Source organism: Citrobacter sp. Cpo030 (assembly GCF_030333005.1).
GTDB lineage: Bacteria > Pseudomonadota > Gammaproteobacteria > Enterobacterales > Enterobacteriaceae > Citrobacter > Citrobacter portucalensis.
In genome coordinates this window covers 1-57,671 of sequence record NZ_JAOWGT010000041.1, presented here as the reverse complement: position 1 = coordinate 57,671, position 57,671 = coordinate 1, and the positions used below count along the sequence as shown (strand labels likewise).

42 protein-coding genes and 1 tRNA gene are annotated in these 57,671 nt (G+C 50.7%); 18 read left to right on the top strand and 25 right to left on the bottom strand.

Annotated features, from left to right (window positions below):
* Nucleotides 1–42: 42 nt before the first annotated feature.
* From OGY37_RS02180 to OGY37_RS02165, 4 genes are all read left to right on the top strand, one after another.
* Nucleotides 43–624: a TetR/AcrR family transcriptional regulator gene (locus OGY37_RS02180; protein ID WP_149281865.1), complete on the top strand. Its 582-nt coding sequence runs from the start codon at nt 43–45 to the stop codon at nt 622–624.
* Nucleotides 624–992: an MmcQ/YjbR family DNA-binding protein gene (locus tag OGY37_RS02175; RefSeq protein WP_008784040.1), complete on the top strand. Its 369-nt coding sequence runs from the start codon at nt 624–626 to the stop codon at nt 990–992. Before OGY37_RS02180 ends, OGY37_RS02175 begins: the two co-directional genes overlap by 1 nt.
* Before the next feature lie 119 nt (nt 993–1,111).
* Nucleotides 1,112–1,765 (top strand): oxygen-insensitive NAD(P)H nitroreductase, encoded by a 654-nt coding sequence (gene nfsB / locus OGY37_RS02170; protein ID WP_003831162.1) that lies wholly within the window; start codon nt 1,112–1,114, stop codon nt 1,763–1,765.
* A gap of 65 nt (nt 1,766–1,830) precedes the next feature.
* A complete protein-coding gene (locus tag OGY37_RS02165) occupies nt 1,831–3,075 on the top strand; it encodes a mechanosensitive ion channel family protein (protein ID WP_286619956.1) in 1,245 nt (414 codons plus the stop codon).
* 3 nt (nt 3,076–3,078) lie between these two features.
* Here OGY37_RS02165 and OGY37_RS02160 read toward each other — a convergent pair whose 3' ends face one another.
* The 7 genes from OGY37_RS02160 to OGY37_RS02130 form a co-directional block, all read right to left on the bottom strand.
* Nucleotides 3,079–4,059, bottom strand: coding sequence for a LacI family DNA-binding transcriptional regulator (locus OGY37_RS02160; RefSeq protein WP_003831159.1), 981 nt, complete (start codon nt 4,057–4,059; stop codon nt 3,079–3,081).
* A gap of 77 nt (nt 4,060–4,136) precedes the next feature.
* Nucleotides 4,137–5,288, bottom strand: coding sequence for a Gfo/Idh/MocA family protein (locus OGY37_RS02155; protein ID WP_286619954.1), 1,152 nt, complete (start codon nt 5,286–5,288; stop codon nt 4,137–4,139).
* On the bottom strand, nt 5,285–6,313 hold the full coding sequence (locus OGY37_RS02150) for a sugar phosphate isomerase/epimerase family protein (RefSeq protein ID WP_063940739.1): 1,029 nt from the start codon (nt 6,311–6,313) through the stop codon (nt 5,285–5,287). The genes OGY37_RS02155 and OGY37_RS02150 overlap by 4 nt, the downstream gene beginning before the upstream one ends.
* A 15-nt stretch (nt 6,314–6,328) precedes the next feature.
* The gene (locus tag OGY37_RS02145) at nt 6,329–7,570 is read right to left on the bottom strand and encodes an MFS transporter (protein ID WP_003835691.1); all 1,242 of its coding nucleotides are present in this window, start codon (nt 7,568–7,570) and stop codon (nt 6,329–6,331) included.
* 180 nt (nt 7,571–7,750) lie between these two features.
* On the bottom strand, nt 7,751–9,145 hold the full coding sequence (pheP, locus tag OGY37_RS02140; RefSeq protein ID WP_008784036.1) for a phenylalanine transporter: 1,395 nt from the start codon (nt 9,143–9,145) through the stop codon (nt 7,751–7,753).
* Between the two features lie 128 nt (nt 9,146–9,273).
* Nucleotides 9,274–11,442, bottom strand: coding sequence for a TonB-dependent receptor (locus OGY37_RS02135; RefSeq protein ID WP_410743311.1), 2,169 nt, complete (start codon nt 11,440–11,442; stop codon nt 9,274–9,276).
* 89 nt (nt 11,443–11,531) lie between these two features.
* Nucleotides 11,532–12,614 carry a YncE family protein gene (locus OGY37_RS02130; protein ID WP_286553685.1) on the bottom strand — a complete coding sequence of 361 codons (1,083 nt, stop codon included), beginning with the start codon at nt 12,612–12,614 and terminating at the stop codon, nt 11,532–11,534.
* A 299-nt stretch (nt 12,615–12,913) separates the two neighbouring features.
* Between OGY37_RS02130 and OGY37_RS02125 the strand changes: the two genes are divergently transcribed.
* The 3 genes from OGY37_RS02125 to OGY37_RS02115 all read left to right on the top strand — a co-directional run bounded on the left by OGY37_RS02125 (nt 12,914) and on the right by OGY37_RS02115 (nt 24,802).
* On the top strand, nt 12,914–14,089 hold the full coding sequence (locus OGY37_RS02125) for a coiled-coil domain-containing protein (RefSeq protein ID WP_149384105.1): 1,176 nt from the start codon (nt 12,914–12,916) through the stop codon (nt 14,087–14,089).
* Between the two features lie 617 nt (nt 14,090–14,706).
* A complete protein-coding gene (locus OGY37_RS02120; protein WP_286619950.1) occupies nt 14,707–15,285 on the top strand; it encodes a LuxR C-terminal-related transcriptional regulator in 579 nt (192 codons plus the stop codon).
* A 196-nt stretch (nt 15,286–15,481) separates the two neighbouring features.
* Entirely contained in the window at nt 15,482–24,802 is a 9,321-nt protein-coding gene (locus OGY37_RS02115; RefSeq protein ID WP_286619948.1) for an autotransporter outer membrane beta-barrel domain-containing protein, read from the top strand.
* A 144-nt stretch (nt 24,803–24,946) separates the two neighbouring features.
* On the opposite strand, the gene OGY37_RS02110 is transcribed toward OGY37_RS02115, so the two are convergent.
* From OGY37_RS02110 to rclA, 6 genes are all read right to left on the bottom strand, one after another.
* On the bottom strand, nt 24,947–25,714 hold the full coding sequence (locus OGY37_RS02110) for a putative bifunctional diguanylate cyclase/phosphodiesterase (RefSeq protein WP_003831149.1): 768 nt from the start codon (nt 25,712–25,714) through the stop codon (nt 24,947–24,949).
* 100 nt (nt 25,715–25,814) lie between these two features.
* Nucleotides 25,815–26,396, bottom strand: a complete 582-nt coding sequence (locus OGY37_RS02105) for a helix-turn-helix transcriptional regulator (RefSeq protein WP_174785022.1) — start codon at nt 26,394–26,396, stop codon at nt 25,815–25,817.
* 21 nt (nt 26,397–26,417) lie between these two features.
* Nucleotides 26,418–27,113 (bottom strand): flagellar brake protein, encoded by a 696-nt coding sequence (locus tag OGY37_RS02100; RefSeq protein WP_148362295.1) that lies wholly within the window; start codon nt 27,111–27,113, stop codon nt 26,418–26,420.
* A gap of 573 nt (nt 27,114–27,686) precedes the next feature.
* Nucleotides 27,687–28,247 (bottom strand): reactive chlorine resistance membrane protein RclC, encoded by a 561-nt coding sequence (rclC, locus tag OGY37_RS02095; protein WP_126318916.1) that lies wholly within the window; start codon nt 28,245–28,247, stop codon nt 27,687–27,689.
* A gap of 11 nt (nt 28,248–28,258) precedes the next feature.
* Entirely contained in the window at nt 28,259–28,489 is a 231-nt protein-coding gene (gene rclB / locus OGY37_RS02090; protein WP_186336574.1) for a reactive chlorine resistance periplasmic protein RclB, read from the bottom strand.
* Between the two features lie 172 nt (nt 28,490–28,661).
* Nucleotides 28,662–29,987: a reactive chlorine resistance oxidoreductase RclA gene (rclA, locus tag OGY37_RS02085; RefSeq protein WP_286619946.1), complete on the bottom strand. Its 1,326-nt coding sequence runs from the start codon at nt 29,985–29,987 to the stop codon at nt 28,662–28,664.
* 238 nt (nt 29,988–30,225) lie between these two features.
* Here rclA and rclR point away from each other — a divergent pair, with 238 nt between their 5' ends.
* A complete protein-coding gene (gene rclR, locus OGY37_RS02080) occupies nt 30,226–31,080 on the top strand; it encodes a reactive chlorine-specific transcriptional regulator RclR (protein ID WP_048214745.1) in 855 nt (284 codons plus the stop codon).
* A 51-nt stretch (nt 31,081–31,131) separates the two neighbouring features.
* Here the strand turns inward: rclR and OGY37_RS02075 are convergent, their stop codons facing one another.
* The 4 genes from OGY37_RS02075 to OGY37_RS02060 all read right to left on the bottom strand — a co-directional run bounded on the left by OGY37_RS02075 (nt 31,132) and on the right by OGY37_RS02060 (nt 37,418).
* Nucleotides 31,132–34,275 carry a CusA/CzcA family heavy metal efflux RND transporter gene (locus tag OGY37_RS02075; RefSeq protein WP_286619943.1) on the bottom strand — a complete coding sequence of 1,048 codons (3,144 nt, stop codon included), beginning with the start codon at nt 34,273–34,275 and terminating at the stop codon, nt 31,132–31,134.
* A gap of 11 nt (nt 34,276–34,286) precedes the next feature.
* Complete coding sequence (locus OGY37_RS02070; protein ID WP_286553696.1) at nt 34,287–35,579, bottom strand: efflux RND transporter periplasmic adaptor subunit; 1,293 nt, start codon at nt 35,577–35,579, stop codon at nt 34,287–34,289.
* Between the two features lie 76 nt (nt 35,580–35,655).
* Nucleotides 35,656–36,003: a cation efflux system protein CusF gene (gene cusF / locus OGY37_RS02065; RefSeq protein WP_003831139.1), complete on the bottom strand. Its 348-nt coding sequence runs from the start codon at nt 36,001–36,003 to the stop codon at nt 35,656–35,658.
* A gap of 32 nt (nt 36,004–36,035) precedes the next feature.
* Nucleotides 36,036–37,418, bottom strand: coding sequence for an efflux transporter outer membrane subunit (locus OGY37_RS02060; RefSeq protein ID WP_149281857.1), 1,383 nt, complete (start codon nt 37,416–37,418; stop codon nt 36,036–36,038).
* Nucleotides 37,419–37,613: 195 nt separating this feature from the next.
* On the opposite strand from OGY37_RS02060, the gene cusR reads away from it, so the two are divergent.
* The 5 genes from cusR (at nt 37,614) to OGY37_RS02035 (ending at nt 41,954) form a co-directional block, all read left to right on the top strand.
* Entirely contained in the window at nt 37,614–38,297 is a 684-nt protein-coding gene (gene cusR, locus OGY37_RS02055) for a copper response regulator transcription factor CusR (protein ID WP_003831137.1), read from the top strand.
* Nucleotides 38,287–39,738: a Cu(+)/Ag(+) sensor histidine kinase gene (locus tag OGY37_RS02050; protein WP_286619940.1), complete on the top strand. Its 1,452-nt coding sequence runs from the start codon at nt 38,287–38,289 to the stop codon at nt 39,736–39,738. The genes cusR and OGY37_RS02050 overlap by 11 nt, the downstream gene beginning before the upstream one ends.
* Before the next feature lie 125 nt (nt 39,739–39,863).
* Nucleotides 39,864–40,190, top strand: coding sequence for a PcoE/SilE family metal-binding protein (locus OGY37_RS02045; protein ID WP_286619990.1), 327 nt, complete (start codon nt 39,864–39,866; stop codon nt 40,188–40,190).
* A 373-nt stretch (nt 40,191–40,563) separates the two neighbouring features.
* Nucleotides 40,564–41,067 (top strand): hypothetical protein, encoded by a 504-nt coding sequence (locus OGY37_RS02040; protein ID WP_003831134.1) that lies wholly within the window; start codon nt 40,564–40,566, stop codon nt 41,065–41,067.
* 83 nt (nt 41,068–41,150) lie between these two features.
* Entirely contained in the window at nt 41,151–41,954 is an 804-nt protein-coding gene (locus OGY37_RS02035; protein WP_286619938.1) for an MBL fold metallo-hydrolase, read from the top strand.
* A gap of 68 nt (nt 41,955–42,022) precedes the next feature.
* On the opposite strand, the gene OGY37_RS02030 is transcribed toward OGY37_RS02035, so the two are convergent.
* Both OGY37_RS02030 and OGY37_RS02025 read right to left on the bottom strand, forming a co-directional pair.
* Nucleotides 42,023–44,467 carry a trimethylamine-N-oxide reductase 2 gene (locus OGY37_RS02030; RefSeq protein ID WP_286619936.1) on the bottom strand — a complete coding sequence of 815 codons (2,445 nt, stop codon included), beginning with the start codon at nt 44,465–44,467 and terminating at the stop codon, nt 42,023–42,025.
* 20 nt (nt 44,468–44,487) lie between these two features.
* On the bottom strand, nt 44,488–45,582 hold the full coding sequence (locus OGY37_RS02025) for a NapC/NirT family cytochrome c (protein WP_191235683.1): 1,095 nt from the start codon (nt 45,580–45,582) through the stop codon (nt 44,488–44,490).
* A gap of 530 nt (nt 45,583–46,112) precedes the next feature.
* On the opposite strand from OGY37_RS02025, the gene uspF reads away from it, so the two are divergent.
* Nucleotides 46,113–46,541 (top strand): universal stress protein UspF, encoded by a 429-nt coding sequence (gene uspF / locus OGY37_RS02020; protein ID WP_079938314.1) that lies wholly within the window; start codon nt 46,113–46,115, stop codon nt 46,539–46,541.
* Between the two features lie 54 nt (nt 46,542–46,595).
* Here uspF and torD read toward each other — a convergent pair whose 3' ends face one another.
* From torD to torC, 3 genes are read right to left on the bottom strand one after another with little or no spacing between them, the layout of a single operon-like run.
* A complete protein-coding gene (torD, locus tag OGY37_RS02015; RefSeq protein WP_286619042.1) occupies nt 46,596–47,210 on the bottom strand; it encodes a molecular chaperone TorD in 615 nt (204 codons plus the stop codon).
* The gene (gene torA, locus OGY37_RS02010; protein ID WP_286619044.1) at nt 47,207–49,747 is read right to left on the bottom strand and encodes a trimethylamine-N-oxide reductase TorA; all 2,541 of its coding nucleotides are present in this window, start codon (nt 49,745–49,747) and stop codon (nt 47,207–47,209) included. Before torA ends, torD begins: the two co-directional genes overlap by 4 nt.
* Nucleotides 49,737–50,915 carry a pentaheme c-type cytochrome TorC gene (torC, locus tag OGY37_RS02005; RefSeq protein ID WP_003831126.1) on the bottom strand — a complete coding sequence of 393 codons (1,179 nt, stop codon included), beginning with the start codon at nt 50,913–50,915 and terminating at the stop codon, nt 49,737–49,739. The genes torA and torC overlap by 11 nt, the downstream gene beginning before the upstream one ends.
* 131 nt (nt 50,916–51,046) lie before the next feature.
* Here torC and torR point away from each other — a divergent pair, with 131 nt between their 5' ends.
* A complete protein-coding gene (gene torR / locus OGY37_RS02000) occupies nt 51,047–51,739 on the top strand; it encodes a two-component system response regulator TorR (protein ID WP_020996565.1) in 693 nt (230 codons plus the stop codon).
* Here the strand turns inward: torR and torT are convergent.
* Complete coding sequence (torT, locus tag OGY37_RS01995) at nt 51,712–52,743, bottom strand: TMAO reductase system periplasmic protein TorT (protein WP_148362306.1); 1,032 nt, start codon at nt 52,741–52,743, stop codon at nt 51,712–51,714. The genes torR and torT overlap by 28 nt on opposite strands.
* A gap of 82 nt (nt 52,744–52,825) precedes the next feature.
* On the opposite strand from torT, the gene torS reads away from it, so the two are divergent.
* The gene (torS, locus tag OGY37_RS01990) at nt 52,826–55,591 is read left to right on the top strand and encodes a TMAO reductase system sensor histidine kinase/response regulator TorS (protein ID WP_148362307.1); all 2,766 of its coding nucleotides are present in this window, start codon (nt 52,826–52,828) and stop codon (nt 55,589–55,591) included.
* Nucleotides 55,592–55,628: 37 nt separating this feature from the next.
* Here torS and OGY37_RS01985 read toward each other — a convergent pair.
* Together OGY37_RS01985 and OGY37_RS01980 are read right to left on the bottom strand one after the other, a co-directional pair.
* A tRNA-Arg gene (locus OGY37_RS01985) sits at nt 55,629–55,705 on the bottom strand.
* A gap of 39 nt (nt 55,706–55,744) precedes the next feature.
* Entirely contained in the window at nt 55,745–55,924 is a 180-nt protein-coding gene (locus OGY37_RS01980; RefSeq protein ID WP_003831122.1) for a hypothetical protein, read from the bottom strand.
* Nucleotides 55,925–55,958: 34 nt separating this feature from the next.
* On the opposite strand from OGY37_RS01980, the gene fimW reads away from it, so the two are divergent.
* Together fimW and fimY are read left to right on the top strand one after the other, a co-directional pair.
* Nucleotides 55,959–56,552 (top strand): fimbria biosynthesis transcriptional regulator FimW, encoded by a 594-nt coding sequence (gene fimW / locus OGY37_RS01975; RefSeq protein ID WP_008784010.1) that lies wholly within the window; start codon nt 55,959–55,961, stop codon nt 56,550–56,552.
* Between the two features lie 386 nt (nt 56,553–56,938).
* Entirely contained in the window at nt 56,939–57,619 is a 681-nt protein-coding gene (fimY, locus tag OGY37_RS01970) for a fimbria biosynthesis regulator FimY (protein ID WP_286619935.1), read from the top strand.
* Nucleotides 57,620–57,671: the final 52 nt, after the last annotated feature.

The following is a 57,671-nucleotide window of genomic DNA, read 5'->3' as shown; positions in this document are numbered from 1 at the left end:
GTGATTCAATCATGTTTTTTACAGACTTAAGGGTAAAGTGTAGTGGCTCGTCCGAAGAGTGAAGACAAAAAACTGGCATTACTGGAAGCTGCAACCACAGCATTTGCACAATCAGGTATTGCGGCGTCTACCGCCGTGATAGCCCGCAATGCAGGGGTTGCGGAGGGAACGTTGTTTCGCTATTTCGCAACCAAAGATGATTTGATCAACGAGCTTTACCTCTTTTTAAAGCAAGACCTTTGTCAGTCGATGATGGCAAATCTGGATCGTTCAGTGACCGATGCCAAATCCATGACTCACTACATCTGGAACAGCTACATTAGCTGGGGCCTGAACCACACCTGCGGGCATCGCACGATTCGTCAGTTGGCGGTCAGCGAGAAAATAAGTAAAGAAACCGAACAACAGGCTGACGATATGTTCCCGGAACTGCGCGATCTTTGTCATCGTTCCGTACGACCCGAGTTTATGTCTGACGAATATCGCGCCTTTGGCGACGCGCTGTTTCTTTCTCTGGCAGAAACCACCATGGAGTTCGCCGCCCGCGACGCTGCCCGCGCAAATGACTATATTTCGATGGGATTTGAAGCCATGTGGCGAGCACTGACCCGCGAGGAACAATAATGGACGGCCAGACCCTACCTGCCTGTGCGAAACGCCTTGCGCTTGAACTGCCTTTTACCGAACACTGCTGGCCATTTGGCCCGGAATACGATGTCTTCAAGGTTGGCGGTAAAATTTTTATGCTGGTCACGGAGCTTCGCGGACGGCCGCTTATTAACCTGAAATCCGATCCGCAAAAATCACTGTTAAACCAGCAGATCTATCCCAGCATTAAGCCCGGCTATCACATGAATAAAAAGCACTGGATCTCGGTCTATCCTGGTGACGATATTACCGAGTCATTACTGGCAGAGCTGGTGAATGATTCCTGGCACCGCGTCGTCGACGGCTTGCCGAAGCGGGATCAAAAACGCCTGCGTCCAGGTTGATTTATCGCTAACCCCGATAAGTGTTTTTGCATTTTCCTGTCTTATCTTTTTCCTGCTAACCCTGTACCCTGCTGAAACAAAACGCACCCGCAGGGTATGGAAAATCACCAGGAGTAGTTATGGATATTGTTTCTGTCGCCTTAAAACGTTACTCCACTAAGGCATTCGATCCGAATAAAAAACTGACCGCTGAGCAGGCCGAAAAATTAAAAACGCTGCTGCAGTTTAGCCCGTCCAGCACCAACTCTCAGCCATGGCACTTTATTGTCGCCAGCACTGACGAAGGTAAGGCGCGTGTGGCTAAATCCGCAGCCGGCGGCTTTGTATTCAACGAACGTAAAATGCTGGATGCTTCCCACGTCGTGGTGTTCTGCGCCAAAACGGCGATGGACGATGCGTGGCTGGAACGCGTGGTGGATCAAGAAGAAAGCGATGGTCGTTTCGCCACGCCTGAAGCGAAAGCCGCAAACCACAAAGGCCGCACTTTCTTTGCCGACATGCATCGCAAAGAACTGAAAGATGACAACCACTGGATGGCAAAACAGGTGTACCTGAACGTCGGTAACTTCCTGCTGGGCGTTGCGGCGATGGGTCTGGATGCTGTGCCGATCGAAGGCTTTGATTCAGCGGTCATGGATGCAGAATTTGGCCTGAAAGAAAAAGGTTTCACCAGCGTAGTGGTGGTTCCTGTGGGTCATCACAGCGTAGAAGATTTCAACGCCGCGCTGCCGAAATCTCGTCTGCCGCTGGAAACGACGCTGACGGAAGTCTAATCCTCCGCATTTGCATAAGCTCCGCACAGCGGTCATCATAGACCGCTGTTTATTAAGGAGACATTATGCAGGAATTGATATCTCAGGTAGAAGAACTCGGCATTGAAATAAATCACACCACCTCGCTGGTGATGATTTTTGGCATTATTTTTATCACCGCCATTATTGTTCACGTTATTTTGCACTGGGTGGTACTACGCGCATTTGAAAAGCGCGCCAACGCCAGCTCCCGCCTGTGGCTACAAATCATCACGCAGAACAAGTTATTTCACCGGCTGGCATTCACCCTGCAGGGTATCATTGTCAATATACAGGCCGCACTCTGGCTACAGAAAGGCAGCGAAGCCGCAGAAATATTAGTAACCTGCGCACAGCTGTGGATCATGATGTACGCCCTGCTGTCACTGTTTTCTCTGCTGGACGTTATTCTCAATCTGTCACAAAAACTCCCTGCTGCGTCGCAACTGCCGCTAAAAGGCATATTCCAGGGCATCAAGCTAATCAGCGCAATCCTCGTCGGAATATTGATGATTTCCCTGCTGATTGGCCAGTCACCGGCAATACTGATAAGCGGTTTGGGTGCAATGGCCGCCGTGTTAATGCTGGTATTTAAAGATCCAATTCTCGGACTGGTGGCCGGAATACAGCTCTCCGCCAACGATATGTTAAAGCTTGGCGACTGGCTGGAAATGCCGAAATACGGCGCAGACGGTGCTGTTATCGATATTGGCTTAACCACCGTCAAAGTGCGCAACTGGGATAACACCATCACCACGATCCCAACCTGGTCACTGGTATCAGACTCTTTTAAAAACTGGAGCGGAATGTCTGCTTCAGGCGGTCGGAGAATTAAACGCAGCATCAGCATTGATGCCACCAGTATCCATTTTCTTGATGAGGATGAGCGTCAGCGGTTGCATAAAGCCCACCTGCTGAAACCGTATTTAACCACACGTCACCAGGAAATCAGCGAGTGGAATCAGCAGTTAGATGCGCCTGAATCGGTATTGAATCACCGCCAGATGACCAATATTGGCACCTTTCGCGCTTATCTGAACGAGTATTTGCGTCATCATCCGCGTATTCGCAAAGATATGACATTAATGGTGCGCCAGCTTGCGCCAGACGATCATGGTTTACCGATTGAAATTTATGCCTTTACCAATACGGTGGTCTGGCTGGAATATGAAAGTATTCAGGCTGATATCTTCGACCATATATTTGCCGTAGTCGAAGAGTTTGGCTTGCGCATTCATCAGTCGCCTACCGGAAACGATATTCGTGCGCTGTCTGGCGCGTTTCTGCGATAAAGCTCAGGTACTGGCGCGTGAAATATAGCGCCAGTCCATCATCACCCTTTCCGTCTGCGCATCAGGATTTTCTATTTTATTCAGCAACAATCCTACCGCTTTGCGGCCTATATCCCGTGAGGGCTGCTCAATAGTCGAAAGCTGTGGAGAAACCATTTCTGCCAGTTCCGTACCGTCGAAACCAACAACGGCGATATCCTGCGGGATCTGTAATCCGGCATCGAAAATAGCGCGCATCGCACCAGCGGCTAGCGTGTCCGATACGGCAAACACCGCGTCGGGTTTCACCTCTGCGGCAAGTAGTGTTTTCATCGCCGCAATTCCTGCACTGGAACTTAATTCACTGGCATATTCCACAGCCTGATATTCAAGCGACAATGCATGCAGCGCCGCTTTATAGCCGCGTTCGCGCAAACGAGCATATTTATAACTCAGGTCATGATTGATTAAGGCAATTCGTCGGTAGCCCTTATCCACCAGGTGAGATATCACCGACTGTGCGGCGTCAACATCGTTAATCCCCACGCAGGAAACCGCGCCTTTGTCAGCATATTCCGCGCACTGAACCCAGGGCGCATCGCCAATCAGCGTAGTCAGTTCCGGTAATTTTGAGAATGCATCCATGGTGATAATGCCATCGACGATTTTCCCCGACAGGAGCTTCAACGCCGATTTTGAGCGGGCTGTATCCGAGCCGGAATTACACAGCAAAATGCGATAGCCATTCTTCTCCGCCTCCTCTTCAATGCCTTTAACAACCTCTGCACAAAAAGGGTTAGCAATGTTGGAAACCATCACCAAAATCATCGAACTACGTGCCGTACGCAGCTGACGCGCCAGCAGGTTGGGCTGATAATTGCTTTCTTTAATAGCCTGTAGCACACGCTCGCGATTTTTGGCTTTGACGGTATCACTGTGATTCAGCACACGCGATACCGTCGCCACCGACACACCGGCAAGCTGGGCGATTTTTTGAATAGACATAACGACGACACATCCTGCGGTTTACGCTTTGCGTTGAGGCTACCATAAAATCGCCGACTGGCGAACCGGATGCGTGTTTAGCGCTGTACTGATATCCAACGCTGCTGCTGATGGCTTTTTATAATTGCATCAATGATATACATCACATCCGCACCATCAGAAAAAGACGCAAATCGACGCTCTGCCGTCGCGGGCATTTTGCCTGCCAACACAGCCTGATAAAACTGCTGCAACATATTCTTGAACGCATCCGGCCAGCCCTCAATATGCCCGCCCGGAAAGTGCGCACTGGCAGCTACATCAGCATTCATCAATCCAGGGTCGTCCGTCAGGATCTGGTTCGCCTGCTGACGGTGCCCGACCCAAAGCTGTTGCGGCGTTTCCTGATCCCAGTGCAGTGAACAGTGGCTACCGTTAATTTCAAAGCTCAGGTGATTCTTGCGCCCTGCACTCACCTGCGAAACGCTAAAGCAGCCTTTGCTGCCATCATCAAAACGTACTAGCACCGATCCACGATCTTCCGTCGTAACCGCTTTATCCTCAAATTGCACATCAGCCGTTTGCTGGCCAAACGTAGCGTTACTGGCAATGCTGGCTTTACGTACCGGCCAGACGATAGCCAAATCGGCCATCACCTCGACAATACGTTTTCCAGTCACGAATTGCACCGTATCACACCAGTGCGAACCGATATCCGCTACCGCCCGCGAATCCCCACCCTGTGCGGCATCGACCCGCCAGTTGTAGTCAGTCTCCAGCAGCATCCAGTCCTGCAAATAGCTCCCCTGAACGGCAAACAGACGGCCCACGCTGCCGCTTCTGACCATACTGGCCGCCTGCTGCACCATTGCAAACTGGCGATAGACAAAGCTCACGCCGTGCACCACTCCCGCCTGCTGTGCCAGCGTTTCCAGTTCACGAGCCTCATCCGGCGTCATACACAGCGGCTTTTCTGAAAACACGTGCAGGCCCGCGCGTAAAATCTGCCGATTGATGTCGGCATGCAGATGATTCGGCGTACAGTTATGCACTACCCGCAGTCCGGGATGCGCCAGCAGCGCCTCAACGCTGCCGTACGCATGAGGAATATGAAGAGCATCTGCGCGTTCCTGGGCAACCGCCAGCGAGCTATCACAGAGCGCCACCACGTTCACACCGCCGAGTCGACGCAATGCCTCAATATGTGCAGGCCCAATAAATCCGCTGCCAATAATGCCAACCTGTATCATTTGCGTACCTCATCGCCAGCGGCGAAATCATCAAATGCGCGTGCAGAAACCGGAATAATATGGCGGCGTATAAAATCGCTCCCTTCACTCGCCCCGGTTTGCGCGTCTTTCAGGCAACACTCCCATTCCAGCACCGCCCAGCCAGGGAAATCATATTGTGTGAGCTTGCTGAAAATCGTTTTGAAATCAACCTGCCCGTCCCCCAGGGAACGGAAACGCCCGGCGCGATCGAGCCACGGCTGATAACCGCCATAGACACCGCTGCGGCTACTGGCGTGGTACTCAGCGTCCTTGACGTGGAAAGCTTTAATACGCGAGTGGTAGACATCGATAAACCCAAGGTAATCCATCTGCTGCAATAACAGATGGCTCGGGTCATAGAGAATGTTGCAGCGAGGATGATTATCAACCAGTGCCAGAAAACGCTCGAACGTCACGCCATCATGCAGATCTTCGCCGGGATGGATCTCAAAGCAAACATCCACCCCATGATGATCAAAGCGATCGAGAATCGGTCTCCAGCGACGTGCCAGCTCCAGAAAAGCCTCTTCAAAGCGCTGACGATTATGCGGTGGCCACGGGTAAAAGAAAGGCCATGCGAGCGAACCTGAAAACGTGGCATGTGCCGTCAGCCCCAGTCTTTGTGAAGCCGCAGCGGCCTGGTGTAAGGTTTCGATGGCCCACGCCTGTCTGGCCTGCGGATTAGCGCGTACAGACGGCGGAGCAAATCCGTCAAAAGCGTCATCATAAGCCGGATGGACGGCAACCAGTTGACCTTCAAGATGGGTAGATAATTCGCTAATCACTAACCCATGCCCGGCCAGCATTCCGCGAATATCATCACAATAGGCCTGACTTACAGCAGCTTGTTCGACATCAAACAGCGACTTGTGATTACACGGGATTTGTAATGCCTTATAGCCCAGCTCCGCCGCCCATTTTGCCACGCCCTCCAGGGTGTTAAATGGCGAGCGATCCCCGATAAATTGCGCCAGAAAAATGCCAGGTCCCTTGATGGTTTTCATAACCCCTCCTGAAAATTACGCCTGCTCTTTGTCGTCATACTTGAAAGAGAAAAGGAAAATCACGGCAATCACTGCGGCAGCTACTGCCGGGATCCACCAGAATGTGGTCCACGCCTGAGGCACGGTTTGCCCCGCCACCAGCCGGTTGTAAAGTGCGCCTGAAATTTGCGAACCCAGCAGCATACCGATCCCATAGGTAAACATGACGATCATGCTTTGCGCCTGACCTTTTACTTTTTCCCCGGCGATACGATCGGTGTAAATAAAGCCGACCACGAAGAAGAAGTCGTAGCACACGCCGTGCAGCAGAATGCCGAGATACAGCAGGAATCGGCCCTCTTCGCTGATGCCGAGGGCAAAGAAGGCATAACGCACGAACCAGGCGCACATCCCGATTAACAGCATGTATTTCACGCCCAAACGTCTGAACAGGAACGGGATCACCAGCATGAAGAATATTTCAGACATCTGACCAAACGACATCGCCGTACTGACGTCGCCGACGCCCGCATCAGCAAGAAACGACGCGGTATACGCGTAATAGGTTCCCAACGGTACAGAGATAAGCGTCGCGCAGAGCGAGAAGACAAAAAAGTGACGGACCTTGAGTAAGGCAAAAGCATCCGCACAAAACAGATCACGAACTTTCACCGGCAGTCCTTTCGCCGGTGCAGGCGTGTTGGGCAGCGTCAGGCTGTAGAGCGCCAGAATCACAGAGATAATCGCCGCCAGCGTAAAGATGCCGGTGGTGTCCGATATTCCGGTTACACCGATAAAGATCCCCGCGACAATCCAGCCAATGGTGCCAAACACCCGCACCACCGGGAAAGTTTTGTCCTTATCCGACAGGCTATGGAAAGCAATGTTGTTGGTAAGCGCCAGCGTTGGCATGTAGCACAACGTGTAACCAAACAGCAGACCAATCAACAGCGCACCGTTTTGCGCCACCAATGCCTGCGGAACAAACCACAGGATTGCCGCGCCAGCAAGGTGCATCACCGCCATCACCTTTTGCGAGGCAAAAAAGCGGTCTACCAGCATCCCTAAGACGAATGGCGACAGAATAGAGGCAATGGGCCCGGCTGAAAACGCATCGCCAATCAACAGCGACATGTTGTGCTGGCTCATCACCAGCCCCAGCGTGACGGACCAACTTCCCCAGATAAAGAACTGTAAGAACATCATTAGCGACAGCCGGGGCACCAGCAGCCGGTACTGTACGCTCTGTTTTCCACTACTTTCGGTTGTTGACACCATTTTTTGCCCCACCCTTAAAAAGTAATCGATTACAAAATAGATTCAATAGAAAAGTAATCGATTACAAAATAAAGATCTTGTCAGCAGCAACAAAATTGCGAGAACGGTCACGATAAACGTTGAGTGAGGATCCGATCCCATCCTGACGATGGGATCGGTAATAACAAGATCGGTAGAAACTTAACGGGACTTACGACGCAGTAGTTTGAAGGCAACAAACAGGAACAGGATCCACACTGGCAGCAGGATAGCTGACAGGCGCATCTCATCCATCGTACACATCAGCACCAGAATCATGCCAAGGAAAGCAATACACAGGTAGTTCCCTGCCGGATATAGCAGCGCTTTAAACTGCGTGTCACGTCCCTTACGACGCATCGCCGCGCGGAATCGCAGATGTGCCAGGCAGATCATAATCCAGTTCAGCAGCAGCGTCGCCACCACCAGCGCCATCAGTAGGCTAAAGGCCTTTTGCGGCAGCACATAGTTGATGAGTACCACCAGCGACGTAATAGCACCGGAAAGGATCAGTGAGTTCACCGGTACGCCGCGACGGCTGACGCGGGTTAAGAACTTCGGCGCGTTCCCCTGAACCGAGAGACCAAATAGCATACGGCTGTTAGAGTAGACGCCGCTGTTATACACCGACAGCGAAGCCACCAGGATGACAAAGTTCAGCGCAGAAGCCACCACGTTGCTGTCAAGATTATGGAAAATCATCACGAACGGGCTGCTATTGGATTTCACTTCCACCCACGGGTACAGCGCCAACAGCACCACCAGAGAACCGATGTAAAACAGCAGAATACGGTACACCACCTGGTTTACCGCTTTCGGAATGCTTTTTTGCGGATCCTGCGCTTCTGCGGCAGTAATTCCGATAAGCTCCAGCCCGCCAAAGGAGAACATAATCACCGCCAGCGACAGAATTAATCCGTTCCAGCCGGTAGCAAAAAAGCCGTTGTAACGCCACAGGTTATCGATGCTTGCATGTTCCCCGCCGTTACCGGAAAACAGCATCCACACACCAAAACCAATCATGCCGATAATAGCCAGCACTTTAATCAGCGCGAACCAGAATTCCGTTTCGCCATACAGGCGTACGTTGACCAGATTGACGGCGTTGATGATCACGAAGAATGCCGCGGCCCAAATCCAGGTCGGGACATCGGGCAGCCAGTACTGCATATAGATCCCGGCCGCTGTCAGTTCCGCCATGCCGACCAGCACAAACATCACCCAGTAGTTCCAGCCGGAGAGAAAACCCGCGAACGGTCCCCAGTATTTATAGGCAAAATGGGCAAAGGATCCGGAAACGGGTTCTTCCACTACCATTTCGCCCAGTTGACGCATAATCAAAAAAGCGATGATCCCGGCAACACCGTAACCCAGTAACACCGCAGGTCCCGCCATCTGAATCGCCGGGCCAATGCCCAAAAACAGGCCGGTACCAATTGCACCGCCCAGTGCAATTAACTGAATATGGCGGTTTTGCAACCCCCGCTGAAGCGTCGGCTCATTCGTTGACGCGGCATCAGACACGCTGGTGTCAGATGCAGTTGACGCGTTTTTCACGCCCTTCCCCTGTGTCGTTTTTATTGAAGGGGCTTCTTTTAACATTTCAACCTGGTTGTCGCAAGGCGCAATAATCGATTGGATGCGCCGGGCTTCCTTGCCCAACGCACCGAGGCTCGGGAGAAAAATCAGAAGTCGTAACTGACGGAAACCTTCAGCGTGCGCGGCTCACCCTGGAACAGATAAGTCCCGGTATCATCAATACCTGACCAATAATTCTCGTTGGTGACGTTATCAACCCCTGCACGCAAAATCATCTGATTCTGGTTTTGATTGAGTGACATACGGTAACGCACACCTAAATCCAGTGTGGTAAAACTGTCGAGTTTCTTGGTATTTGCCGCGTTGGCATATTGAGCACCAGAATGGTTCAGCCGCGCCGTCGCGGTGAGTCCTTCTACAGGTTTAATATCATATTCAGCACCCAGCACCGCATAGAAGTCCGGTACGCCGATTGCTGTCTTACCGTCGTTGACACCGTTTTGATTTTTACTGAGCGTCGCATCCAGCCACGTTGCACTGGCGTTCAGCCGCAGTCCTAACATCGGCTCACCAAAAACATTCAGCTCCACGCCACGGTTACGCTGCTCGCCGTTGATTGCGTAATACCGGGTCTGGCTATCCAACTGTGCGACCGGCATTTTGATTTCAAACAGCGCCAGTGAACCGCCTACACGTCCAAAGTCTGTTTTGATCCCAACCTCATTCTGTTTTGCATGGATGATTCCGGTGCTTTGACCGTAGTTCACCGCACTGCTTGGCGCGGTGCTGCCTGGCTGTAGCGATTCGGTATGGTTCGCGTATAGGGAGAGTTCCTGCCACGGCTTGTATACAACACCGTACGTCGGCATCCAGCGGCTGTCGTCAAAACTGTTCTTAACGTTTTCAGCGCCAGTTTCTTTGTTGTAATCACGCACCACGACCTTTTGGTGGCGCGCGCCGACGGTAAACAGAAGCTGATCATCAAGCACACCCAACGTATCGCTGAGTAACCACCCCTGACTACGCGTACGCCCACTGGTTAGCGGATCGCTATAGTTGCCTCCCGTCGCCGTCACCGCCGGTTTTGGTACATTCTGTGTATCGTAGATATTGACGTCCGGGCGCGCGGCACGTGACCCCATGCGCCAGGCGATTTTGTCTTCTTTAGTGACGGCGGAATAACCTACATTAACCTTATGCGACACAAAACCCGTATCAAAATTCCCGCGCAGTCCTGCCATCCCGCTGAACGCATCAATAATACGATTGGTATCTAAGCGTCCGGCTTTCGCATCACCGGCCTGGTTGTATATTTCCGGAGCGCTGTACAAGCCAATCTCATGCGCGTGCTGCGCACCTAAACCGGCATAAGCGGTCCAGTTCTCGGTCAGATCATATTCCGTGCGCGCCATCCCGAACTCATTCTCAATATCGCTATAACCCCATCTCTGGCTATAGTTGTGCGTATTTTTCGGTAGATCGGGGACAAATGGCACATAGTAAATATTGATCCCCATGTTGCCACCGTGAAACGTCTTTTTCTGATACCCAACGTCTAATGAACTGCGGAAACGGTCGCCGCGGTAATCCAGTCCCAGCGATGCCAGCGTGGTACGACGTTTATCGTCATCAACCGCCCCCTCCCCTTCACGATGCAACAGATTCACACGGGCACCGAACTGGTTATTGTCCCCAAAACGGCGTCCGGCATCGAGCGACGTTCCCACCTGTGAGTCACTGGTGTAATCCATACCGAGGCGTGTGATCGGCGTATCGTCTGCATGCTTGGGTTCAAGATTAATCATTCCGCCAACGCCGCTACCGGCAGCGCCATTGAGTAATCCATTCGCGCCTTTAAAGATTTCAACACGATCGATCATCTGCGTATCCACCACCTGACGCGGCAGCACACCAGATAATCCACCAAAGGTCATATCATCGCCGTCAAGTTTCAGACCGCGAATACGGTATGTCTCTGCATAGTTACCGTAGCCTTGTACCGCCTGCACGCTCGCGTCATTGGCGACAACATCGGCAACGGTCTTAGCTTGCTGATCTTCGACCAGTTTTGAGGTGTAGCTTATAACGTTAAATGGTACATCCATGGCATTTTGCTGACCAAGCATCCCCAGCCTGCCGCCATTAGCAACCTGACCGTCGAGAAAAGCGGGCAGTAACGTATCTCCACCGGGTTTAAAATCACTTCTCTCTGCAGCCTGTACCACAATGGTCTCTTCCGCTTCTGTGGGGGTCTCAGCAGCATTCACCGTGCCGGAAAGCGCGCCAATAGTAGCGGCCAGCACAGTTTTTCTCATTAAGTGTGCGTATGTTTTAGTGTTGTCCATAGCCATGCCATTAAAAGTCTGACGACGTTGCCGGAGGGCCCCCCGGCAACATGTTGTTATTATTTATTCAGATCGATACGCACCACGTTATCTGGCGCAGAGGTGGAGTGGTCTTTATTAAATTTCTGTTTCACGGTAACAAACAGGGTTTGCCCATCCGCCGAGAGCAGCAGGCTGTTAGGGTTAGGCGGTAAGTCCCAGCTTTTCTTCACGCTGTAATCGGTCGCATTCAAGCTGAGTAATTTCCCTGAATCACGCTGGGTAATATAGATTTCGTTGCGTTTTGCGTTGAATTTCACCGCCAGCGAATCACCCACATCCAATTTTTTCAGCAGGTTACCAGTATGGATATCCAGCACCAGGGTAGTCTTCGCTTTCGAGTTGTCGGTGACAAACAGGCGACCCGTTTGTGCGTCCTCCGCCATATTCAGCAACAGCGCAGGTTGTTCTCCCAGCGGTTGCCAGCGTTTTTCTACGCGCTGATTACGCGGGTTGATAACGAGAATTTCACCGCCGCCGTTAGCTGCATAAATTCGCTGCGTCACTTCTGAATAATGCAGTCCGGTCATCCATTTGCCCGTATTTTTAATGCGGGTTTTTAGCTTCAGGGTTTCAGCGTCAACCACCCAAATCACCGCCGGATCCGCCACGGCACCAATATAGAGCAAACCGTTATGCAGCAGCACCTGGCGCGCACCATACGGGAAACCTTCTGGGTTACGTTCCGGGAACAGTACGCGATTTTTCACTTTGCCGTCAGCGGTATTCAGCGCGCTCAGGCCACCATCCAGTGAGTTGGTGACATACACTGTTTTACCGTCCGGCGAGATAGCCATACCAAAGTTTTTCATATCGGTATGACTCAAGCCGAGCGTTTTAAGCGTTTTTGGATCCAGCTTGTAAACCACGCCGCCCTGCACATCTTTAAATCCTTCGGCGCTGGCAACGTACAACGCATCTCCTGCCGGGCTAAGCGCCATTTCATATAACCCATCCGCCAGCGCGCGTTGTTGCACATCACTGACGGCAGGTTGCGCTGTTTTTTCCGTAACGCTGGCGTTGCTGGCTGGCGTGGTATGCGCCGCACAACCGCTTAACGCCGCAGCAATCAGCAATGCCAGCGCGGATGTTGTTTTTTTCATTGTCGGGATCCTTACCAGAAGTAATACAGGGAGTTAATAACAAAAGAGAATGAGAACTATACGCATTATCTTTACTGAATCAAGAATAATTACCCGAGAGTAAAAAACATGAAACAGAGGTTTGAAGATGCAGACAGGTGCGCGCGACTTCCGGTTTTTCATAATTACAGTGAATTATTCTGGACGAAAAGGCATCGCAGGCCACAGAATGCGCTTTACTGTTTTTCTAACATTTTCAAACGGGTGAACCTGTTGTACTTCAGCCACTCGTTTTTTAGCCAGGCCAGGCAACGACTGTCATGAATAAGATCATCAAACGACTGGAAATCGTCAAAAGCGCTATTGAACTGGAAGATGAGGAGATTATTTTCCAGCAGGTGGCGCATCTTAAAAATGAGCCTTTGTCAGTCGTACCTGGCACCATTGTGCAGGCGATCGAAGAACGACGCTTTAGTGATGCCCTGCGTGAAATATCGGCCTGGCTGCAATCTCAACGAGCAGTCTCTACGTGGCAGGATCCAGCCATTGCCGCCAGTAAGCTGGAACTCAAAGCGCTCGAAACACAGCTGCGTGACCTGATCGATAAGCGCAACACGCGCATTCAAATCCTCGATGATTTCAACGATCTGTATCACCTTCGTCTTGGACCGCTGATGAGCCGCATCCTCGAACTGCGTAAACAGCTCGCCGCCAGCGCCCAGCGCAAACAGGAAGCAGAGCGAAAACGCCGGGAAAAAGACTATCAATCCTGTCAGCACTATATTTCCCAGGCTGTTGATCAACTGGCCAGGCTCAAGCAGCACTGGATGAACCAGAATTCAGATTCGCGCGAATCGGTGGAAACACGCCAACGTATTCAGCAGCAAACTGAACTGATTACCGCCCTGCTGGCGGAGATTCGTGAGCTGGAAAACGACTTTTCTCGCCAGGACGACAGCGCAACCCGTCGGGCACAGGAAGAGGCCAGCCATGAATATGATGAATATCAGGAGCAGCAGCAGGATGCACAGCATCGTTTTAGCCGTGACCAGCGGCTTTCCTCTGATGAACGTAATGAGTTAAAACGCCTGTGGCGTCAGGCCAGCCGTCTTTGCCACCCGGACGTGGTAGCCGATGATCTGAAAGAGAAGGCGCATCAGATGATGGTGCAGCTTAACCAGGCGCGCCAAAATGCCGATCTTGCCACCGTCCGGGCGCTACTGACTCAATTGCAAAGCGGCCTCGAACCGATGATGGCGAGTGACCGATTGAACGATTTGCAGCATTTACGCAGCAAAATACAGCAGCTCAGAGAACAAATTAACGCGCTGCTCAAAGAGATTACCGAACTGGAAGCCGAGAACGCCTGGCGGCTTGCCACCTCCGTGACAGATAAAGAAGCCTACTTCTCCGATCAACAACGGGCGCTTACGGAAATCCGTAATACACTGGAACAGCAGGTGCATCAGGTAGAACAGGAACTGTTGGCGGGCTAAGCCCTATCAGCAATAGCAATCAGAAAAAATAACCTCTTCAAGTGAGCTTTTAAAATTAAGCACAAAAAGACAAAAATAGAATAATTCCCTAAAAAAATCACAACACTAAGAATTATCAACCTGAATACTCGAATTTCAGGTCGATAACTGCAAATATAGCGATACTTCTCTCTTCCCCTCGACGCCCCTGCTCTTTGTCCTGGTCTTGATTAAGAATTCTCCTACTCACCAGTCATCCCATTAAGAAAAACGGGTATCCATCTGAAATATAATGTTTTTCATGTAAATCCCCTCCCAAATGGATAGGAATACCCTGCCTTTATAGAAATCACTCAATCATTATTCACGCGATTCATAAGCGAAATCTATCAATCATTTACGCAGAGCTGAAATAAACGATTTATCTTAAATTTTAACAAAGTGTAATATCTACTTTAAGAATAGTTAATGATTCTAATAAATACAGAAAATATCTGTTTAATCTGGAATTAATAAGGATACGTTCACAGCACAGAACGTTATACGAGATTTAATTAACATTTCACGCGTCGCAAGAAACTCTTTTTTAACCTACAAAAAGAGGCGGCTGCTTGCACCAAAATTTCAAGGAGATCGTTATGTCAAAGGCTATTTTTTTGGGTGACTCAATTTACCCTTGGCTAGGCATGCGAGAAATCCTACGTGGCTCATCATTATATATTGATATCGCGTATTACTCCTCCCAGACGCTCTCTGCTGTCAAAATGCTTCCTTATGAAACGGATTGCATCATCATTAATCCTGACAAAGCAGATTTTTTAAAATATGCCAGGGTTATCCGCAACATGGCTTTACGACCTGTCACCAAAATTATTGTTTTGGCAGATGAAGCTACTTTTACTCTTTTTCAAACCGTTTGTGGGAAGAACATGCTGTTTCTTGATCAAGATGCCAGTCTTGATCGGCTACACCATACCGTTACACGTATCACAAAGAACAATAACCAACATAATATCAAAGCATTACAAAATAAGATCACAGCAAACGGATTCAACGTAATGATGATGCTTGCCCGAGGATGGTCACTGACACAAATCGCCGGGGCATCACAAAAAAGTGAAAAAACCATCGGGGCGTACAAAAGCAATATTGCCAGAAAACTCGGCAAAAATAACACCCGGCTCAAGTACACCATTTCCCACTATAGCCAGCCGTAACTGACTTATTTAAGGACAATTATCACGGTTATTATTTAAAAAGGTTTTCTTTCGACTCGCTTTTTAATTCCGCATCGCACGGAAGGAAACCCTATTCCAAAAAATCTATTACCGGGTAGCACATCCGCGTGCCAACCATAGCCAACAACTCAATGTATTAACACACGCATAACAGGAATGTAGACGAGGGTTATATATGAACAAAGTTTACAGCATTATTTGGAACGCGGCACTCGGTATCTGGGTGGTCGTTTCTGAATTAACCAAAGGAAAGAAAAAAAGCAGCTCGCGTAAAACGGTTGCAGTATTGGCAGCAACGGCATTACTCAGCACCTCTCCGCTTGTTATGGCGGATGAAACTGGCGATCATGATATTTCCGTTGATTATAACAATATTGTTATTAAACCGGGCACGAACGACGACATCCACAATGATGGCTTCCTCTACAAGAACGCCACTAACGGTGCAGTGTTAAACGTCACTGGCGCATTGCCGAAAATTGAACAAGGCCAAACCGGGCTGGTCGAATCAGCCACTATTGAGCAGTTGCTAGAGCAAAAGAAGATTACGCTCACGGCGAACATTGGGGGCGTTAGCACCCCGATTACCGAAGTTGAAGATCTGAAAAAGTATTACTTCAACCAGCCATCAACGACACCTTCGCAAGATAAAGAAATTCCTATCATCGATCCTGCATTAGAAACCCCTGCGGCTATGCAGGTCTACAACACCGATGAACTGGTTCGCTATCTGACCGAAACTCCGTTAGATGGCATAACGTTAAATACCTATGACTCAACCCTTTCTAAAATCTACAACAACTTTGGCATTGCGCAGGCCAGCGACGGTTCGACGGCCAATCTGAACATTGGTAACGATCAGAAAAATGCCCGCGATGCAGAAAACACCATCAAACTCCTTGCCAAAAATAGCGCCTTGCTTGAAGCCAGCGGTACAGGCAGCAAGGTTAACTGGATTTCCGATAACTACATCTCTTTTGGCGCCGCCCCCGTCGTCCCGAACGAAACCTTTAACGGTTCTCAGACAATGGACCAGTTCGGCAAAGTATTGACTATCGATACCTACGGATACGATAGCAACGGTGATGCAGTGAAAACCGGCACTCAGGAGTTTGATATCACCAATACTCAGGAACTGGGCGATCTTAACGACTGGCTGCTGGGCGAAAGTGATGCAACGGTTTTAAATTCGCAGGGGCAAAAGGTCAGTCAACTTCAGCTGATGCTGGATGCCAATCGCGGCACGATGTCGCTCAAAGACGTTGAAGATTGGTATGCGGATCTGATTAGCAGCGTTTTGCAATCCGATACCGTAACCGGCTCGGTTGATTGGCAATACCAGGTCTGGAAGGATGGTAAAAGCCATACCAATAACGCCACGATCGGTAATACCGAGCTGCACGCCGTATACGCGCATGGCGCGGGTGCGACCGGCACTGTGACCAAAGATTCTGTGCTGGCGGTAGATGGCAGCATTAATGGCGTGATGAAAGGCGCAGATGGCGCTGTCATTACTAACCAGGGTTCCCTCAACGCACTGCGTACTTCCACAGGCCACAGTCTGGCGATTGGTATGCTGGCGGAAAATGCTACGGCAACCAACACCGGCACCATCAACTCCGGTTTGTTCATCGATAAAGATAGACGACAGGCTGTTAATAGCTACGGCGCTATCGGTATGCAGGGCAAAGGGACCAGTACTGTCACCAACGATGGCATCATAAACCAGGCTGTCACAACAGGTAACTATGGTACCGCCTCTGCGGCCAACCCGTGGGATACCAATACCACGGTAACAACGCCAATTACGCTGGCCATTGGGATGCTGTTGTCAGGAGACTCAACCGGGGTTAACAACAAAACGATCAATGTGGTGGACGGTAACGCCAACGGCGCCTCCTTCGGGAAAGGTACCGCTTATGGCGTTGAAGTGGCTGAAAATGCCAATTTCACTAACAGTACTGACGCCACGATTTATCTCGGTCGTGATGGTTCTAACACCGCACAGGATGTCGAATTGACTGGCGGCGCTAACCTCAGCGCAGGTATCCATGTGCGCGGCGCAGGGACTGTGACTAACGAAGGGAAAATTACCCTCGGAACCGGCGTACGTAACGCAGCCGGCTTACTGGTCGCTGGTGCGAGCGGGAATGTTATCAACTCCGGCGAAATCTCAGTTAATGGTGCAACATCCGGACTGTCAAACTACGGGATGTCGGTGCATAACAGCGGCGCAAATGCTGGTCAAACTATTCGTAATGACGGCCAAATTAATGTTAACGGCAAAAGTAATATTGGCATTCATGTTCGTGCAGACAGCTCGGATGCCAAAGTCACCACCAGCCAGGCCGGTCAAATTACAGTGAACGGTGAAGGTAGTACCAACGAGCGTAACTACGCTATTTGGGTTGAAGGCTCCGCTGGAAAGCAGGCGATTGCGGATATCTCTTCCGGTATTACGCTGAAGGGCACCGGGGACATCGGGGTGCACGTTCGTGGCAGTGCGACGGCGAATATCAATAACGACAGTAGCCCTGTATTTAACAGCACCGACCAGATAGGCTACTTTTTATACGGCTCCAATGCGGTCGCTAACATTGGCAAGACGGAGATGAATGATAATGGTCAGGCTAATACCACTATCTTCCGTGTTGCTGAGGGCGCCAAATTTGCCGGTAACAGTAAGGACCCCGTGAGCGGAGCTTACTCCGATCTTAAACTATCACTCAGCGGTAACAACTCTGTTGGTGTACTGGGTACAGGGAAAGGTACTGACGTTGTCACCGGTGAAGCGACATTCAACATTGGGGGGATGGGCGCAACTGCCATTGTGATTGAAGGCGGCGCAAGCGGTAATATTAGCGATAAAACCATCATCAATTTGACCGGTGTAGGAACCACTGCCGGGATTGTTGACGGCAAGGGGCATAATTTAAACGGCTCCGAACAGGGTAAAACGGTGGAGACAACCCTCACCTCTGATGCCAGCATTACCTCTGAAACCAGCGGCAACAAGGTTATCGCCTATGTGGCGAGGAATCTGGGTAACCTGATCCTCAACACCAAATCGATTATCGATCTGGACAGCGTAAACAGCATCGGCGTTGATGTGCAAGAAGGCGGGAGCTTAACTAACAACTCTTCCAGCGCCCTGCATGTCAGCAACGGTATTGGCGTACTGGCTTCAGGTGCCAGCGCCCAGATAAAAAGACTGGGCCAGGTAGCCGTTGATGATGGAACCGCAGGGGTTCTGCTGACCAATCGTGCAAGCCTGAGTATTACCGGTGATGCGGGCGATGCCATCACGACCAATGGTTCAGCAGACGGTATTCGTCTCGATACGGGAGCGGGTAAGCTGGCTGCAAAAGGTGTGACTATCAGCGCGAAAGGGACTGGTGCAGGTATTCAGAACGATGCCAACAACACCGATATCTCGCTCAATGATGTGACCATCAATGCCAACGATGGTCCGGGGATTCGGACTAGCGTGGCGCTGAACATGAACGATGGGTTGAACAACATCCTCAACGTCAACGGGAAAGGTACCGGCTTCGCTTTTGAAGAACGCAATGGCGACTCGGTAACGGGCGATCTGACCATCGGCAAAGGCTATACCATTGAGGTGCGGAACGGCGAAGGCAGCGGGATTCGCGCTAATACGGATGGTCGAGTTACCACTAATGCCGACATCAACGTGCATGACAGCACAGGCGGTTCAGCGATCATCGCGAAAAACGTCCGTGCTGTCACCAACAGCGGCAAGATTATCTCTGCCAGCACCACCTCACCGGTGATTGACGCCAGCGGCGACAGTAATAAAACCATTACCAACACGGGAACCCTGCAGGCCATCAACGATACGGCCGTGGCCATTCAGTCCGGTAAAGGCAATGACACCATTAATATCAACGGCGGTGTAACCAGCGGCGTAATCAATACCGGCGAAGGTACGGACACCTTTAACTGGCGTAGTGGCTCCTATGCGGGTGAAGTGAATTTCGCCGGTACTGGCGGCAACAATAAAGCCAACATCGGCAATGTGACGCTGGATAAAACACGCCACGTCACTACTGAAGCAGGTAGCGGAAACGCCCTCACCTTCACAGATACAAAAGGTGCGAAGATTGGTACGCTGGCAAGCGACAATCTGACCACTGGCACCAACATCGGCACCGGCTGGGATTCGCTGACCATCAGTGGCTCAAACGCAGATGTCCGTGTCGTAGAAAACCTGACGCTGGCAAGCAAAACCATCGCCGTAAACAATGGCGCAACCCTGAGCACCGGCGACCACGTCGAGCCGACCAGTACTGCCGCAAGCATTGGCGATTACAATGTTACGACCCAGGGCGCAGGCAGCAAGGTTATCTTCGATACCCAGGGTGATGCTTCAGCGGCGCAAATTTATCGCGGTATCATCAGCGGTGACGGGAAGTTCGAACGTGCGGCGGGCGGTACCACGATCTTCACCGCTAACAATACCTACACCGGCTCTACCACTATCGCTCAAACCGGTACGCTGCAGTTGGGTGACGGCGGAAATACAGGCGAAGTCAGCGCCGTGTCAGACATTATCGACAACGGCATATTGGCGATTAATCGCGCCAACACCGTGCTGCTCAACGGCGTGATCTCCGGTATTGGCGCGCTGCAGCAAATCGGCGGCGGCATTACCCGTCTGAACGGTAACAACATCTACACCGGCGACACCACCGTTACCAACGGCACGCTGCTGGTGAATGGCGATCAAAGCGCGGCGCGCGGTGCCACCACCGTTAGCGGCACGTCCACACTTGGCGGTAATGGCACTATCGGCGGCAACGTGCTGATGAACGATGCCACGACCCTCAGCGCCGGTGACGGTGGTGCGGGTACGTTATCCATTAACGGTAATCTGCAGCTTGGCAGCAAAACGACCTCCGCTTTCGAACTGGGTCAGGCCTATACGCCAGGCGGCGCGCTAAACGATCTGATTAACGTCGCAGGCGATCTGCAACTGGACGGGACTCTGGATGTCACCACTTCACAGGGCGGTAACTTCGGACCGGGTGTGTACCGTATCTATAACTACGGCGGCACGCTGGATAACCAGACACTGGAATTAGGCGCAATACCGGACAGCCAGGATAAGAGCAATATTTTTGTCCAGACCTCTATCGACAAACAGGTCAACCTGGTGAACGCCAACGGCGTTACCCTGCAGTTCTGGGACGGCGCAACCGTCAATCAGAGCCACGGCGCGTCGGGCATTGAAGGCGACAACAAAATTGACGGTGGCGATGGCAAATGGATGGCAATCGGCAGCCAGGGTGATAACAACTGGACCACCGCAACCGGTGAAGGTAACGCCCCTTGGGCACAGAAGTCCTTCGCCGTCTTCACCACCAAAGGCGGTACAGTTACCGTGGACAACGCCGCGGGAGAAGTTAACTTCTCCGGGGCACAGTTTGATGCCGATGGCTATGTCGTTAAAGGCGATGCGCTTAACGCGTATGCCACCACGGAAAACGCGACCCACGCAGGCCAGACGCCGGGAACTGGCGAACTGCTGCTGCGCGTTGGCGCCGGTGGCGCGGGGCAAAACTATACCGCGACCATTGAGTCTGTTATCCGCGAAGCCAGTACTGCTGACAAGCTGACGCTGGTGAAAACCGACCTTGGCCGTCTGATCCTCAGCGGCGATAACGAGTATCGCGGCGGCACACGCATTGATGGCGGCACGTTGCAGATCTCCTCCGACAGCAATCTCGGCCAGAGCGGAACTGACCTGGCAATCAATAACGGTTCAACGCTGCAACTGGGCGCGGACCTGACCAGCAATCGCACCATTGAGCTGGGAGCGAATGAGAACGCAGCGGTATTCGATCTCAATTCGCACCACTTCACGCCAACCGGGGAGATTACCGGCGACGGTAAACTGAAAGTCACCAGCAGCTCTAGCGATGCGGGCAGCACCTTGTCGCTCGACCGCGCAAACAGCTACAAAGGCGATACAGAAATTGCCGGTACCGGAAACGCCAACAATGTGACGGTCAACGTCAGCAAAACCGGAGCCTTTGGCAGTAATGAAAGCAGCACCGTGAACGTCAATAAGGGCGCGACGCTCAATGTCAGCGGGACAGATACCAGCCTGAAATCCCTGACCATGAACATCGCCGACAGCCTGTTAACGCTGGCAGATAACGTCACCGCAGCGAGCGCAATGCTGAACCTGACGGGCACGGCGAAAGCGGTGTTAACCAACAACGCCACCGCGGGCAACGCGACGGTTAACGTGTCAAAAGACAGTACTCTGGCGCTGGAAGAAGACGCCAGCGGCGGCAATGCCACCGTGAACAACAGCGGACTGATGACCTTTGCTGACCAGACGATGGCAGAAAATACCGTCGTTAAAAACCTGGCGGGCGGTAAGGTCGATATCAGCGCAGTCGACAGCGCAACATCGATCGGCTCCTTGTCCGGCGCAGGTAATGTCGAACTGGGCAATAAAGAGCTGTCGCTGGGTAATCTGCATCTTGATGACACCATCAGCGGCATTATCAGCGGCAACGACGGTAGTCTGGTGAAAATCGGTGACGGTACGTTAACGTTGACCGGCGATAATACTTACACCGGCACCACGGACGTCAATGAAGGCATACTGCTGGTCAACGGTAATCAGTCTGCGGCTACCGGCCAGGTGACAGTGAAATCCGGGGCAACGCTCGGCGGTAACGGGATTATTGGCGGCGCGGTTGATGTGCTGGACGACGCTCATATTACCGCAGGTGCGGCCATCAACAGCGTGGGTAAACTGACTACCGGTTCGCTGACGCTCAATGATAACGCACAGCTGGATTATCAGTTTGGTCAGGCTTACACCCCGGGCGGTGCCTTCAACGACTTGATTGACGTAAACGGCGATCTGACGCTTGACGGTAAGCTCAACATTGAAACCTCACCAGGCGGCAGCTTTGATGTCGGCGTCTATCGCGTCATCAACTACACCGGCACATTGACCAACAATGTGATGGATATTGCTAACGCGCCGGAAGCGGCTGACAGCCTGTACGTGCAGACATCGGTGAAAAATCAGGTCAACCTGGTCAACCACGCCGGACTGACGCTGCGCTTCTGGGACGGCACCGGTGGTGAGAATGGCGAGCTGAAAAACAACGGCGTCATCAACGGCGGCGACGGTATCTGGCAATCCAGCCAGGGTAACGACAACTGGACTACCGATGAATCAACGCCGGAAGGCGCGCTGAACGCACCGTTTACCGATGCCGCGTTTGCCGTCTTCCAGGGTGAAGCAGGCAACGTGACCGTCGATAACAGCAAAGGCGACGTCATCATTAGCGGCGCGCAGTTCGCCACCGATGGTTATCGCGTGGGCGGCGAAGCCATTACCACCGATACGGCCAACACCCTGATTCGCGTTGGCGATGGCACGGTAGAGGGCGCTAACTACACCGCGACTATCGACAGCGTCATCCGCGGTACCGGCGGCCTGAATAAAGGTGATCTCGGTACCCTCATCCTCACGGGCGACAACACCTACAGCGGTGGAACGACCATCACCTCCGGGACGCTGCAGGTAGCGGGCGATACCAACCTGGGTGCGGCAGATACGGGAATTACCTTTAATGGCGGTACGCTGAAGTATGGCGAAGCGTTTGATACTGCCCGTCAGGTGACGCTGGAATCCGGAGGCGGGACATTCGACACCAACGGGCATGACGTTTCTCTGCTGACTGAAGTCGAGGGTAACGGTCAACTGACCAAAACCGGTAAAGGCTCCCTCACCCTGACGCTGGATAACACCTACACCGGTGGCACCACCATCGAACAAGGTGTTTTACAGCTGGGTAACGGCGGTGATATCGGCAGCATTCAGGGGGATGTCGTTGATAACGGCGTACTCAACGTCAATCGTGGCGATACCCTGGCGCTGACCGGTAATATCAGCGGCGAAGGCCAGTTGCATCAGACCGGTAGCGGTGTGACGGAGCTACAAGGTGAAAATAGCTACAGCGGCGCAACGCTGATTGCCAACGGCGTGCTGCAGGCGGGTAATACCAACACCCTGAGTAGCGCATCGCACCACTACGTTGTCGCTGACACCACGTTGAACACGCAGGGTTACAACCAGACGGTAGCGGGCCTGAGCAACGGCGGCGATGTTTCACTCATCGGTCAGCAGACTGGCACAACCTTAACCGTCAAAGGGGATTACACCGGCGAAAAAGGGACTATCAACATGGCGGCTATCCAGAATGGTAGCGGCGCAGGCATTGCCGACCGTCTGATTATCGATGGCGGTAAAGCCAGCGGTAGCACGCTGCTGGATGTCGATGGTTCTGGTCTCGGCGCGCCGACCATTGGGGATGGTATCGAAGTGGTGACAGCGCTCAATGGCGCAACCACCACCGCGCAAACGTCGCGGGATGCCTTCCATCTTGCCGCCGATCGTATGGCTGCAGGTGCGTTTGAGTACCAACTGCATGCGGGTAATGCTCAAGGCCTGGGTGAAAACTGGTATCTGAGAAGTGAATACCGTCCAGAAACCATGCTGTATTCTGGCCTCGCCAGCGTCGTACGTCAGGGTGATATTAGCCTGTTGGGTAACATGCACCAACGTATGGGTGACGAGGTTAAACCGGGCATTGATGAAGACAATCGCGCGTGGGCAAGAATGATTGGCTACTCCGGCAAAACCAAACTGGATGACGCGGCCGGTACGCAAACCAGCTCTCATACCATGGGCATTCAGGTCGGCGTTGATATGTATGCTAACGAAAGCTGGAAAGCCGGGATGTATACCAGCATCCTTGATATCGACAGCAACGTAAAAGGCACGAAGACAGGCAGCGATGGCAAAGGCGGTAACATCGACGACAACGCATTTTACGTCGGCGGCTATGCTACCTGGTTCTCGGGTGACGGTATGTATGTTGATAACGTCCTGCAGTACGGTAACCATAAATCCCGCCTGGAGGCGACCGGTAACAACGGCTCGTATACGGTCAGAGGCAACACGCTGACGGCGTCGACAGAGGTAGGTAAATCGTTCCGTTTAGGTGCCAGCGCATGGAGTCTGGAACCTCAGGCTCAGTTGATCTACCAGTACAGCGACTTTGATAACAGCACGCTGGATGGTGTGACCCCAACGAAAGTGAAAATGGATACCGCGGATTCCTTTACCGCGCGTCTGGGCGTGCGTCTGGTCGCTGACTATGACACCAACCATGGCAAATTCCAGCCGTACGGCAGGGTTAACGTCTGGCAGGGTCTGGGTTCAAAAGACAAAACGCACTTTAGCAATGCGGTAGCCACCACCACGCTGGAATCTTCACAGCAGTACTCCAGCACTGAAGTTGCAGCCGGCCTGTCATGGTCCATCGACAGAAACCTGCAGGTCTACGGTGAGCTGGGTACGCAATTCAGCAACGGCGACAGTAAATCGCAGGTAGAAGCGCCGGTCAATGCCTCTATCGGCTTTAAGAAATCGTTCTAAGCAGACATAACTCACCAGCCCCCTGTTCTGCAGGGGGCTTTTTTTTGCCGTTCAGGGCCGCCTGATGCGCTACGCTTATCAGGCCTGCAGACTTAACAGCAACGCGGAACAACCAAGGGGGTTGGGAAACGTGAAAAGGAGGGATTAACGATTATATTGTGCTAAGAGTGAAGGGATCTCTTCTGCCAGCACCGGGGGAGAAATGAAAAAGCCTTGAATTTTGTCACAACCAATCTGCATCAACCGCTCCAGTTGGGACTGGGTTTCCACCCCTTCGGCAAGAACTTCAATGCCAAAATTATGCGCCAGGGAAATAATACCCTCAACAATCTTTGTTGATCGGGTGTCGGGCTCAATACCGGTGACAAATTCCTTATCAATTTTTAAGGTATCAAAAGGATATTTCAACAGGTAATTAAGATTAGCATGACCGGTTCCAAAATCATCAAGCGCAAGCTTGACCCCTATCGCCTTTAATTCCGTCATATTTTTAGCCGCAATCTGGCTGTCACACAGCGGTGACGTTTCCGTGACCTCTATTTGGCATCGATGGACCGGCAATCCGGAAGTGGCAAGATTTTGTCTGACGCGTTGGGGTAACAGAGGATCGCAGAATTCAAGCGCGGAAATATTGACGGATAATACAATGGGGTCAGGCCAGGAAGTTGCAACATCCCACGGAGAGTGAGTAACCATATCTTCAATGGAAATAATATTGCCGCTATCTTCCAGTAAGGTAATAAAAACATCGGGAGAGATCATACCCATCTGAGGACTATTCCAACGCATTAATGCTTCAAATCCGCTTATACGCTGAGCATGCAAGTTGAAAATAGGCTGATAAACCATATAAAGTTGACTGGTATTCAAAGCCTTTTCAAGCGCAGTTAGCACCTCATTGGAATTAAACATTCCCCTCTCCCTCTACAAATCATAAAATTAAAAACCAGTCAAAATCACTCCCGAATTGTATCTACTATTAGGTGTATTACATCAGAAAAGAATGGTCAGGTTAGGGTAAAAAAGACATACGATGGGTAAATCTGACAATTAACTTATTTAAATCAGAGGTATTGATCAGGCCAAGCTTGGCGACGACTCTCATCTTATGTGCCTGAATCGTTTTATAGTTCAGGCTAACTAACTCAGAAATTTCTTTGGCTGTATAACCACTTACCAGTAAGTTCAGGATCTGCTGTTCTCTTTCGGTTAATCTCTTCTGCGAACGATACAGTCGGGGGTTCCATTTCCCGACTGATAATGTCGCCAATTGACCAAAATCACGCAGTGAAGATTTTTCAGTCAAAACTATTGTTTTTTCGACATATAATAACTCTACGCATAATTTCGCCACCAAACTATCAGCAACAATCACCACGACGTTATTATAAAATTTGAATCGGTTTTTATTCAAAAACTGAACAATGTCTGAACACGCTTGTTCATTATCAATGATATTAAAAACCATGGTTTGATGCTGGCATAATGATGACTGATGCAACATATCCTCAAACTGGAATGTTTGTATCGGTACATGTTTGCTGGTCAGGTAGGCAAACATACCATTGCCCACAAAATTATCACTGCCACACATCAACATCCTGTTCACCGTTCCTTATAAGCTTCTAATCTTGTTACTCATTAAAAATTTAATAATGATTTTCTCGACTTCAGTCTCTTCACGACGATTTTTAAAGTCGAACTCACATGAAATCTGATGACAGGAATACAACTGATTATCCTCATCAAATTCATTGATCGGGACGACATCGATCACTTTTAAGTCCAGTTGTAAACTGCCAAAGGTATCGAAATCCAGAGATGCATTTTTAATCACCGCATCTTTATAAAGAAAACGGGCGTTTACATCTTTAACGATTAACGCACAACCCCCCTGCGAAATATTTTTAATCTTGAGAGAGTAGTTTTCTCCATTTTTGTAACGACCAAAACAGAAAAAGTCATAACCCTTCAGGAATGAAAAACGCTGATTTTGTCTCTGCTGGGCAAAGAAAATCATATCCGGGATGAAGTAGGATAATCCTGCTTCCGCACCTGCTGACGAGGTTTGTTCGAACCTGGCACTAAATTTTACAATCCCGCTTTCGCTGTGCAGGATAAAGTATTGGACCTTTTCAGGAACAATATCTCCGTGTCCGGAGATGACAAACCGTTCGAAATCAACCTTCTCTAACTGCGTGATAACGCTACTGTCTCCACACAGGATTTCCAGTTTCGTTTTCTTATGAAGCTCTTCACGAAGGATAGCGATGATTTCAAACTTGTCTTCCTTTGCTAAGCCAAAGCTCATTCTAAAACCCTTATTTCCATATTTAAGATATGTCCCGCCTTTGGTTACTCACAAAACGCGAGATCAGCATCCACCCCTGGTGCTTAATTACCATAGTGGATTCCATGTCAAACAGTTGGTTAAAAATTAAGTTTTTAACTATCTTTAGTCATTTATTGATACGTAAAAACATTTAATCAGGATTAATTCTAGCTTAAGACATGCCTAAAACCACGCGAACTTGTTGATTAACTATAACAAAAATGAATAACAAGCTTTTTTGAGATATGATTTTGAGATAACAAATAGCAAGAATTGTACAGAAAAAAATAGAGAAAAATGGAGCTTTTATGGCCGGAAGACTACGCAGTATGCGGGTTGCCGCGCTTTCACAGGAAGGAGGAAAAATGCTTACAGCACTATATCATTAATCAGGGAAATAGAACTGATTAGTTATTCTTCTAAACTGAATAATCTTATATTTACAATAAATTTCCCTTAAGGCAGAAAAAAAGCCAGCATCCTGCTGGCCCGGTAAGTACCGAATCGAACTATAGTGGCTTACTATCTTACAGAGGGCACAACGTTAAAAATTCAATACTGCTGCTTAATTATTGATCGGGATGAATCTGCGATGATCATCACTGCTCCCGCCAACATTAACGTGTCTTTCAACACCAACCGTCCGGCGCCTGACAAGTACGGAAATCCGTAGTGTAAATCACCCAGTGGCATTACCCATGCCTCTGGTGTGGTTATTAAAAATGATAAGGTAACAATTGGTGTGGCAAATGCCAGAACGCCGCCAATTAATCCCAACCAACGGCTAACAGGATTAGCCAGCACCAGCAAAGCGATAAGAACTTCGACTACGCCCAGGCCATTTGAGAACGTATACGTGTTATTCGCCGTCTGCCATTCACGAGCCTGCGGTTTGAATTCACCTTCGTGGGTTAAATGTTGTTTGTATTCTTCTGGATGCTCATAAAAAAATGACATTACCGGACTATTGGCGACAAACGGCGTAATGCTGTCGGCTTCGTAAGGTACAAATTTTAATAAACCAATCCAGATAAAAACAATCGCGATACTCAAGCGAATCAAGGTTAATCCAACCCTATCGCCTTTGCCCAATATACGAAGATACTTTTCCATCCCGGCTCTCCTCACTTGTACAAAATTGCCGTTGCGTGAGTGCTGCTATCAATGCGCATTGAGGTAATTTTCCAGGAAGTCGCATTCTTTTCCTGCGCCAGTTTCGCAATGGCATCTTCCACCACGGAAGGAGAGCCAGACACGGCTGATACGCTAATGTGGGCAACCTCTGTTTGCGCTAACGCGGAAAATGTCACCGGAGCAGTCAGTAACGCAGTCATTAGTAACGTAGATTTAAACATGTTCATTTCTATTTCCATTAACGAGTTATTTCAGTGGGAATATAATAAAACATGTCACTTTATTTTATTCCATCCGTAACGCCAGAATAACTGTCAATTAGTATCAGGAATATAAAAAACAAATAAAAAAAAGCCCCACACGGGTGGGGCAAATATGCAGACTACGCTATTATCATTTAATGAGAGAAAAGAGATCGTTTAGTGATTCGCTCATGCTTGGATGGGTAAATATTTGGTCACGCAATGTGGTATAAGGTAACCCTGCATCCATAACCGTCTTGATGATATTAATCATTTCATGAGAATCCACACACAACAGCGATACGCCTAATATTTGTTTCGTTTCACTATCCACCACCGCTTTAAGAACACCACGCGTATCATTCATCACCCGCGCTCGCGGGATAGCCGCTACCGGCAACGTCACGACTTGCACCGCCGCACCGCTGGCGCGAGCCTGTTCTTCAGTCATTCCGACGCGGGAAAGCGGCGGCGTCATAAAGACGGAATACGGTACGTTTTGACGATCGCCCGTGTTACGTACCCCCTCGCCTAGCAGGTTGTCACGCACAATACGGAAGTCATCCAGCGAGATATAGGTAAATTGTAATCCACCAGTGACATCGCCCATTGCCCAAATGTTATCTGCCGATGTACGCAAATATTTATTCACAACAATGGCACCACGATCGTTTACATCCACACCCGCTTTCTGCAATTGCAGGTTTTCTGTCGCCGGTTTGCGACCTGATGCTACCAACAGCGCATCCACCGTCTGGGCCCCCTCCGGCATGTGCAGCTGTACTGCACCATCATGAGAGGAGACCGACTGCACGTTGGCATTGAGGATCAGCTCGACGCCTTTGTCGCGTAAAATGTTGGCGATAGCGTCAGCAATATCCCGGTCTTCACGAGGCAAAAACTGCGGAGCTGCTTCATAAATAGTGACTTTGCTACCAAAGTTGGCAAACATTGATGCGAATTCAACGCCGATATACCCACCGCCCAAAATGCCCAGACGCTCTGGACGTTGCGTCAAATTCAACAGCCCGGTGCTGTCAAATACGCCAGGTGTCGTGGTTAATCCCTCAACGTTTGGAATCGTTGACTGGGCGCCAGTATTAATAAAGATTTTCTCGCCGCTCAGCTCAATCTCGCCTGTTGACTGCACGACTCGCACAGTATGGTTATCAACGAATTCAGCACGACCTTCAATCACATCCACGTTTTCCAGATCGGCAAGATTATGGAAATTTTTATCGCGCAGAAAACTGACAACAGAGGCCTTGCGTTGCATTGCTTCGGTAAAGTCATGCTGAAGTTCAGCATCATGTACCAGGGTTTTGGTTGGGATACAGCCGATATTGATGCATGTCCCGCCATACATGGTGTTTGACTGTTCAATAATCGCTACCCGCCAACCCGTTTTGGCCAGTGTTGCCGCCAGCGTTTTACCCGCTTTGCCAAATCCAATAATAATCGCCTGATACTGATTCATGCTGTCTCTCCGCCAAGTCACTGTTCGTTTGATGAACTGAAATATAGCTCTAACTCTGCCTGAACAATGTATCCACAACTCGCCGATAACTGTCAGATCGTCTAAATTAGCCTTAAAGATGACTAACATTTCTAGAATGAATCATTACACTAACACTTTGAAGGTATTAATATAATAATGAAATAAAGAGATAATAGCGTTTCAATAAACGACAACAAAAAAATGTTCAGGAGTCTCCATGGATGCCCTTAGCCGATTACTGATGCTTAACGACCCACAAGGCTCAATTGACCAAAACTGCCTACTGAGCAGGGACTGGCAACTGCCGCACGCAGCAGGTGAATTGTCCATTATCCGCTGGCATACGGTCACACAAGGTGCAGCCCAACTGGACATGCCCGATGGGACATCTTTTACTCTGCGGCCCGGTACTATCGTGATCCTGCCGCAAAACTCCGCACATCGGCTCTGCCAGTCTGGCGATGAACAAACACACATTGTTTGTGGCAGCCTTCGATTGCACGCTTCCTCACGCTATTTTTTAACTGCGTTACCGGAAGTATTGGTTCTGGCACCTGATGAAAATAGCCCTGTCAGCCATTGGCTCAAGGCCATGATTGCTTTGATGCAACAGGAATCCATGAGTACTCTGCCAGGTTCCAGTGTAGTCTGCAGTCAACAATGCGCCACACTGTTCGCCTTAGCCGTTCGCGAATGGTTAACCAAGGCGACCCCCGTTCAAAACGTGTTGAATCTACTGCTTCATCCCAAACTAGGGGCTGTCGTCTTCATGATGCTGGAGTCCCCGGCGTTTGCCTGGACCGTCGAAGAACTGGCGAAACGTGCGCATATGTCGCGGGCCAGCTTCGCGCAGCTATTTCGTGAAGTCTCAAACTCCACGCCGCTCGCAGTATTAACCACTTTACGCCTGCAATTCGCTGCCCAGATGCTGTCACGTGGGTCGCAGCCATTGGTTGTGGTGGCCGAGTCGGTGGGCTACGCCAGCGAATCGTCATTCCATAAAGTCTTTTTACGAGAATTTGGCTGTACGCCGGGCGAGTACCGCAAACGCGTGAAGGCACTGGAGGTATAACGCAGCGCCTGCTTCGGCGACCAAACCGACGCAGGCGAGCGTTTCAAAGCATTACTTTTGGCTACGGTGTCTGTGCAGCCACATCAGCTTATACGCAGCCGGAATAATGAATAGCGACAGCAATGGCGCGGTGATCATGCCGCCAATCATCGGCGCGGCGATGCGGCTCATGACTTCTGAGCCTGCTCCCGTCCCCCACAAGATAGGTAACAGACCCGCGATAATCACCGCCACGGTCATCGCTTTTGGCCGCACGCGCAGCACGGCACCGTGATATAACGCTTCATCCAGCTTGTCCGCCGTAAAGGTTTGCGGATTTTCCAGCGCGGGTTCGGCTTCAATAGCGTGGCGCAAGTACATCAGCATCACCACGCCAAACTCCGCAGCAACACCTGCCAGGGCGATAAATCCGGTCCCTGTTGCGACCGACATATGGAAACCCATCCAGTAAAGGAACCAGATGCCGCCCACCAGCGCAAAAGGCACACTGGTGATAATCAGCAGCGCTTCGCCAAAGCGACGGAAGGCCAGATAAAGCAAGACGAAGATAATCATCAGCGTCATTGGCACCATCAACTTGAGCTTATGGCTGGCGCGCTCAAGCAGCTCGAATTGCCCCGAAAACGCCACGCTGGTCCCCGGCTTTAACTGGACCTTTTCAGCAATAGCCTTTTTCAGATCGTTCACCACTGAGACCATGTCACGATCTCGGGCGTCGATGTAAATCCAACTGGTTGGTCGCGCATCTTCGGTTTTCAGCATCGAAGGCCCCGAAACCACCGTCACATCGGCGACATCCGCCAGCGTAATTTGCTGTTTCATGGGCGTCAGAATCGGCAGATTACTCAATGCTTCCGGGCTATCACGATAGCTCTGCGCATAGCGCAGGTTGATAGGATAGCGTGCAATCCCTTCCACCGTTTCGCCCACCATTGCCCCTCCTACCGCTGAAGTGACAAACAGCTGCACTGCACCTACGGTCATGCCGTACCGGGCCGCTTTTTCACGATTGATATCTACGTTGAGATAGCGTCCGCCCACCAGACGCTCGGCCAGCGCCGAAGAGACACCCGGCACGGTTCTGGCCACCTCTTCAATTTGCTCCGCCGTGGCGTCGATATCTGCCAGAACATTACCCGACACCTTAATGCCAATTGGGCTTTTGATCCCCGTAGAGAGCATGTCGATACGGTTACGAATCGGCGGAACCCACAGATTCGCCAACCCCGGCAAGCGTACGGTTTTGTCCAGCTCGGCGATGATTTTGTCCATCGTCATCCCCGGACGCCACTGGTCCTGCGGCTTCAGTTGGATCGTCGTTTCAACCATTTCCAGCGGCGCGGAGTCTGTTGCGGTTTCTGCCTTACCGGTTTTACCAAACACGCGTGCCACTTCAGGAACGGTCATGATCAGCTTGTCGGTTTTTTGCAGCATGTCCGCTGCCTGCGCCGCTGAGATCCCCGGCAATGTCGAAGGCATATACAGCAGATCACCTTCGTTAATCTGCGGCAGGAATTCACCACCGACTTTATTCAGCGGGTAGACAACCGTCAGTATTGAAAGCACCGCCACCAGAATGGTGGTCTTGGGCCAGTGCAACACCTTCAGCAACAACGGATGGTAAATACGGATCAGAAAACGGTTAAGCGGGTTGCTGCTTTCGGCCGGTATTTTTCCACGGATCCAGAATCCCATCAGGATCGGAATAACCACAATCGCCAGAAATGCCGCGCCTGCCATGGCATACGTTTTGGTGAACGCCAGCGGGCCAAACAGTCGCCCTTCTTGCCCCTCAAGCGTGAAAATGGGGATAAACGACAACGTGATGATCAACAGGCTGATGAACAATGCCGGGCCGACTTCTACCGAGGCGTCAGTAATAACCTTCCAGCGCGTTGTGTTATCGAGCTTTTCATTCGGATGATGATGCCCCCACTCTTCCAGCCGCTTATGGGCGTTTTCAATCATCACGATTGCGGCATCAACCATCGCCCCGACGGCAATGGCAATTCCCCCTAGCGACATGATGTTGGCGTTCAACCCCTGGAAATGCATCACGATAAACGCGATACACAGCCCCAGCGGCAGGGAAATAATCGCCACCAGCGCCGAACGCAGATGCCACAGGAACAACGTGCACACCAGCGCCACGACGATAAACTCTTCCAGCAGCTTGTAGCTGAGGTTATCAATGGCGCGATCGATGAGCTGACTGCGATCGTATGTTGTAACTACCTCTACGCCTTCCGGCAGGCTGCTTTTCAGCGTATCGAGCTTGGCTTTAACGGCAGAGATCACCTCACGCGCATTTTTACCGGAACGCAGGATAACCACCCCGCCCGCGACTTCGCCTTCGCCATTCAGTTCGGCGATCCCACGGCGCATTTCCGGCCCAATCTGTACGCGCGCCACATCGCGCAGGTAAACAGGTACACCGTCGGCCCCTGTTTTCAGGACGATGTTATTGAAATCATCAAGCGTTTGCAGATATCCACTGGCACGGACCATATATTCCGCTTCGGCCATCTCAACAGATGAGCCGCCCGCTTCCTGATTCGACGTATCCAGCGCCGATTTCACATCCGCCAGGCTGATGCCATATTGCGTCAGCTTCATCGGATCGATAACGACCTGATACTGTTTAACCACGCCGCCTACCGAGGCGACTTCCGCCACGTTAGGAATCGTTTTTAACTCATACTTTAAAAACCAGTCCTGAAGAGAACGTAATTCCGCCAGATCATGTTTCCCGCTGCGATCCACCAGCGCATACTCAAATATCCAGCCGACGCCCGTAGCGTCCGGTCCCATTTCCGCGCTAACGCCAGCCGGTAATTTTCCCTGAACCTGGTTGAGGTACTCCAGTACGCGCGAGCGCGCCCAGTAAGGATCGGTACCATCTTCGAAAATGACGTATACGTAAGAGTCGCCAAACTGCGAGAAACCGCGCACCGTCTTCGCGCCCGGAACCGACAGCATGGTGGTGGTCAGCGGGTAGGTCACCTGGTTTTCAACAAGTTGCGGCGCCTGACCCGGATAGCTGGTTTTGACGATCACCTGAACATCAGAGAGATCGGGCAGCGCATCAACCGGCGTATTGATGATGGTCCAGGTTCCCCAGACGCTGAGAAACAGCGCCCCCATCATCACCAGAAAACGGTTTGCCACCGAACGACGGATAATCCATTCAATCATTTATCATGTCCTCAGTGTGAATGGGTCGCCTGGGCTGGCATGGCGGCTGCGTCTTGCGTCTTACTGTTCTGAGCGCGCATACGGTCCAGTGCGCCAGAGATATTCGCTTCGGAATCAATCAGAAACAGGCCACTGGACACCACTTTTTCGCCTTCGGTCAGGCCGGAGCGGATAGCCGTCAATCCCTGAGATTCATGGAATACCGCAACCTGTTTCGGCACAAATCGGCCTTCGTTATCAACGGTGATTACCCGCTGCTCGGTACCCGTATCAATCAGCGCTTTAGACGGGATCAGCAGCATTGGCTCGCTTTGTGTTTTCAGTTGCAGGTAAGCATTCATCCCAGGCTTGAGCGCCTCATCGGGGTTATCAACCTGCAAACGGATTTGCAACGTCCGCGTGGTCGCATCAACGCTTGGTAAGATACTCCACTTGCTGATGGTGAAAGGCTTATCCGGCCAGGCGGGCACGGTGATGGTAAATTGCGAGGCATCTTTAATCAGCCAGGCGATTGATTCCGGAACCGACGCGCTGACCCATACCGGGTCCATACCCTGAATTTTCGCGACCACATTGTCTTTAGAAATGTTCATACCGGTACGCAAATCGAATGCGGTGATCACCCCATCGATAGGGGCTTTCAGGGTAAAGCGGGTCTGAATTTTACGCGTTGATTTTAAGCGCTGAATATCCGCTTCAGGCATTCCAGCCAGACGTAATCTCTCCAGAATCCCTTCCACCTGCGTCGCGCTACCTCCCGTTTCCCGCAGCAATAAATATTCACTCTGCGCCTCAACCCAATCAGGAATAGTCAGGTCGATCAGCGGCGAACCCTGCTTAATTTTGTCCCCCACTGTCAGCGGGTAAACCTTCTCGATAAAGCCCGCAGAACGTGCCTGAACAATAACAAACTGGTATTCGTTATAACTAACGTTGGCCGGGAAAGTTTGCGCGTAGTGCAGTGGTCCACGACGCACTGGCTCTGTTTTCAGCCCCAGGTTCTGGGTCTGTGTAGGATCGATGCGCACGCCTGGTGATGACGCGTTCGCGGTCTCTTCATCGGCATATTTCGGGATCAGATCCATATCCATAAACGGCGATTTACCCGGTTTATCGAAGCGCGTGTTCGGATACATGGGGTCATACCAGAACAACACTTTTCTGGCTTCTTTTTGCTGAACTGGCCCGGCTACAGACGATATTTTTGCCGATGAATAATAAGTATAAACACCGACAGAAATAATCCCGCCGGCAATCATGCTACCGAGAATAAGCGCGGTATTTTTAATATTTAAAGACGCCATAGTGATTTCCATTGCGCGATAGTCTCGCCCGCGTTCGCAAAAACCCGGGCAAGAATAAAAGAGACCAGCGAGAACGTTATTTACTGATGTGAATATCGCGTAACACAGAGAGATTTCCCTGCTGAACAAACGTAAACGCGACCTTATCGCCAGGCTTAATATCATCAGCCTTCGTATCAGCAACCAGCGTAAAGCGCATCGTCATGGCCGGCCAGTTCACCGCTGGAATAGGGTCATGTTTGATCGTGATTTTTTTACTCTCCATATCAACAGCTTCAATCACCCCGGTAGCACTAATGAGTTGTTCCTGTTGAGCCGCTGGCTGCATATTCATCATCTCGCCATGCTGATTTTCATTGGCCTGGGCGTTAAACATAACCATAGAGAAAAGGCTAAACAGCACGGCTTTGGCGGTAGTATTCATACATCATGCTCCTGAAAAGTTAATATTAAGGATTACTCCACCCAACCGCCGCCTAAGGCAGCAAACAGCTTAATTTCATTAACCTGTTGGGCGTAATTAAGATCGAGCAGCGATTGCTGCGTAGCGAATAAAGAACGTTCTGCATCTAATACTTCGATATAGCTAACTGCACCATTCTGATAAAGCGCTCTGGCGCGCTGTAGTGTGATTTGCAATGAATCCAGGTAACGCTGCTGCCCGCTAATTTGATCGGCAATGCTTTGGCGCAACACCAGTGCATCCGCCACTTCTTTAAACGCGTTCTGAATTTTTTGTTCGTAATTCACTACTGACTGTTGCTGGCGAATTTCTGCCAGGTCGAGATTGGACTGATTACGTCCGGCGTTGAAGATTGGAAGATCTATTTTGGGGACAAAATTCCACATGCCGCTGGAGGCATTAAATAAATTGGAAAGATCGCTACTGCTACTGGACACGGAACTGGTCAACGTTATCGACGGAAAAAATGCCGCCCGCGCAGCACCGATATTGGCATTTGCCGCCAATAATCCGTGCTCAGCTTCCATAATATCCGGGCGCTGCAACAGTATTTGCGACGAAAGCGATGGCGGCAGCGTTACCGGTTTAAGATCCCCACGGCTGCGCGCCTGGTCATCGGGTAATTTCCCGTATGTACCCAGCAACAGTTGCAGCGCGTTATTGGCCTGTGCCAACTCACCTTTACGCTTGGCAATTTCGCTACGCGTACTTTCAATCACACCGCGTGCTTGTTCCAACGCCAGTACGTTGGTGCTACCGGTTATCAGTTGCTTCTCTACAAAAGCGTAAGAGCGCTGATAGTTTTGCAGCGTTTCTTCGGCAACTTGCAACTGCGCGTAAGCCAGGCGCTGGTTGAAATAACTTTGTGACACGTTGGAAATTAATAAGATATGCACCGCCCGACGCGCCTCTTCGCTGGCGAAGAAGTTCTGCCGTTCGGCTTCACTCATATTTTTAAGCCGCCCAAAGAAATCCAGGTCGAAACTGAGATTGAGTCCAGCTTCGAATTCACGATCGGTGCTGCTATCACCTTTTAATTTACCGCTGTAGGTACCGCTGGAGCCTGCCGTGATTTGCGGATAACGGTCAGCGTCCGTGACGCCATACTGCGCTCGCGCTTCCTGAACCTTCAGCGTCGCCATGCGTAAATCGCGGTTATTGATCAGCGCCTCACCAATCAACGCCTTCACCTGGTCGTCAACAAAAAAGGTTCGCCACCCCGTGTCCTGGTATTCGCCAGGAGCCGACACCAGGGAATTCTGGCTTAAAGAAAATTGCTGTGGCACCGGCAAAGCCGGGCGCTGATAGTCCGGCGCCAATGAACAACCAGCGAGCACGAATATAGCGCTGAGAGTAAGAAGCTTAAATTTGCTCATAGTTCTTCTCGTCCTGACCGGACTGATGTCCCTAAAATAAGTAGGAATTTATAGTCTTGTACTTTAACGAAGTGACTCTGTTTAACCGGTGACAGGAAAATGACAAAACTGTCATTTTCCTAATAACAGATTGCTATCCGATCCCGCTTCCCTAGAATTGAAAGTCCGCACAACCAGTGCGAGAAGGAGAATGCGATGAAGGTTTTGATAGTCGAAGATGAGAAAAAAACCGGTGAATACCTGACCAAAGGCCTGACGGAAGCGGGTTTTGTCGTGGATTTAGCGGATAACGGCCTGAACGGGTATCACCTGGCGATGACCGGCGATTACGACCTGCTCATACTCGACATCATGCTGCCGGATGTAAACGGCTGGGATATCGTGCGGATGCTGCGTTCCGCCAACAAAGGAATGCCCATTCTTCTCCTCACCGCACTGGGTACCATTGAGCATCGGGTTAAAGGTCTGGAATTGGGTGCTGATGATTACCTGGTTAAACCGTTTGCCTTCGCCGAACTGCTGGCTCGGGTCAGAACGCTGCTGCGCCGGGGCGCTGCGGTGATTGTCGAAAGCCAGTTTCAGGTCGCGGATTTAATGGTCGATCTGGTCAGCAGAAAAGTCACCCGCAGCGGTACGCGCATCACCCTGACCAGCAAAGAGTTTACGCTGCTTGAGTTTTTCCTGCGCCATCAGGGGGAAGTTTTACCCCGCTCACTGATCGCCTCCCAGGTCTGGGATATGAATTTTGACAGCGATACTAATGCTATCGACGTCGCTGTTAAGCGTCTGCGCGCCAAAATTGATAACGATTTTGAGCCGAAACTGATTCAGACCGTGCGCGGTGTGGGATATATGCTTGAGGTTCCTGATGACCAGTAAACGATGGCGGCGCCCTTTTTCACTGGCGACACGACTGACCTTTTTTATCAGCCTGGCGACAATTGCTTCATTTTTCGCCTTTGCATGGATAATGATCCACTCCGTGAAAGTCCACTTCGCCGAGCAGGACATCAACGATTTACAAGAGATTAGCGCCACGCTGGAGAGGATTATTAACCAACCCAACGAGCCAGAATCACGCCGCCTGGAAACGCTAAAAAATGTGGTGGAGGGTTATTCGAACGTCATTATTTCTCTGGAAGATAGCAACCAGAAGGCCATTTTCCATTCGCCCAATGCGCCGGATCTTCGGCAGTTTATCGCCAGTGCAAGGCCCGATAAAAATGCTCATGCCAGCGATGTTTTTATTATCTCAGGCCCCACACTGCAAACCTCCAAACATATCCACGGACAGAAAACATCGTCTAACTGGCGAATGATTTGCCTGCCGGTAGGACAACTTGCCGATGGAAAACCAGCGTATACGCTGTATCTGGCGTTATCGATCGACTTTCACCTGCACTATATTAACGATCTGAAAAACAAGCTGATTATGACGGCATCGCTGATTAGCATGATGATTGTTTTTATCGTACTGTTCGCCGTATACAAAGGTCATGAACCGATCCGTAATGTTAGTCGTCGCATCCAAAATATCACCTCAAAAGATCTCGATGTTCGTCTCGATCCGCAGGCGGTTCCTATTGAACTGGAACAACTGGTGAGTTCGTTTAATCACATGCTCGAACGCATCGAGGACGTATTTAAACGTCAGTCGAACTTCTCGGCGGATATTGCCCATGAGATCCGCACGCCGATAACCAACCTCGTCACCCAAACGGAAATTGCGCTCAGCCAGACCCGCAGCCAAAAAGAACTCGAAGACGTGCTGTATTCCAATCTCGAAGAGTTTGGCCGTATGTCGAAAATGGTGAGTGATATGCTGTTTCTGGCGCAGGCGGATAACAATCAGCTGATCCCAGAAAAAAAAGCGCTCAATCTGGCTGATGAGGTCGGTAAAGTGTTCGACTTTTTCGAAGCCTGGGCAGAAGAGCGTGAGGTTGGTTTACGGTTTGAAGGACGCGCATGCTGGGTTTCAGGCGACCCATTAATGTTACGCAGGGCAATGAGTAACCTGCTGTCAAATGCCATGCGCTATACGCCAAAAGGCGAGTCGGTAACCGTGCGGGTGAAAGAGGCAGATGGCCAGGTGCAGATAGTCGTTGAGAATCCCGGAAACCCCATTCCCCCGCAACATCTTCCGCGACTCTTTGACCGCTTTTATCGAGTGGACCCTTCACGACAGCGTAAGGGCGAAGGCAGCGGCATTGGTCTGGCGATTGTGAAATCGATTGTGACTGCCCATCAAGGAAAAGTCTCGGTGACTTCCGACCCTCATGCCACTCGCTTTATTCTGACGCTGCCCAAGCACGCGATGTAATTTATGGTGATGGCGCTTATACCCGTCATCACCTGTTGTCTGACACAACCGTCATAATCCTGTCACGCCACTGACAGCCCCTATTAATTATACTTTCTTCCGTAAACCCAAACAGGAGAAATATGATGAATAAGATGTCCTCTTTTTTAGCTATCGCGTTTTTTATTTCAGCTGGCGTTAATGCGGCAGAAACACCCAAAATGCATCAGCAGGCCGCAATGGCTCATGAAATTATGAATAACAGCGATGCCCCTGCACATCAACAAATGGCACAAGCACATGCCGCGCAAGCAAATAATTCATCGTCAACATCAACCAATGCGAAATCATTTTCACAAATGAATGAACATGAAAAAGCGATGGTTGTTCACCAATCGGTAAACAACGGCCATTCATTTGCTCATGAGGTACAGGCCGAGCAGCACCGCGCGCAGATTTCCACTCAGGGGTAAAGACGAACTATATTGACAACGACATCCATAAATACGCGAAGTTTGAATATTGTGGACTATTCTCCCCACGCGGGCCTGTTTATATACAAGCCCGCGACCTACTTCATCGTTAATGTCAATATTAATAATTCATTAAATCCTTCTTCTAAAAGTAAATACATCTTAGTTCTCTACCCGGATTGTATAAAATAAGTAAATAAACAGCTTATTATGTTGCGTATTACAGCATTGATCACCCCACCCTAATTATAAATTAGGATTCCCCCTGGTATGCTTCATTAATATTTAATGGGAGACTGCCGTCGTCGTAAACATGACAATCCAAAAGTTCGCATTCCTATAAATAAATTTAATGATGATAGTGAGTAAAAAAATGAATAAACGTCTGTTAACCCTCCTGGTCCTTGGTCTGACAACTGCCACAACAGCATGTGCAATTACCCCGGCAATGCAGAAAAAGTATGAACGTTCAGGTTGTACGCAGATGAGTGAACTCAATGGCTGCGATGTGAATAAATCCTATCAGTGGAACCGCGATCATGGCTTTATTGAGAACAGCAACGGCCAGCAGAATCGTCATCATCATGGTGAAAAACAGCAAAATACCGCAGACCGGGATAACCACGATAATGCCGGTATTGATGGCAAATTCAGCGGAAATTACGTAGCCAAATTTGCCAATGGTCAACGCAGCGTTGATATTCACGTGGAAGATTCCGGCGTTTACGTCAATGGTAATGAAGTGCGTGACGTAAATACCTATAAGGATACGATGACCTTCCGTGTCGGCTATGCCACCTATACGATTAAAACAAATGGTCACGGTAGCTGGAATGACAGCGATGCAGGAAACGCAGGCAAAATTGTGCGTGAATGACGGATAACGTTAAAGAGCGCTGCGATCACAGCGCTCTCAAAACCGATGCATTACAATATGCCGTTTTAATACGGGAGTCAGGCATGGCTTTAACCCTCACGGTGCTGCTTGAAAACCGACGCGCTGCTGGCGCTGGAAAATCATTACTGGCCAAGCCTGGATTAAGTCTGTTAGTTCAGGATGAAACAACCACAATATTGTTTGATACCGGGCCGGATGGCAGCTTCATGCACAACGCTACGCAAATGGGCGTAGACCTGACCCAATTAACCGCCGTAGTACTTTCGCACGGTCATTATGATCACTGCGGCGGCGTGCCGTGGCTTGCGGATAACAGCCGTATCATTTGCCATCCTCAACTGGCCTGCGAGCGTTACGCATCGATAACGGTTGCGGGAATACCACGAAAAATTAAAAAACTCTCGCGAGATAACAACTACTCTCGATTCATAATGGAATACACCCGCGAGCCGCTGGCTATCAGCGATCGCTTTTTGTGGTCCGGGGAAATTAGCGTCCCCACGCCACAGTCCTATGGTGTGATTAGCGAGAAAACACTCCAACCAGATTACATCAGTGACGAAGGCGTATTGATCTATAAATCTGAACGCGGGTTAGTCATCATTACCGGTTGCGGGCATCGGGGAATAGAGAACATCGTACGCCATTGCCAGAAAATCACCGGGGTTAACCAAATTTATGCCCTCGTCGGTGGGTTCCATTTACGTGCAGCCTCCCCCGCTAAGCTATGGCGAACCCGACAATTTATTAAGCAACAACAACCCGAAAAACTGCTCGGCTGTCATTGCACCGGTTCATGGGGTCGATTGTGGCTACCGGGAACTGACGCCCCGGCAACGGGAGATGTAATTGTGCTGGCAGAGTAACGACAGTCAACGTTGCCAATGCAGCAATAAAAAACGGGAACCTTGCGGCTCCCGTTTATCAGCCTTTATTACATAGTGACAATGGCTGGCTCATCAAAGACGGTGAGTTTTGGCGCTTCACCGGTGAATTTTTCTGCGTATACCAGGCTGGTATTCCCTGCACAGCCATTCGCCAGCCGTGAGGTTGGGATATCCGCCGTCAGCACGTTCGCACCGCCATTTTTACAGATACCGTTTTCAATATCCGGCCAGGCACCTTCATGGATACAGATGATGCCCGGTTTGATGCCGTCGCTGACGTGCGCTCCTACCAAAACCTGTCCGCGCGCATTCCATACGCGGACCAGATCGCCCTCGGCAATCCCTCTGGCTTTCGCGTCATCCGGATGAATCGTCACTGGTTCACGATTGGCAATCGCGTACTCTTTACGCAGCGACGCGTAGTTCAGCTGGCTGTGCAGACGATGTGCCGGGTGCGCAGTCAGTAGCTGCAGCTGATCTTTATCCGCCGTTCCTTTCCATTCATCCGGTTCAATCCAGGACGCATGCGGCGGACAGTCTTTATACTGATAGCCTTCAATCGTTTTCGAATAGATTTCTATCTTGCCGCTCGGCGTTCCGAGTGCGTTCATCACCGGATCGCTGCGAAAATCCGCGTAGCGCACATATTTGTTATTCTTTTCATTCTCACGCATTTCGATCAGTTTATTCTGCTGCCAGAATGCGTTGAACTGAGGCATTGCAACACGTTGGGCGCGGGCGGCTTTTTGTGCGACGTCATAGAACTGCTTCAGCCACGCCATTTCGTCTTTGCCTTCGGTGTAGACAGCTTTCCCCCCCGGCTTGATCATCTCGGCCAGATCGGCAAATACATCAAAGTCACTACGCGCTTCAAACTGCGGCTCAATGACCTGCTTCATCGGCACCAAATGCTGGTTACTGTAATCACCGGTCATGGTCAGATCGTTACGCTCAAACGAGGTGGTGATTGGCAGAACGATATCGGCGTGTTTGGCCGCTGCGGTCCAGTAGCACTCAGAGATGACAACCAGCTCAGGCTTCTGCCAGGCTTTGATTAAGCGGTTGGTATCCTGATGATGGGTAAAGTTAGCGCCGCCCGCCCACCAGATCATTTTGATATCCGGGAAGGTTTGCTCTTTACCGTTATGTTGATATTTGCCGCCTGGGTTTTCCAGCGCCTCGACAATTCGCGCTACCGGCAGGCTGGTCACCGCATCGGAAACCGCCCAGTCATTACCTGCCGATGACCCACCCTCAATTTTGGCGGAGATCGCCGGTAAGACCCCACCGGTGCGCGTTGGGTTACCGCCGTTGGAATAGTGATAAGAGAACCCGAAGCCGCCGCCTTCGGTACCAATTTGCCCCAGCATCGCCGCCAGAGTCACCAGCATCCAGTGTTTTTGCTCACCGTATTGCTGGCGCTGAATCCCCCAACCTGCCATGAGCATGGTTTTGTTGCTGGAGAAAATTTCCGCCAGCTTTTCCAGTTGCTCAGCAGGCACGCCACACACGCCAGATGCCCACTCGGCGGTTTTCTCTACTTTATCGCTCTTGCCGAGCAGGTACTCTTCAAACTGCGGATATCCGGTGGTGTATTTTTCCAGGAAGGCTTTGTCGTGAAGGTTTTTCTTCACCAGCGTATGGGCTATCCCTAACATCATTGCCACATCGGTCCCCATATGTGGCGCAATCCAGGTCGCGTTATCACCAAAGAACTCGATAGTTTCAGAACGCATCGGATCGATGGCGATGACGCTTTTCCCTGATTTCTTCAGCAGATTAAAGTATTCAATCCCTTGTTCATCCGTGCTGCTCCAGGCAATCTTAAGGGTGTTGAGCGGATTCATCCCCCACAGCACCACGACCTGACTGTGCTCAAGCACCATCGGCCAGGTGGTTTGCTGCTCATAAACCTCAACCGATCCCACAACGTATGGCATGATCACCTGCGCGGCACCGGTTGAATAATCTCCGGTATGCCCGGCGTAGCCACCAGCCATGCTCATATAACGTTGCAGTAAGGTTTGCGCCTTATGCAGAACGCCGCTGGATCGCCAGCCATAAGAACCGGCAAATATCGAAGCGGGACCATAGCTGCTGCGGATCCGGCTGTGCTGTTCATGAATGAGCTTCAGCGCTTGCTCCCAGCTAACCCGCACGAAAGGATCGTTACCGCGTTTGCCATCCGCTTTACCCGGGTTTTCCAGATAGCTTTTGCGCACCATCGGATACTTAACGCGGATATTGGTATGAACCTGATCTGGCGCGGTTTGCTGTAATGAGTTCGGCACCGTTTTCGGCAACGCACCTTTTGAGGAAACCACTTTTCCGTCTTTTACTTCCACGTATACCGCACCCCAACGTGCTGCCGTCAGGATTGCCCCGCCATTCTGGCCTTCGGCCCAGGCTGGCATTGGGATCACCGAAGAAATCGCCATTGTCCCGGTTGCCGCGCCAGCCGTCTTAATAAAGTCACGTCTTGTGAGTTTCATGATTTCTCCTGATTGATCGCTTATTTATTCATGTCTTTAGCGTTGTACTGGAAGTAACGGCTCAGGATATCCAGTTCGGTTTCACTGATATTGGTGCGAGCCCCCATCCCTTTGGCTACTGAAGGCCAGGCGTTGAGCGTGAAATGATTCGCCGGAATTGGCGCATGACAGCCTGCGCAGTACACATTGTCGAGTTTGCGCGCGTAATCCCACATAGGTTCACGGCTGGCGAGAGCGGAACCACTCCATTCCCCTTGCAGCACGACATCTCGCCACGCATTGCCGTAATCATCCTTTTTCCAGTCGGAGAGGATCTTCAGCGACTGTTGACCTTTTTCACTCAGGCTGGCGAGAATCAAACGCTGCCCTGCTGCGTAGTAAATAACCTGTTCACTTCCTTGCATCTGGCTACCGCGAATCTCGACCAATCGCGTGTTGTCCGTTGTTTTCAGGACCTGCATTTTGGTTGCCGGGTAAACGGTTCCCAGATCGCCCAACGCGGTGTTGCTTACAGCATAAAGTTCAGTTGCTGAAGCTGGGGTGGAGGCTGACTGCGCTTCAAGCCCTTTAAGCGCGCTGTCATCCATTTTTATTTCAGGTGGGAAATGGGCGACGCCTTTATGGCAATCAATACAGGTTTGCTTTTCCGCGATGCCCATTTTGTGCATCTTCTGAGCATCCGCGCTTTGTGCGGCAAGATCCATGGCGTCCATACTGTGGCAGCTACGGCAGGTCGCAGAATCATTAGCCTTGAGCTGTGCCCAAACGGTTTGCGCCATCTCCAGACGGTGTTCTTCAAATTTTTCCGGGGTATCGATTTTTTTGGTTATGAACTGATGATAAACATCTTTTGAGGCCCGCAGCTTAGCCACCAGAAAATCCAGACCGCCCTCCGGGATATGACAGTCCGCGCATTCTGCGCGAATGCCTTTCTGATTCTGGAAGTGAACCGAGCCGGTATATTCCTCATAAGGTGCCTGCATCGTATGGCACGACAAACAAAATTCCGTGCTCGAGGTTTTGTGCAATGTCCATTGCCCAGCCAACACAATAATAGCCCCAAGAGCAATGCACAGCAGCATCGTCCATAGGATAGTTTTATTTATTTTTCTCATCTTTTATTTCCATCAGGCAAATACCCTTTTAGGGGTAGACAATAAATATACTAAAGCAGCTACTTATTGATATTCATCAAGCGAAGAGAGAAATAAGAATCAGCTAACGGGTAAGTTTGAAGGGGCTCGCATAATTAATGAGAACGAAATGTAAATATCAAATTCCGTTTAAAATCAGAATTTTAATCTCAATCTACGGTTTAATTAACTATTAATTATGGAAATATAAGAATAAAAATCCAATGATTACTGAGGTGCGTTAAAATTCATCCCTTAGCGACACTCGTTATATAATAAAATATACAATGAAAAGACATGAAAATGAATCCTTTTCTATTTCGAGATGACAAGCATTTACGAAGAGACTTCCCTTTTAGTTTTTGCTCAGATATATATTCACGATAAGACTTGCGGCGCACACCTTTCATTGACGTACATTTTATGCATGCAATCTTGATCTGGTCACTTATTATACAGAGACGACTTTCGCTACACTCAGAGTAGAGGTAAACAAACAGGAGGTAGTGAATATGTATCGCTCAATTCTGGTGCCCATTGATATCTCTGAAACCGATTTAACTCGTCATGTTGTTCCGCAGGTCCAGGCGCATGCCAAAACCGCGAAGGTTCACTTTTTAGCCGTTATTCCTACCGTTCCGTTCTATGCCTCGCTGGGGCTGGCCTACTCTACCGAATTTCCGGACAGAAGTGGTTTGCAGGCCAAGGCCAGCGAAAAACTCGAAGAGATTATTAAGCAGTTCAATATTCCTGCGGGCAGGAGTCAGACTCACGTCGTTTACGGCCCACCAAAAGATCAGATCCTCAAGGTGGCGGAAGCGGTGGACGCCGAGCTTATTGTCATTGCCTCACATAAGCCCGGTTTTAGCACGTATTTGCTGGGGTCAACGGCGGCAGCCGTAGTCCGCCACGCGAAATGCCCGGTGCTGGTTGTGCGGTGATAGGGTTAAAACGGGAGCGAATGTGCTCCCGTTTTTTGTGGCTTAGGCCATCACTCAGTTCTGATGATCCAGTCTGACCAATGCCAGTAACAACTGGCTCAACGCACCGTAGAAACCAAAGTCATCATACTGGCGGCATTGGGTGGTGAATTCCGGTAACCAGCGTAACAGCCCTGCCAGCGTTTCTCTGCGCAACGCATCAATACGCTGACGGCTAACCCCTGGCTCACCAAGAGAAAAATGCAGATGGCTCAGCAGTTCGATAAAAATCGCCAGATGATCGGCTGATTCGCTAAACGTATCGCTTACCTGCATGCCCGCATCAGATAACAGTTGTTTAATGACCCCGTAGTTTGGCCCTTCTTCAAGATGAGCCGATGCGTAGGGTAACGCTGCGTGTTTATCCGACATCAGGAACAGGCTGCAAAAATCAGCCGCCAGTTCCAGAGTAGCGTCTTCACGGACCTTGAGCGCGGCAATTTTCGCTTCCAGTTGAAGAACCTGCGCCTCAAGCAGCGACTCGCCTTTGAGCACCGCGAACCACTCAGCCATTTCGCTGGACTGCAATTGCGCTAATCCTTCACCGTCACGCTCCTGGGAAAACATTTGCGCCAGCCAGGCATAAACGCAGGCCATCTGTTCTGTTGTCAGGGAGGTGTCTTTTATCATGACTTCACCTGCTCAGCCGGGACATATTCACACTGCGCCACCATTTTTATCGGGCCGCTGAACGCCGTCACGTTATCCACCTTACCGGCATATTTCTCAATTTCCACCAGCGTAGTATGCGCACTGGTCGCCTGCGCCAGCTGAGACGTGCCGATATCCAGGGTTAACACGTTCGGATTGCCATATTTACACAGCGCTCCGATTTCTCCACCGTTATCAGGATCGTACCAGGCACCTTCATGGATGCGCGCCACGCCCGGCGAGTAGAGATCGGAGACAACCGCGCCGGCCAGCACTTGTCCACGCGCGTTAAATACACGAACTATATCGCCGTTGCGGATCCCCCTGGCGCTGGCATCCTGCGGATTAATAAACACCGGCTCTTTGCCACCTACCGCGTAATGCTTACGCAGCGCTTCGGACTCGCAGAGCTGTGAATGCAAACGGAAATCCGGGTGGACGGATTGCAGATGCAGCGGCCAACGTTGCGATCCAGGCCCACCGTGTGAACGTTCGATTTTCTCAAACCACATCGGATGTCCCTGGCAATCGTCATATTGCATATCGGCAATAGTTTTCGAATAGATCTCGATCAAACCGCTCGGCGTCCCCAGAGGTTCAAGGTCAGGATCTTCGCGGAAGGCCTGATGGCGGACAAACATCTGCGGATGTTCGAATTCAACGTACTCTTGCTGATTCCAGAAAACGTCGAAAGCCGGAAGATGAACACCGCGTCCCTTCCCTTGCTGGCTTCCTTCCTGCCAGATGCGCTTCAACCAGCCCATCTCATCCAGCCCTTCTGTGAACGCTTCTTCACGGTTAAAGCGGCGGCAAAGATCGCGGAAAATATCGAAATCATTACGCGCTTCAAACTGCGGCTGCACCAGCTGCTTCATAGCGATAATGCCGCGGTTGGAGTGGTTGCCATACTGGTCAAGATCGTTACGTTCAAACTGGGTCGTCGCCGGCAATACGATATCGGCGAATCGACAGGTCGACGTCCACTGATTGTCGATGGCGATAACGGTTTCCAGCTTACGCCAGCCCTCAATAATACGGTTGATCTGCTGGTGACGATGGAACGGGTTGGTCCCGGCAAAAACGCACATCTTCAACGGTGGCAGTTTGACGGTTTTACCGTTCCAGTTAATGCTCTTGCCCGGCTCCAGAATCGCATCGATAAAACGCGCGATCGGGATGGTACTGCTGTAGCCCTTATAATCGGTACTGTCATGTACCGGTGGAACGGTGGTGGAACCAGAAAATCCGCTCAGGATAACGCCTTTACGCCCTGGGGTGCCCGCGCCGTTGTAGTGCCAGCCAAAGCCAAATCCTCCCCCGGGTAAGCCAATTTGCCCAAGCATTGAGGCCAGCACCACGATCATCCACGCCCACTGTTCCCCGTGCTGCATACGCTGCACGCACCAGCCGGCAATAATTTGCGTTCTGCCGCCCGCCATCTGCCGTGCCAGTTCACGGATTGTCTCAGCATCAATCCCGCAGATTTTTTCCGCCCACTGGGCATCTTTAGGCTGTCCGTCACTTTCTCCCAGCAGATAAGGCAGAAATTGCTCAAACCCAACGCAGTAGTTCTCGAGGAAATGCTTATCGTAGAGCTTCTCGGTATACAGCGTGTGTGCCAGCGCCAGCTGTAGCGGTACATCAGCCTGCGGATTCACGGCGATGTGCTTAACCTTGTCGCGGCCCAGGTAGTCATGAGTCGAGGTGACGACCGGGTCAACGCTGATGACCGAAATCTCGCCCCGTGCCACTTTTTCCTTCAGTTGCTCGTAGTATTCGTAGACATCATGATCCGGACACCACCAGTTCGCCTGCTGGTTTTTGATGAGATCAGAACCCCACAGCACAATGGTTTTGCTGTTTTCGAGTACCAGTGGCCAGGAGGTTTGCTGCTCATAGACCTCCATTGATCCCACCACACGTGGCAGAATGACCTGAGCGGCACCGGTGGAATAGTCGCCCCCCGTACTCACGCTGTTGCCATGCAGCGCAATGGCACGCGCCAGCATCCCGGAAGCATTGTGGAACATCCCGGTCGATTGCCAGCCGCTGGCCGTTAGCAGCGCGCTCGGACCATAAGTCTTCTGAATGCGCTCCAGTTCCTGATAGAAGAAATCCAGCGCTTCATCCCACGAAACGCGCACAAAGCGGTTATCTCCACGTTGCGAGGTATCGCTCTGATGGCGTTTACGCAACCAGTCCACGCGGACCATCGGGTAGCGAATACGCGCTCCACCATGTACGTGATCCGGGAGTCCGGCGATCATTTTTGACGGGTATTTATCGCGCTCGAACGGCCTGGCCTCAATGAAACGACCGTCAACCACGGTGGCACGAATGGCCCCCCAGTGAGAACCGGTCAGAATCCCCTCTTTGACGCCTGCCCCCTGCACCTCTGCGGCATTAGCGCTACGCGGCGTGAGCAGCGAAGGCCCTAACATACCTGCTACGGTCAAGCCGCCCAGTTGCAGCAAAAAACGTCGGCGCGATGCCTGAAAGAGATCGTTATTTTTCATTGCTTTCTCCCTTATCGCCATGCGGCTTATCCGTAGTGTCAGAGGCATTCATTTGCAGATATTTCAGCAAGGTACGTTCTTCACGTTTATCCAGACTGGTAAATCCAATCATGCCGTTCAACGTGCCAATCCAACCGTTAGCATCAAAGTGTTCTTTCTCTGGTGCGCCGTGGCATTGGTTACAGGTTCCGTTATAGAGTGAGTCGGCATAAGCCCAGATCGGTTTGATGTCGTTGACCATATCGCCCTTCTGCATCCAGGCAGTGGCCTGCAATTTACTCCATGGCGTATTCGTTTCCGCAACGGTGGTTTGCTCCAGCGTCTTCACGTGCTGCTGGATATCGCCACGAATGGAAGCCACAAAAATGCGCTTGCCCGGCAGTTGCGCCAACACGCGCTGACGCCCATTACTCTCGGTCCAGCCGACAATTTCAATTTGCAGCCAGTCACCATCACGCTTTAACACTTTCACTTCAGAAGCGGGCAGCAGTGAGCCTGCAGGTTCTTTATCACCTTTGGCGGCATAAATAGGTTTGATGTCCAGAGAGTAGAGCGTCTCGCCATCATCGTTCGCCCTGGCGCGTAACTCATCAAACTGCTTGCGGAAACCGCTGCTCATATCGGGAAGCTGGTGTGCAATACCTTTATGGCAGTCGATACAGGATTGGTTGTCCTTGGCCGCAATCTTCATCTGGCGCGCAGCTTCAGGATGTTGTTTAGCGTGGTCCATCGCATCATAGTCATGACAAGAACGACAGGTCGCGGAATTGTTCTCCTTCATTCGCGCCCATTCGCGTTCCGCCAGCTCAGCGCGTTTGGCTTCGAATTTCTCTGGAGTATCAATAGAGTGGGCAACAAAGGTTTGGTAAATATCGTTGCTGGCCTCCAGCTTACGTTTCACCATGCCTGGAATATCGGATGGAATGTGGCAGTCATGACATTCTGCGCGTACCCCGGAGGCATTCTGAAAATGTGCAGACTGTTTATATTCTTCGTAAACCGGCTGCATACTGTGGCAGCTCACGCAAAACTCGGTAGAACTGGTTAATTTAATACCAACGTGCGGCAAGACGATCAGCGCAATACCGACCACAATCCCGATAACGACCAGCGCCAACACTGACCAACGTGCGCTCGGTCTGAGCAGCGCCCTCCATAGTTTCCGCATAATAGCCCCTGTAATCTTATGGTTTAGTTACAGAGGATCTTATTTCTCAAATGTGAACAGTAACACTGGTCAGGATGAATGGCTTACGGCACAATGTGAACAGATATGAACAGAAAGAGAACGCCATCAGGATGCCGCATCACATTGTCATTGTTGAAGATGAACCGGTCACCCAGGCACGGTTACAGGCTTATTTTGAACAGGAAGGTTATCATGTCTCTGTCACCGCCAGCGGAGCTGGTCTGCGTGAAATCATGTCACAACATCCTGTCGATCTCATTCTGTTGGATATCAACCTCCCGGACGAAAATGGCTTAATGCTGACCCGCGCCCTGCGCGAACGCTCAACGGTGGGGATAATTCTGGTGACAGGTCGTAGCGATCAAATTGACCGGATCGTTGGCCTGGAAATGGGCGCTGATGATTATGTCACCAAGCCGCTGGAGCTACGTGAACTGGTGGTTCGGGTTAAAAATTTGCTCTGGCGTATCGATCTTGCCCGCCAGGCACAGCCGGAGACCAAAGATAACTGCTATCAGTTTGCCGGATACTGTCTGAATGTCTCCCGGCATACCCTGGAGCTGGGCGATGAGACGATCAAACTCACCCGCGCCGAGTATGAAATGCTGGTCGCCTTTGTCACCAATCCGGGGGAAATTCTCAGCCGCGAACGTTTACTGCGTATGCTTTCGGCACGACGGGTAGACAATCCAGACTTACGCACCGTGGATGTATTGATCCGCCGTTTGCGCCACAAGCTACGGGCTGATTTACTGGTGACACAGCACGGCGAAGGTTATTTTTTAGCGGCCGACGTGTACTGATACAGATAAACCGGACGGAACCCGCCGGGAGACAGCGAGCGCTGAACATGCTCGCTGTCGGCATTTTTCGGGGTGAGCACCAGGATAGGCGGGCTGATATTTTCCGGTGCCGGTTGCCCTTGTAATACTCTGATAGCCTGTTGAATCGCCAGTTCACCTTGCCAGACCATTTGATCGCTGGCAGCCATAATGATTCTTTCGCGTTTGAGTCCACGATATACCTGATGCGACAGGTAAAAAGAGACCACGGTTAGCGGCGTCCCCGGATTCCGCTTCTCTCCCATCGCCGCTTCCGCAGCAATTGCCGTACCGGCAACCACATCGACATCCGGGTGACGTTCAAGCATCTCCTGTAACAGGTTGCGCTGAACTTCAATATCATTATCCCCCAACGCCACATCCACGATGTGCACCTGACTACCGGCAATCGCCTGACGGAATCCTGCCACCATTTCGCGGCTGCCTCCGGCGTCATCAGGTCCTGGCAATAGCAGAACCTTTAACGGTTTGCCACTGCTCCACTTGACCAGATAGCGACCCGGCTGATACCCCATCTGGAACCACGGAACGCCGACCCGTGCTTTCACCGTCGGATCGTGTATCGCATTCACTACCTCAATTACCGGCAACGCGCCTACCTGCGCGGAAAGATCCGGGAAGGTCGTCGTGCTACTACCCAGCAATATGGCATCTGCTCCCCATTGCTGGCACTGGGCTATTTGTGTTTTTTGCGTGGAGAACTGACGATACCCTCCCGCCTCTAACACCTTCAGACTTACTCCGTATTTTCTCGCCGCCTCAAGCATGCCGTAATTCACTGAAAGCCAATAGGAGTCTTTCAGGCTGGGATACAGCGCGCACAGTTTCCAGACTTTGTTTGCAGTAACGTCCGATTGCAGTTCCGGGACTGCCTGCTGCGTATCCTGCCAGCGCAGCAATGCGGCTCCAGCCGCATGACTCAAACCGGGAAAAATCGTGATTAACAGGAAAACCAATACGCGCATGATAGCCTCAACATTGATAAGGCTTTATCCTAGTTGCTTTCCTCTTTTGGACTCAACCTTTTTAAACTGTGGCGACCAGACAGTGAATTTATCTCTGACTAAACGACTGTGGATAGGCTTTGCGCTGATGGCGGCACTGACTCTCATCAGTACGCTGACAGGCTGGTATAACCTGCGTTTTGTCAGCCAGGTTGAGCAGGCCAATACCCAGGCGCTAATTCCAACCATGGATATGGCGCGCCAGCTCAGCGAAGCCAGCGCCTGGGAACTGTTTTCCGCACAAAATCTGACCACCGCAGACAATGAAAATATGTGGCTGGCTCAGGGGAGAATGCTAACCGCCCAGAGCCTGAAAATAACCACATTACTCAAAACTCTTCGTGAACAGGGCTTTGATACTTCTGCCATTGAACAGCAGGAGAAAGAAATCGCCCGGTCGTTAAGTCATCAGGGGGAGATGGTTGGCGAACGCCTGAAATTACGCGAGCAACAGCAACAACTCAGCCAGCAAATTATTGAGGCCACCGCTGACGTTGCTGAAATGGCACGTGGTCAGGCCAGTAATGCCGCCACATCAGCGGGCGCGACACAGGCCAGCATTTACGATTTGATTGAGAGCCATCAGGGACAGGCCGCTGAACACGCGCTGGACAGACTCATCGATATCGATCTGGAATATTATAATCAGATGAATGAACTGCGCCTGAGTGCGCTACGCGTGCAGCAAATGGTCATGAACCTGGGGAATAACCAGGCGCAGAATAACCTCGCTGCGCTGGAAAACCAGTTGAATGCCGCCGTCAGAGTACTTCAGCGCCGACAAATACGTATTGAAGATCCCGTGGTGCGCACTCAGGTGGCCAACACCGTCAATACGATTAGCCGTTATGTTGAGCTGCTGTCCCTGTATCGCCAGGATAATGACATCACGACCCAATTGCAGATCTTATCGCAGAATAATATCGAGCAATTTACCCGTTTCAGTAGCGAAGTCAGCCAGTTGGTGGAAACCATCGGCCAGCGTAATCAAAGTGGACTGGCGCATCTCAAACAGACCAGCCAGCGCGGGCAACACTTGCTGCTGCTGTTAGGTGGCGTGTCATTATGTTTGCTGATTCTTATACTTTGGCGTGTGGTTTATCGCTCAGTCACTCGACCACTGGCACAGCAAACCCAGGCGTTACAGCGTCTGCTGGAGGGGGATATTGACTCCCCATTCCCGGAAACCGCAGGCGTTCGTGAACTGGATACAATCGGGCGGTTGATGGATGCCTTTCGCGGCAGCGTTCACGCCCTCAATAGCCATCGTGAACATCTGGCCGCACAGGTTAAAGCTCGCACCGCCGAGCTGCGTTCTATGGTATCTGAACACCGACAGGCCCGTGCAGAAGCTGAAAAAGCTAACCAGGCAAAATCGGCGTTTCTTGCCGCCATGAGCCATGAAATACGCACCCCGCTGTATGGTATCCTCGGCACTGCGCAGTTGCTCTCAGACAATCCCGTCCTGGCACAACATCGGGAAAATCTACGCGCAATCACCGACTCGGGCGAGTCTTTGCTGACCATCCTCAACGATATCCTGGACTATTCCGCCATCGAAGCCGGTGGAAAAAATGTGGCAATAGGCGATGAGCCTTTTGAACCCAAACCCTTGCTGGAAAGTACGATTCAACTCATGAACAGCCGCGTTGCTGGTCGCCCGGTCGTGCTGGTTGCGGATTTTGCCGATGACGTTCCCGCTTCCCTGCGTGGCGATCCGCGCCGCATCCGGCAAATCATTACTAATTTATTAAACAACGCACTACGCTTTACCGATCGGGGACACATCATCCTGCATAGCCGATGTGAGGGCAAAAACTGGTACATCGAGGTTGAAGATACGGGATGTGGAATTGACCCTGCCCGCCAGCACGATATTTTTCAGCCGTTTGTTCAGGTAAGCAGTAAACGAGGTGGAACCGGACTCGGACTAACCATCAGCGCCAGTCTCGCCCAGGCAATGCAGGGAGAGCTGAGCGTCACCAGCACGCCCGGCGTCGGGAGCTGTTTCCAGCTGCGTCTGCCATTGCGGGCAACCACGATGCCCATCATGAAACCCGCACAACGTTCCATATCGTTACAGGGCTTACGCTTATTGCTTATCGAGGATAATCCCCTTACACAACGTATCAGTACTGAAATGCTCATCCTCAATGGCGCACAGGTTACTGCTGCCAGCAGTGCCGCTGAGGCGCTAAAAATATTGCAGGAAGATACACGCTACGATGCTGCTCTGGTTGATTTCGATCTTCCTGATATCGACGGGATCACGCTGGCACAGCAGTTAGCCCACGACTATCCGGCACTTAGCCTGATCGGCTTTAGCGCGCACGTCATCGACGAAACGCTAAGCCAAAGAACCAGCACCCTGTTCCTTGGCATTATTCAAAAACCAGTCCCCCGGGATGAACTCAGTCGACTTATTACGCATTATCTGCACGGTAGTGCGACTCTCCCGCTTGCATCAGAAAATGACAACAAACGGTTAGATTTTCAGCAGTTGTCTGGAGATATCCAGGTTATGGGATGGCAAAAGGTGCACGAATGGTTAGCGCTCTTTAAGCAACACACTCTTCCTGTATTAGATGAGATTGACGCTGCCCGCGCAGCACATGACGACGAGCGGATAAAACGTCTGACGCATCAGCTAAAAAGCAGCTGCGCCAGCATGGGAATGCGCTCAGCCAGCACGATGTGTGCAGCACTTGAACAGCAGCCGTTGGGTGATTTTTCACTCAGAGAGGAGATCCAACAAAGTCTTTATGAGGTAGAACGTTGGCTGGAAAAAGAAAAATTGTCCCGCGCGTAACGGTACGTTGAAGCTGAGCATAGGGACTGATTTTGAATGGTACGCCCTGTAGGATTCGAACCTACGACCTACGGCTTAGAAGGCCGTTGCTCTATCCAACTGAGCTAAGGGCGCATTGCGAAGTGATTACTTCATGCAGATGAAACGCGTGAATTATACGGTCAGCGCCTGCTGAGTCAATGCCTTTTGTTTCAGTTGCTGGCGAAGTGAACGAATGTTGATTTTTTCTGCTTGTTCAAGGGTATCCAGGAAATCACCTGGTAACAACTCAGCCCACGAAACGCCAGATTTAGGGATACATGTATTTAGAATATTTATGATTTTGCTTAACATTCCCTTACCCCTCCAGCGGTTCAGGAACTCTTTAATGTTAAGTATCGCCATCAAGGAAGAAAACAGTCACTTCGAACATGGACTAAAAATTATCATCTCCCATTTGGCAAATCAGTGGCATCAGGAGATTTGCTTTTTGCCTGTCGAGGATATCGATCGCGCTGACATCGCGTTTATTTCCCTGGATGAAGATTGGCTCAGCGCCGATTGCTATCAGATTCCGGTCCATACCCGCCGCCAACATCGGGTTGTCATCTGCAACAGAAACGATAAAGATAAGCTGATGTTCCGGCCCTGCCTGTACATGTTGCCACTGATCTATCGGGAAGATGACGTTGAGGAAATGACTAAGAAATTAGTCCTCATCCTGCAAAAACGTGCGCTGCGCAACAACGTGCCCGCAACTATCTGCCATTACTGCACCACTCGCAACTTTTCTATCGAAGAACGTCAGTTCTTAATGTTTCTCGCCAGCGGCTATACCTTAGCCGAAACGGCTCACTTGCTCTCGGTAAGCGAAATTCAGGCCAAAGCCACCCGTCGCAGCATTATGAAAAAGCTGCATGTGAAAAACGATCAGCAATTCTTAAGATACATCCGGGCGCATCTGAACTTTCTACAAAATTAGGTGGCATCTCTCTGCCTGATTTTTTATTGAGAAAAATCTCATCACCAATTAAGTATCGACACCTACTGTACCTGGCTTCAGGCTGCCAGAATAATCCTGGCTTACTATTTCCGGGGTAACAGAAAGACACACCCGGTAATATTTTATCTAATCCCATAGAGAGGTTGAACTGGATAAAACGACTTTTTGGGCATTGAGTAAGACATCAGAAAACTTCCGGCAGATTATTCTGATGGGATACGCAATTGCCAGTCTGATGATTGCTGAAGCATTGAAACCCAACAGCACAAGGAAACTCGCCTTTACGCTGGAGAAAATTTGGGTCAGGGATGTTTATAGTCGGCAATTTATCCAGACCTGCCGCAACAGAAATGGAATGGAAAAGGATGCACAGCGCAAAACGCCGGGATCGACATCGCCGTATACGAAACACTAACTGTACCTGGCAATATCCTCACTACACATCACAGGTATTTGACCAACTTGAGTATCTGACGCAAAAACTCGAATACACATTACCGAGTGACACTATATCTCAGGCGATTATTACGACAGATTACTATCTGGCCTATGCGCTGGGTCGACATTTATTTTCAGGAGCACGTACCGCGATCTTCCAGACCATTGAATCGGCCAAAGTCAGCCTGCGAGAGTCGGTAATTAGTCAGTTAGTGGTTGATATGGAAGGTTTAACAATCTCTTATTTTGATGTTCTGGAGTATCTGCGCCAGCTAATTAAACCGCGGAATAACATCCAAATCTTCATATTGCTTTCCCGCCACGATGAAGACCTAATCCCTTTTATTTCTCTGTCCGGTCCATTTTATATCTTGTCACGTAGCCTGCGCCTCCCGGAGATGCGCCGCGCTTTCTTGTCGCCAGTCCTTAGCTATATTCACTCCAGGCACATAAACCAGCTCGATTGGGAGATGGTGGAATTACTTTTACAAGGTAACTCGTTAAAAGAGATTGCTTTGTTACAAGCTCGCCCCTACCACCGTATCATCTATCGCCTGAACCAGCTGATTGCGCGTCTGGGCTTAGGGAAGGTGCGAACAAGTTCCTGATATGAGATCATCATATTCATCCGGAGCGCATCCCAGAGGGACATCATGAGCC

Excerpts from the sequence above, each read along its gene's own strand:
- OGY37_RS02175 (WP_008784040.1), top strand. The coding sequence starts at position 624 with ATGGACGGCCAGACCCTACCTGCCTGTGCGAAACGCCTTGCGCTTGAA.
- nfsB (WP_003831162.1), top strand. The coding sequence starts at position 1,112 with ATGGATATTGTTTCTGTCGCCTTAAAACGTTACTCCACTAAGGCATTC.
- OGY37_RS02165 (WP_286619956.1), top strand. The coding sequence starts at position 1,831 with ATGCAGGAATTGATATCTCAGGTAGAAGAACTCGGCATTGAAATAAAT.
- OGY37_RS02160 (WP_003831159.1), bottom strand. The coding sequence starts at position 4,059 with ATGTCTATTCAAAAAATCGCCCAGCTTGCCGGTGTGTCGGTGGCGACG.
- OGY37_RS02155 (WP_286619954.1), bottom strand. The coding sequence starts at position 5,288 with ATGATACAGGTTGGCATTATTGGCAGCGGATTTATTGGGCCTGCACAT.
- OGY37_RS02150 (WP_063940739.1), bottom strand. The coding sequence starts at position 6,313 with ATGAAAACCATCAAGGGACCTGGCATTTTTCTGGCGCAATTTATCGGG.
- OGY37_RS02145 (WP_003835691.1), bottom strand. The coding sequence starts at position 7,570 with ATGGTGTCAACAACCGAAAGTAGTGGAAAACAGAGCGTACAGTACCGG.
- OGY37_RS02135 (WP_410743311.1), bottom strand. The coding sequence starts at position 11,442 with ATGAGAAAAACTGTGCTGGCCGCTACTATTGGCGCGCTTTCCGGCACG.
- OGY37_RS02130 (WP_286553685.1), bottom strand. The coding sequence starts at position 12,614 with ATGAAAAAAACAACATCCGCGCTGGCATTGCTGATTGCTGCGGCGTTA.
- OGY37_RS02125 (WP_149384105.1), top strand. The coding sequence starts at position 12,914 with ATGAATAAGATCATCAAACGACTGGAAATCGTCAAAAGCGCTATTGAA.
- OGY37_RS02120 (WP_286619950.1), top strand. The coding sequence starts at position 14,707 with ATGTCAAAGGCTATTTTTTTGGGTGACTCAATTTACCCTTGGCTAGGC.
- OGY37_RS02115 (WP_286619948.1), top strand. The coding sequence starts at position 15,482 with ATGAACAAAGTTTACAGCATTATTTGGAACGCGGCACTCGGTATCTGG.
- OGY37_RS02110 (WP_003831149.1), bottom strand. The coding sequence starts at position 25,714 with ATGTTTAATTCCAATGAGGTGCTAACTGCGCTTGAAAAGGCTTTGAAT.
- OGY37_RS02105 (WP_174785022.1), bottom strand. The coding sequence starts at position 26,396 with ATGTGTGGCAGTGATAATTTTGTGGGCAATGGTATGTTTGCCTACCTG.
- OGY37_RS02100 (WP_148362295.1), bottom strand. The coding sequence starts at position 27,113 with ATGAGCTTTGGCTTAGCAAAGGAAGACAAGTTTGAAATCATCGCTATC.
- rclC (WP_126318916.1), bottom strand. The coding sequence starts at position 28,247 with ATGGAAAAGTATCTTCGTATATTGGGCAAAGGCGATAGGGTTGGATTA.
- rclB (WP_186336574.1), bottom strand. The coding sequence starts at position 28,489 with ATGTTTAAATCTACGTTACTAATGACTGCGTTACTGACTGCTCCGGTG.
- rclA (WP_286619946.1), bottom strand. The coding sequence starts at position 29,987 with ATGAATCAGTATCAGGCGATTATTATTGGATTTGGCAAAGCGGGTAAA.
- rclR (WP_048214745.1), top strand. The coding sequence starts at position 30,226 with ATGGATGCCCTTAGCCGATTACTGATGCTTAACGACCCACAAGGCTCA.
- OGY37_RS02075 (WP_286619943.1), bottom strand. The coding sequence starts at position 34,275 with ATGATTGAATGGATTATCCGTCGTTCGGTGGCAAACCGTTTTCTGGTG.
- OGY37_RS02070 (WP_286553696.1), bottom strand. The coding sequence starts at position 35,579 with ATGGCGTCTTTAAATATTAAAAATACCGCGCTTATTCTCGGTAGCATG.
- cusF (WP_003831139.1), bottom strand. The coding sequence starts at position 36,003 with ATGAATACTACCGCCAAAGCCGTGCTGTTTAGCCTTTTCTCTATGGTT.
- OGY37_RS02060 (WP_149281857.1), bottom strand. The coding sequence starts at position 37,418 with ATGAGCAAATTTAAGCTTCTTACTCTCAGCGCTATATTCGTGCTCGCT.
- cusR (WP_003831137.1), top strand. The coding sequence starts at position 37,614 with ATGAAGGTTTTGATAGTCGAAGATGAGAAAAAAACCGGTGAATACCTG.
- OGY37_RS02050 (WP_286619940.1), top strand. The coding sequence starts at position 38,287 with ATGACCAGTAAACGATGGCGGCGCCCTTTTTCACTGGCGACACGACTG.
- OGY37_RS02045 (WP_286619990.1), top strand. The coding sequence starts at position 39,864 with ATGAATAAGATGTCCTCTTTTTTAGCTATCGCGTTTTTTATTTCAGCT.
- OGY37_RS02040 (WP_003831134.1), top strand. The coding sequence starts at position 40,564 with ATGAATAAACGTCTGTTAACCCTCCTGGTCCTTGGTCTGACAACTGCC.
- OGY37_RS02035 (WP_286619938.1), top strand. The coding sequence starts at position 41,151 with ATGGCTTTAACCCTCACGGTGCTGCTTGAAAACCGACGCGCTGCTGGC.
- OGY37_RS02030 (WP_286619936.1), bottom strand. The coding sequence starts at position 44,467 with ATGAAACTCACAAGACGTGACTTTATTAAGACGGCTGGCGCGGCAACC.
- OGY37_RS02025 (WP_191235683.1), bottom strand. The coding sequence starts at position 45,582 with ATGAGAAAAATAAATAAAACTATCCTATGGACGATGCTGCTGTGCATT.
- uspF (WP_079938314.1), top strand. The coding sequence starts at position 46,113 with ATGTATCGCTCAATTCTGGTGCCCATTGATATCTCTGAAACCGATTTA.
- torD (WP_286619042.1), bottom strand. The coding sequence starts at position 47,210 with ATGATAAAAGACACCTCCCTGACAACAGAACAGATGGCCTGCGTTTAT.
- torA (WP_286619044.1), bottom strand. The coding sequence starts at position 49,747 with ATGAAAAATAACGATCTCTTTCAGGCATCGCGCCGACGTTTTTTGCTG.
- torC (WP_003831126.1), bottom strand. The coding sequence starts at position 50,915 with ATGCGGAAACTATGGAGGGCGCTGCTCAGACCGAGCGCACGTTGGTCA.
- torR (WP_020996565.1), top strand. The coding sequence starts at position 51,047 with ATGCCGCATCACATTGTCATTGTTGAAGATGAACCGGTCACCCAGGCA.
- torT (WP_148362306.1), bottom strand. The coding sequence starts at position 52,743 with ATGCGCGTATTGGTTTTCCTGTTAATCACGATTTTTCCCGGTTTGAGT.
- OGY37_RS01980 (WP_003831122.1), bottom strand. The coding sequence starts at position 55,924 with ATGTTAAGCAAAATCATAAATATTCTAAATACATGTATCCCTAAATCT.
- fimW (WP_008784010.1), top strand. The coding sequence starts at position 55,959 with ATGTTAAGTATCGCCATCAAGGAAGAAAACAGTCACTTCGAACATGGA.
- fimY (WP_286619935.1), top strand. The coding sequence starts at position 56,939 with ATGCACAGCGCAAAACGCCGGGATCGACATCGCCGTATACGAAACACT.